Raw genomic sequence first — 56,369 nt, 5'->3', positions numbered from 1 at the left:
GGTTGTTTTTGTTGTTTTGGGCGGTGGGGGTGGGTGGGGGGTGGGGGGGGGGGCGGGGGGCCCCCCGCCGGCCGCCCCCCCCCCCCGCCTCCGCTAGGCCTTCTTCAGGGTGAAGTCGGTGGTCACCGTTCCCTTCTTGACCACCTTGACGGTGGTCGTCGTCGGGGCGTAACCGTCCTTGGCGACGATCACGGTGAGGGGGTTGTTACGCGCATCCAGCCAGAGTGCGTAGTGGCCGTCCTTGTCCGTGATCAGGGTGTACGAGGACGCCCACGAATCGATCTGGACGGTGGCTCCCTTAAGGGGTGCCGCGGTGCCGCCGGACGGCTTGCCGAGTACCGTTCCGGTGATCTTGCCCCAGGTGTTGGGCGGGGCCACCGTCATGGTGACGGGGACCGACGCGACCGAGTACGGGGTGTTGGCGGAGATTCCGATCTGGGCCGTGAAGTCACCCGGCTGGGTGATCTCGTCGACCGCGGACTTCACCGACACCGCGACCGTGACGCTTGCTCCCGGAGCGAGCTTGACCTCCGAGGAGTCCAGCGACAGCCAGCTGACGTCCGAGCCGCCGGACTGGTCGTAGCCGGCGAGCAGTTCGACGGCCTTGGACGGGGTGCTCGGTGCGTTGGCACCGCCGACCTTGTAGAAGCCCGGGGCGCCACCGCCGCGATAGGTCGCGACGTCGGCGTTGGGCAGGGACGACCAGGTCCCGGCGGCCGGGTCGTAGGCGTAACCCGCGTTGGTGAGGGCGCCGCCGCTGACGCCGGACGAGACCAGCAGCAGGCCGTTGGCCGCTGTGTAGGAGGAGGCCCACTGGGTCTTCGGCATGTCCGGCAGGGTTGACCAGGAGTCGGCCGCCGGGTCGTAGACGTATGCGGACTTCAGCTCACCGGCGCTGTTGGTACCGCCGGAGCAGTACAGCTGCCCGCTGATGGCGCCGCAGGACTCCCAGGCAATGCTCTCCGGGTAGTTTGCCGCGGTGGACCACGAGTTGGCCGACGGGTCGTAGACCGTCACCGAGGTGGAGCCGCAGGCGGTGGTGCAGCCACCGACGGAGTAGAGCTTGCCGTCCAGGACCGCGGAGCCCGCGCCCGCCAGCGGAGCCGGCGAAGAGGCGCCGGTCGTCCAGGTGTTGGTGGCGGGGTCGTAGATCTCCAGTTTGGCGTCCGGAGCCCCACTGGCGGCCCAGCCGCCGGCGATGTACAGCTTCCCGTTGATGAAGCCGTGGGCCGGAGCCTCCCGGGTGTCGGCCGCGTCGGCCAGCTTCGTCCAGCCGTCCGTCGCGTCGTAGGAGAACAGCGACTTGGTGTCGTCCGTACCGTCGTAGCCGAACGCCGAGTAGATCTTGCCGTTGTCGGCGGTGACTGCGTTGTCCATGATGGAGCTCGGCAGATCAGCCACGGTCTGCCAGGCATCGCCACCCTCGGCCGGAGCGACCGCGGCACCGGCGGACTTGCCGGCCTGGCTCTTCGCCGACAGAGGCGAGTAGTCCCCCTTCTTGCTGATCAGCGGCGCACCCGCGGCGGCCGGGGTGAAGGCGCCGGACTTCTCGGCCAGCTTGACGGTGGCTTCGGCACCACCGGTGTTCTTGATCGTGACGTTCTTGGTCGCCGAACCGCCCCAGGCAACAGGAGCGTTGACCGCGGCGGGGGTGACCTTGAGACGCCCGGCCTTCAGGGAGAAGTCCTTGGTCACGGTCGTGTCGGCCGAGATGGTCACGGCCTTGGAAGCGCTGGTGTACTTGGGCTTCGCGGCGGTCAGGGTCTGCTGGCCGAGCGGTGCGAAGGCCCAGTAGAAGCCGTCGCCGAGCGCCGCGTCGTCCGGGGTGGCGGCCGAGGTCGTGCTCACGGCGCCGTCACCGGTGCCGGTGAGCGTGCTCCCGATGATGCCGTCGCCGGTGTTGGCATCGTTGACCTGCCCGACGACCAGACCGCCGGGGACGGTTGTCGTGCTGCGGCCGCCGATGAACACGTCGTCGAGCTGCCACCACCAGCCGAACTTGCCGGTGAAGTGGAACCGCACCCGGACGTCGGACTTGCCCGCGTAGTCGGTGAGCGGAACGGTGGTCTTGGAGCCGGTGAGCGGAGCGGCGTGCGTGTAGACCGTGGACCAGGTGGTGCCGCCGTCCGAGCTCGCCTCGACGGTGGCCGTCTGGGAGGAGTACGTCTTGTAGGTGGTCTGGTAGCTGAGCTCGGGCAGATCCGTGCCCGAGAAGTCGTAGGACGGGCTGGTCAGCGTGGAGTTCTGGAGCTTGCCGCTGCCCGCCTTGTCGCTGTCGACGATGGCGAAGGCGCCCGTGCCACCGGTGGTGTTCTTCCGGTTGCCCGGGTCGTCGAACTGCCATCCGCCGGTGGTGCCTTCGGCGTTGGCGACGGTCCAGCCCTCGGGAGCCGACGTGGTCGAGTCGAAGGGCTCGGTGGTGCCCACGTCCTTCGCCTTGTACCCGGCCGCGGTGCCCGCCCAGGCGTCCACCGGCAGGCTCACATTGGCGGAGACCGCCGAGTCGCCTACGGTGATGTCCTTGGTGGCGTCCTGGTAACCCGGGTAGTTGCTGGTGACCTTCAGGGTGTACGACTTACCGGCCGGGAGGTCGACCGAGTAGCTGCCCGTGCTCGGGTCGGTCTGGATGGGCGCGCCGGGCACTCCGTCAACGGTGACCGCTGCGTAGAGCGGCCAGCCGTGGCCGGAACCGTCGGTGATCTTGCCGGAGACCGTTCGGGTCTCAACCGGGGAGAGCGTCAGGCTCTTGGTGACCGAGCCTCCGTCGGTGATCTCGACGCCGGAGACGGTGGCCGTGGTGTAGCCGTAGGCGGCGACCTTCAGGTCGTAGGTGCCGGGAGTCAGAGACAGCGAATAGGTGCCGTCCGCGCCGGACTTGGCCTGGGAGTCGCCCGCGGTGATCTGCGCGCCTGCGATCGGGTCACCGGTGGCGCTGCTGGTGACGGTGCCGCTCACCTCGCCGTGCGGACCGTTGCGGAAGGCCTGCACGCCGTTGGGCGTGCCGAGTCCGGTCGGGCCGTCCCAGCCCGTACCCGCGGTGCACATCTTGGCCGGGGTGCAGGAGCCGTTGTCGCCGTCGACGACGTCGTTCAGACCGCTGCCGCCGGCCGCGTAGGGGTAGGCGGCCGGGTAGGTGCCCGCGGTCGGTGTGCCGGCTGCGGCGTAGGCGCCGGCGATGATCGGCGAGGAGGCGCTGGTGCCGCCGTAGACGGACCAGCCGTCACCGCCGTAGGTCTGGTAGACCGAGACACCGGTCAACGGGTCGGCGACCGCGGAGACATCGGAGACCGCACGCTTGTCGCAGTCGGTGTCGGCGTTCTCCTGCCAGGCAGGCTTGGCCTCGTAGAGCGAGCAGCCCGAGCCCGGGCCGCCGTAGCTGTTGTGCCAGACCGATTCGGACCAGCCACGGGTGGAGGAGTCCTGAGCGAGCGCGGTGCCGCCCACGGAGGTCACGAACTGTGAGGCCGCAGGGTAGGAGACACCGTAGGCGTCGTCGCCCGAGGAGGCGACCACGGCGACACCCGGGTGGTTGTAGTGGGCGTCGAATTCGGTGGTCTCCGCCGGGTCCTCACCACTGCCCGCAGTGCTGGTGTAGCCCGTGCCGTACGAGTTGGAGATGAACTTGGCGCCCTGCGCGACCGCTTGGTCGACCGAGGCGCCCATGTCCTCGAAGCTGGCGGAGTCGGCTTCCACGAGGATGATCTTCGCGTACGGCGCGGCTGCCGAGACCATGTCCAGGTCGAGCGAGATCTCACCGGCCCAGCCGCTGTCGGTCACCGGGTAGTCGGCGCCGCCCCGCTGGTCGATCTTCTTGAAGCAGCCGTTGTCCGTGGTGCAGGCGGACAGCCCGTACTGCGCCCGGTAGACGGCGAGGTCCGACTCGGCGGTCGGGTCGTCGTAGGCATCGACGATGGCGACCGTCTGACCCGCACCGCCGTCGGCCGGCAGGTTGTAGGCGTTCTGGAGGGCGGTGGCACCCCAGCCACTCGGGGTGGTGTCGCTGGGCTGGACGCCTTCCTTGGCGGTCACGTCGGTGCGGCGCAGCGCGAAGCAGCTGACCTCACCGGGTCCGGGTTCGGCGCAGGATGCCTCTACGGACGGTTTGGTGTTCTGGTCAGCGTTTGCAGTCGCCGCCGCGTTCGCCGCCGGAGCGGTGAGTCCCAGTAAGGCGATGGCTGAGGCGCTGGCCAGGGCGGTCAGCCCGGTCCAGGCCGATCTTCTCCGTCTGACAGCCGGTCTGTATATGCCGGTGACAGTCAATTGCGTGTCTCCCATGTGATGCACGGGTCGACCACACGCTTTTCAGGTCGACGGCGAATCGTTTTCGCCGTTCACCAATTAGTTGGTATTCGAAAGGCATATGTCAATGGAACCATTGTTAATTGTCTATGTCTCTGCAGCGCCGAAGGGGTCATTTTCGAGCGTATCGAGAGAAAAGCGGCGCCTTGTCGATTTCAGTGGTCTAGGCATCCGGCGATGTCATGGGGGTTCCGTCGAAGTGATCCGGTGTCCCGCACGGCTGGTGCCCTCGGTGATCGCCGGCTCGGGGGCGGCGGCTTCCCACCTCGGGCCCCTCTCGCGCTCGGGCCGGTGCGGCGCTGTGCGCCCTTCGTGTCATGAGGCCTAACTCGGCTCCGTGCAGGGAGAGGTGATTCGCCTGGCGGGCGGAGTCGGACCGATCGTGGCTGAGCGGTGGTGGCCGGAGAGCAGTCGGAAGTCGCCAGGTGAATGTGATTCGGCCACTGGATGATGGCCTGACGGCTCCAGGGATCTTGCGAGGCGGCCGCGACCAGCATTCTCGTCGGTGGCGGACATGGCGGGGCGATCACTTTCGGGCAATGATCTGTGTAAGTTGCATGAGTGTCCCGAATATCCGCTTGCGGGAGTTACTGGAAAACATGACTCCGCTTTGATGCTCCGCTGGGCCGTTTTACCGCACGGTTCGAACGCCGCTAAATGATCGAGGGAGTGGAAATGTTTATTCGCAGTGGTTCGGTGGAAATGCCGGCAGGGGCCGGAAGGTAAACACGGCTCATCGGATTCTCCTGTGCGGGAAGGAGTACCGGATGTGACCCGCCGTGCCCGGCCTTCCCGACGGTTCTCGGGAAGGCCGGCATCGGCATGGACGTGGAGTCCGTTGACCGTTCGGAGGTCTAGACCGGATGGTCGAACGCCTCGGTGTCGAACGCGCCGCGGACGCCGGGGGTACGAGGCCCGTGGGGCCCGTCGAGATCACCGCGATGACGGGAGTATCCTCGGCGGACCCTGGAGCGGTGCACTGCCGGTGGACGTAACCCCTGACACATCAACTCGCTGATGAAGTGTCAGAACACTTCGTGGTCGCGAGTTCATGCGTTTCCGGCCGCCCTCACCCGGCCCCCGCCCTCGCACGCGAGGGCCCCGAGATCGATCGAGTCGGCCATGGCCTCCATGCCCTTGTCGTCGGGATGCAGATGGTCGCCGCCGTCGAACGTCGGCAGGAGCCGCTGCGGGTCGTACGGGCTGCGCAGGACCTTGTCGAAGTCTGCCACCGCGTCGACCGCGCCACTGGTGCGGATCCACTCGTTCACCTCGGCGCGCACCGCATCACCCTGCGGATCCCACTCCGACCAGCCCTTGTACGGCAGGACGGTGGCCCCGACGACGCACTTCCCCGCAGCGTGCACCCGGTCGATGATCCGGCGGTATCCCTCCGTCAGCGTGGCGGCCGTGACATCGGTGTGGGACTTGATGTCGTTGACTCCCTCGAACAGGACCACCGTGCGCACCCCGGGCAGTGACAGCACGTCGCGGTCGAGACGCGCGAGCGCACTCTGTCCGCCGCCGTCCGCGAGGACCCGGTTCCCGGATATCCCCGCGTTGGCCACGCCCTGGACCGTGGAGTCCGGCATCCGGTGGAGCCGGCGTGCCAGGAAATCGGGCCAGCGCAGGTTCTTGTCGGTGGTGGACTGCCAGCCGTCCGTGATGGAGTCCCCGAGCGTGACCACGGCGCCGGGAACGGGATCCGGATCCACACTCACCGCGTCGAGGTAGAACCACGACCCGATCTGCTCCGAGTACGCGCCGTCCTGTTCCTCGGCAGCGTGGTCCCCGGCGGTCGCGTACGACGTCTGGAGCGCCATCCCGTGCCCGGTGGCGGGACCGCCCGCCGTCCGCACATACAGACTGACCGCCAGATCGCTGCCGGCCACGGTCCTCCCGGGCAACGGATCGCTGTAGCGGATCTCACCGGGCGCAAGGGTCACGGACGTCGCGCCGTCGAAGCGCAACCTCCTGTTGGAGCCCGCCACCAGCCGGGCACCGCTCTTTCGGAGCCCGGTGTAGGCGCTGCCGATGACGAGGGGCCGGTCGCCGAACGCGTTGGACACCCGGACGCGCACTCTGCTGCCGCCCACACTCGTGCGGACAACCAGACGGTAGGTGCGGTCGGACGGAGCCTCACCCAACCGGTCCGCGCTGGCCGCCCAGGTGACCACCGACCGGTCGGGTACGGGAGTCGCCGCGGCCACGGAGGAGGCCTGGGCGGGCGCGAGACCCGTGGCGGGGGCGAGACCCGCGGCGGCAAGGGTCACGGCGGCGATCAGGATGCGGTGCGCCGCGCCGCTCATCGAAAGTTCCGCAGCGTGACGGATTCCCCGGAGCGGAGGTCGATGTCGTGCGAGATGCCGCCTGCCGTCACCGTCGTGCTGCGCCCGCCGACACTGCGGACGGTGGCCTCGCGGACCCTGCCGTCGCGCCAGCTCAGGTCGACGGAGAAGCCGCCGCGCGCCCCGATGCCGGTGACCGAGCCGGAGTGCGCCCAGGCGCCGGGCAGTGCGGGGAGCAGCTCGATGTGTCCGGGGCGCGAGTAGAGCAGCATCTCGATCATGGCGGCGGGAGTGCCGAAGTTGGACTCGATCTGGAAGATCCCCCGGCCCTGCCCGGTCTCGTAGATGTCGAAGAGATTCATCGCGCTGCCGTTGCTGCCGTCGACGGACGGCCGCAGATTGGTGACCACCAGCTGATACGCGTTCTCCGCGTGCTTCAGCCTTGCCCAGCACAGGGACCGCCAGGCGTTGGCCCAGCCGAAGTTCTCCATCCCACGTGCGGTGAGGAGTTCGGTCGCGCCCTTCACCAGCGCCGCGGGTGAGGCGTCGGGCCGGATCCGGTCGCCCGGGAACAGCCCCACCAGCGGGGAGAGATGGCGGTGGGTGGTTTCGCCGAGGTTGTCCGGGGACATCCATTCCTGGAGCCAGCCGGTCTTCGGGCTGACCTCGGGCATGTACAGCCGCTGTTGCAGCCCGGCGACGGTCCTGCTGTACGCGGCGTTCCGGCCGAGCAGTGCACTGGCCTCGCGGTAGTGCGCGAAGAGGTCCCGTACCAGCTCCTGCGCGTAGGTGATGCCCTTCGCGTCCTGCGGGCCGTGCTCCGGCGACCAGTCGTTGTCGGCGACCAGGACCTCACGCTCCTTGCCGGTCTCAGCGTCGGTGACCGTCATGGTCAGCAGCCGGGCCTCCCAGAACTCGCAGGCGCCTTGGAGGAGCGGGTAGATCTTCGCGAGGTGCTCCCGGTCCTGGGTGTACTCGTAGTGATCCCACAGCGTGTTGCACAGCCAGGCGTTGCCCGACGGGTGCCACCACCAGCCCAGGCCGCCGTAGATGTTCGTGGAGAAGGCCACGGTCCAGCCGGCGACTCTGCCCGAGGAGTTGCGGAACCGGTTGCGCGGATCGTTGAACAGGCTCCGGGTGAGTTCCGTCCAGACCGGCAGCTGAGAGAGGCAGTAGTCGGTGAACGCGTCGAAGTTGCGGGAGAGTCCGGTGCGGTCGGCCATCCAGTAGTTCATCTGGATGTTGATGTCGGTGTGGTAATCACCCATCCAGTCCGGGTCGTTGCCGTCCAGCCACGGGCCCTGGAGGGCGACGGGAAGGCCGCCGCGGGAACTGCTGATCATCAGGTAGCGGCCGAACTGGAGGTAGAGCGCTTCGAATTCGGGGTCGGGTTCGCCCTGCTGAGTGCGCGCCTTCAGACGTTCCCAGGTGTCGAGAGACCGTTGATCGGCCGTGGAAGGGCCCAGCGAGATCTGCATGCCGTCGAACTGGTCGCGGTAGTCGGCCACATGGGTGTGCAGCAGAGCGGTGGGTGAATGCCGTACGGCGTCACGCGCCTTGGTCCTGGCGAGTGCGGACGGGTCGAGTTCCGGGTCCCGGTAGCCGCGCCGCGGGTCGGGGGAGTAATTCGTACCGCCGCTGATCACGACCGTCAGATCCGCGCAGCGGGTGAAGACGATCTGGGAGCCCTGGGTGCTGACCGAGCCGCTCATGCTGTGCGCGGTGACCGCCGCGCCGTAGCGGAGCCCGTTGGTGAAAGCGGCGCCGAAGAAGAGACTGCGGTGCGCGCCGTCCGCCGACGTTGCCTCGTCGTGCGTGCCGTCGAGCGAGACGGTGCCGGTGTAATGGCCCCCGCCCCGTTGGGAGAACTGCACGACGATCACGTCGTCCGGCCGGCTTGCGAAGACACGGCGCTCGAAGGACACGCCCGAACGGACATAGCTGGAGCTGACCAGGCCCTGCGCGATGTCGAGTTCGCGGCGGTAGCTGTTGACCGCGCCGAGGTCGTGCTCCGGGATGTCGATGGTCACCTGTGCCAGCTGGGTGAAACTGCCGAAATCGCCCCGTCCGTAGGGGAATTGCCCGTCCTGATCCAGCACGTCGTTGGCGCCGCCGGTCCACATGGTGGCGTCGGAGACGAAGAGCAGTTCGTGCGAGGGGTCGTTGCCGACGAGAGCACCGAGGCGGCCGTTGCCGACCGGCAGGGCCCGCTCCAGCATCGTCTTCTCACCGGCCGGGGCGCGATACCACATCCGTGTCGTCGAGCCTTGCCCCTCGGCGAGCATCGGTGACGTGGTGGGGCGCTCCGGTGGGGCGGAGGCGGCGAAGGCGGGGAGGCCGCCGAGGGCGGTGAACGATCCGACGGCGGCGGCGAGCGAGAGCACGCGACGGCGGCTGGTGCCGTTACTGGGCTGCGCAGAGGTGTGCGGATGGTGGTCGTTCACGGGACTACTCCATTCCTGCGGACACGGTGGAGGGCGCGGTACGGCGTCGGGGGACTCGGGCGGGAGTGCGGGTAGCGGCGGCACGGGACAGGGGCGCGCCGATCAGGGCGCGCCCCCGGCTGTGGTCGTGCGACGGGGTTACCGGAGCGGCACGTCGATCTTGTCGATGTCGGGCGAGTAGCCTGTGCCGCTGTCGAAGGTGACGGTGTTGCTGCCGGCCTTCAGCGTGACCGGCACGCTGATCGTGTCGGCCGCTCCCCAGCCACCCGTGGACGGGAAGGCCGTCATGACCGGCGCTTTGCCGTTCGCCGACACGCCGATCGACCGTGGATCGCCCGATGTGTAGGCGACGTCGATCAGGTAGCGGCCGGCCTGCTTGACGACGACGTCCGTGAACTGGAGCGTGCCGCCCAGATACAGGTTGCCGACCTTCTTCGTGCCCGAGCACTCGGCGCAGTCGGCGACGGAGGCGGAACCCGTGAGGACGTTGTCCGGGGACTCCGCCTCGTACGCCGTCGTCTTCAGCGCGGGGCCCTGCGGGGTGACGGTGAACAGTCGCGAGCCGTGGGCCGGCAGGGCCTGGGTGATGCCGTCCTTGTACCGGCCGAGGTTCTCGCTGTTCCACACGTCACGGACGGACGCCTGACCCGTGAAGCCGAGGGCCGACCAGTCGGCGGTGACCGGGGATGCGGAGTCACCCTGGTTGAACAGGGCGACGGTGTAGCTGCCGTCGGGGTTCTCCGATGCCCAGACCTGCTCGTCGCCGACCGAGGTGACGGGCTTGGCGGGCTTTCCCGGCTGCTGGTCGATCTTCAGCACGTCGCGGTTGGTCATCAGCGACAGACCGTAGTCGTCCAGCTGGGTGAGGTCGTCCCCGCTGAACAGCGGCGACTTGGCGATCGCCCAGAGCGTCATGTAGCTCTGCCGCTCGGCCCTGGTCAGGCCGCTCATGGCGGCGCTGCCCACATTGATCGAGTCGAGGTCGTTCCAGCCGCCGGGGCCTGCGTACCGTGTCCACCCCGGAGTGTCCCGCCACCGGTCCTCGACGGAGTTCTCCCACGACACCAGGGTGTTGCAGTAGCACTCGACGTCCGTGTCGACGCGCCATCCGTTGGACGTGGCCTTCCAGTCCTTGGCGTAGCCGATGTCGAGCGACCAGGAGATCTCCAGATGAATGGGCCGACCGGTGCTCTTGATGGCCTTCTGCCACGCCGCGACGTCCGCGCGGTTGTCGTAGTTGTCGCCGCTCTTGAAGGATCCGGGGCCCACGCCGTCGAGCTTGAGGAAGTCGTAGCCCCAGCCAGCGAGAAGCTGGGCCTGCGAGTCGACGTACTTCTGGGCGCACGGCTTCGAGAAGTCGATCCTGTACGAGCTGTCCCAGCCGTTGGTCGTCCGCAGGTCGCTGTAGACGATGTCGCCGGTGGTGCAGTTGTCGGTGTTCCAGATCGGCAGCTTGCCCCCGCCGTACCCCTCCTTCTCCAGACCGACGGGCAGATAGATCCCTGCCTTGAGTCCCTTGCCGTGGATACGGTCGGCGACCGCCTTCATCCCACTCGGGAAGCGTGCCTTGTCTGCCTGCTGGCGTCCGTACGCGTCGAATTCCGGTGTCCAGTCCCAGCCGCGCCACCAGCCGGCGTCGATGTTGATGTACTCGTAGCCGTACTTCTTGAGCTTGGTGGCCAGGGCGTCCGTCTGCTTGTTGACGTTGGCTTCGGTGAGATAGCTGTAGTTTCCGTCAGGATTGACTCCCGGGTACGAGGTGGTCTGGAGGCTCCAGCTGCTCCAGCCCATGTACGGCTTCTGGGCCGGGCTGTCCTCGCCGGGGCCGGCTGCGTCGGCCGCGGTGGTGGTGACGGGGGAGGCGGCGGAGGCTTCGGACGGGGCAGCCTGCGCCGTCGGGACCGCGACGGCAAGGCCGGCTGTGACGGCGAGTACCAGCGCTGAGCGGAAGGCTCTCGCGGCGGGGCGGGTGGGTGACCGCATGAGGGGGACCTCTTCGCTTTCTCGGCTGAGGGATTCGGCAGTGGTGCGGTGTTCCGGTCGCGGACAGGGCAGAGCAGGAGAGGGCGGGGCGGTGCAGGCGGACAGCGCGGAGCGGTGAGGCGGAGCCGGGTGCGCTACTTGCCGGAACCGATGGTGAGACCGCTGATGAACTGGCGCTGGAGCGCGAAGTACACCAGCAGTGTCGGGATCGCGGTCATCAGGGCGCCGGCCGCGATGAGATTGGGATTGGTGAAGTACTGGCCCTGGAGGTTCGCGAGTGCGGAGGTGATCGGACGCTTGTCACCGGTCTCGATCAGGGCGAGCGACCAGAAGAAGTCGTTGTAGATCCAGATCGATTCGAGGGTGGCGAGCGCCGCGAAGGCGGGACGGCACAGCGGCAGCGCGATCTGGAAGAACTGGCGCCACACCGGGGCGCCGTCCACCAGCGCCGCCTCCGTGATCTCCTTCGGGATCGTCCGCATGTAGTTGCTGAGGACGAAGGTGCAGAAGCCGCACTGGTAGGCGATGTGGATGGCGACGATGCCCCACATCGAGTTGTAGAGCAGGAACGAGTCGCTCATCCAGCCGGGCAGCGGGATCAGCAGGTAGAGCCGGTACAGCGGAGTGATCAGTACCTGGGCGGGGAGCAGGTTGCCGGCGGTGAAGAGCATCAGCAGGACGACGTTCCAGCGGAAGTCGAACCGGGAGACGAAGAAGGCCACGGCGGCGGAGAAGAGCAGCGTGCCGAGGACCGCCGGAACGGTGATCAGGACGGAGTTCCAGAAGAAGTGCGGCATGCCCGACTGGTTCCAGGCGGCGCCGAAGTTCTCGAAGCCCAGGCTGTGCGGCAGGGAGAGGTAGCCGTGCCTGCTGGTGTCCGAGTAGGGCCGCAGCGAGGTGTACACCGCCCACAGCAGCGGAACGAGCCATAGGAAGGCGATCCCGCCGAGCAAGAGGTGCCTGCCGGTCTGCCGCTCCGGACGGGCAGGTCCCGTGTCCGGTGACGGCGGACGGCGCCTGCGCGAGCCGGCGGCCGGCGGAGTGACGGTCGCGGTCACTGGTCCTCCTTGCGGAAGGTCTGGGCAAGGAACGTCCCGATGGCGGCCAGCGAGACGATGAGCAGGACGACCGCGAGCGCCGAGCCGTAACCGATGTGGCTGGACTCGCCGATGATGTTGTCGGTGATCAGGAGCGACAGGAGTTCCATGCCGGGTTTGCTCCCGACACCGCCGCCGAGCACATACACGATGTCGAACGCCCTCAGCGACTCCATGACAGTGACCACGAGGATGATGACGTTGACGGGCCTGAGCGCCGGGAAGACCACCCGCAGGAAGGTCTGGCGTCCGTTGGCGCCGTCGAGCGCCGCCGCTTCCTTCAGCGCGGGGTCGAAGCCCTTCAGGCCGGCCAGATAGAGGATCATGATGTAGCCGGTGTGCCGCCAGGCGGAGGCGATGAGCACGGCCCAGAGATTGAGGTCCGGGTCGCCCAGCCAGTCGATGTGATGGCCGGGCGCCGCCCCGTTCAGGATGCCGTTCAGAAGGCCGTTGTCAGGGTTGTAGATGATCTCCCAGATGAAGCCGACCACGGCGAGCGAGAGCACCATGGGCAGGAAGACCGCGGTCTGGTAGAAGCGGGTGAACCTGATCTTCCGGTCGAGCTGGTACGCGAGGAAGATGCCGAACGGTGTGGGCAGCAGCGCCGTGAACAGCAGCCAGACGACGTTGTGCTGCACCGCGGGCCAGAACGGCGGGTAGTTGGTGAAGATCTCCTGGTAGTTGTCGAGCCCGACCCAGCGGATGTCGCCCGGCTCGATGCCGTCCCAGCTGGTGAAGGACAGCCCTACGGAGGCAAGCGCCGGCAGCCAGACGAAGACCAGCAGGACGAGCAGCGGAATGCCGACGATGACCGTGAGGAAGAGCCGGTCGCCGCGACCGAGCCGCAGGGGCCGCGAGCGGACGCGCGGCGCGTCGGGAGGCGACGGGGCGGGTGCCCGGGGAGGGGCGGCGGGAGCAGCCGGGCGTACGGAGGACATGGTGAACCTTCCCGGTCCGGATCAGGCCGTGAAGAAGCGCGACCGCTGGGACTCGATCTTCTTCAGCAGGGCCGAGCCGTCGTCGGGGTGGCCCAGCCACTGCGCCAGACCGGGCAGTACGACGGTGGAGATGAACCCCGGGTCGCTGTCGCGGTCGCCGAACTGCGTGATGTGCTTCGCCGATGCGATGAGTTCCGCGGACTTCTTCTGCAGGGCGTTGTACGAGCCGGTGTCCGCGGCGGAGTGGACGGCCACATTGCTCGGGTCGGCCCCCATGTACACGTTCTCCGCCTTGGCGCTGCCGAGGAATTCGAGCAGACGGGCAGCGCCCTCCGGGTTCCTCGGCTTGCGGCTGAGCATGAACCCGTCGGTGGGTGCCTCGACCGTGTCCTGGCCGTGGGCCGCTTCGATCTCCGGGAAGGGGAAGAAGTCGATGTCCGCGCGCAGCTTGTCGTCGGTGATCTGCTGCCCCAGGAACAGCCCGATGACCGCCATGCCGGACTTCTTGTCGAGCAGCGACTGGGCTGCGTCCTGCCATGAACGGCCGCCCGCGCCCTGCTGGTAGTAGGGGCTGAGCTCACGCCAGAGGTCCAGGGCCCGGCTCGTACGGCGGTCGGTCCACGAGACCTCACCGCGCATGAGCGACATGTGGAAGTCGTATCCGTTGGCCCGCAGGTTCAGATAGTCGAAGGCGCCGAGGATGGACCAGCTGTCACCCCCGCCGTATCCCGAGGCTATCGGCGAGAGGCCGTCCTTCTTCATCCGCTTGGCCAGCGCGGTGAATTCGCCCCAGCTGCGGGGCGGTTCGTACCCCCGCTCCTGGAACACGCTCCGGCGGTAGAAGACGGCCCACGGGTAGTTGTACAGCGGAACGAAGTAGTACTTGCCGTCCTGACCCTTGGAGAGCTGCTTCGCGGCGTCACTGAAGCCGGAACCTATGGTGTCCCAGACGTCGTCGAGCGGGTGGGCCAGCCCCTTCTTGGCGAAGTACTGCATGCGGTATCCCGCGAACCAGGTGAAGACGTCGTCCGGCGTGCCCTGGAGGTAGGTGGAGATGCTCTTCTGGAACGTGTCGTGGTCGACGGTGTTCGTCCTGACCTTGAGACCGCTGTCCTTGGTGAAGGCACCGGTCACCGCCGCGTACGCGGACTTGGGTGTGGCGTCCGCCCCGTTCGATCCGAAGGACACCGTCTTCGGGTCGGCCGAAGGACCACCACCGCAGGCCGCCAGCAGCGGCGCGGCCAGCGCGGCGGCGCCGACTCCCAGTGTGCCCCGGACCACCGAGCGGCGGCTGGGATCGGCGGCGGGCGAGAAGATGCGGCTCTGCATCGTCATTGCTGCTCCTCATACGTGTTCTGTACCGATGAAGGACTGGATCGCGGTCGCCGCGGCCCCACGCGCCCATTCCTCGAAGGGCAGCGGGCGTGTCATCACGTCGCACTGGGCCGCGGTACCGAAGGCGGCGGCGGCGAAGGTGTCGCGGATCTGCTCGGCGAACAGGTCGTACGCCGCCAGGCCCTCGCCCGAGATGATCACCCGCTGGGGTCCGAGGACGTTGACCACGGCCCCGATGGCCCGTCCGATGGCCTCCCCGGCCCGCGCGTACACCTCCCGGGCGCCGGGATCACCCCGGTGCGCGAGCTCCAGGGCCTGCGCCGAGTCGGTGACCGGCAGCCCGGTCACCTCGCCGACCCGGCGGATGATGGCGGAGTCACCGGCGATGGCCTCCACGCACCCGGTGTTGCCGCAGTGGCACGGCGGGCCCTGCGGGTCGATGGACAGATGCCCGATCTCGCCGGCCACGCCGTGCGCGCCGGAGACCACCCGTCCGTGTACCACGAGCCCGCAGCCGATGCCCGCGCCGACCGTCACCAGTGCGAAGTCCGGCACTCCCACTCCGGCTCCGAACCACTGCTCGGCCACGGTCAGGGCCCGCACGTCGTTGTCGACCGTGACGGGCAGACCCGTCACCGTCCGGGCCAGCTCGGCGAGCGGTACGTCGCGCCAGTCCAGGAAGGGCGAGTAGCGGACCACTCCGGCGGCACGGTCCACATCTCCCGACACCGCGAGACCCATACCGCTGACCCGTACCCCGAACCCGTCGGCCTCCGTGAGGAGTTCCTGCACGAGTGCGGTGGTCGAGGCGAGCACGGCACCGGGATCACGGGCGGTGATCCGGACGTGCCGGGCGACCCGGATGCGGCAGCACAGGTCGGTCAGGACCGCGATGATCTCGTCCCCGGTGACCTTGATTCCGATGAACAGGGCGCGGCCGCCGTCCACCCGTACGAGGCTGGCGGGCCGCCCCAGGGACGGCGGCGCCTCCTCGTCCACGCCCTCGACGAGGTAGCCGGCCGCCATCAGGGGCCGTACGGCCTTGGTGACCGCGGCCGGTGAGAGGTCGGTCCGCCTGCCGATCTCGGCCCGGGTGAGGGGGCCGTGGGACAGCGTGGTGGTGAAGACCAGGGAGGCGGCCGGCGTCGGAACCGGGACTGCCTCGGTACGGGGGAGCGAGCGCATGGCCGAAACGTAGAGGGTGTTCTTTTCTGCTGTCAATAAAAGAAACACGCTCTTTTGAAGTCTCAACTCATTGTGCGTGAAACATGCAAATCTCATATCGAGTAAGGGGATTGACAGGAGATCGAAGGCGGAGTTGGCTGCCGACTGCCGTCGCGGCGCAACCTGAACGTGAGGACCGATGTCTGTGATCGCTTTCGCCCCCGACGCCGGGGTCTGGCTGCTGTCCACCCCGCGCACCTCGTACGCGCTTCGGATCGACGCGACGGGAGCGCCCTGCCACCTCGCGTGGGGCCCCCTGCTCACCCTTGACGAGGCCCAGGAGGTCGCCACTGCGCCCGCACCCCCGGTCAGCAGCTTCGAGGGACGGCCCGTCGGTGACGAACTGCCTGTCGACGGCGGGACGCGGTACGGTCCCCCCTCGCTGCAGGTGCGCTTCGCCGATGGCACCCGCGCCTTCGAATGGCAGCCCACCGGTCACCGTGTCCTCGAGCCGGCGCCGGGCTCGGCCGAGCTGGTCCTGGAGTTCCGCGACCGTGTCCACCTCCTCCGGGTGGCACTCCACTACCGGGTCCACGGCGACAGCGACGTCATCGAGCGCTGGACCGTGCTGCGCAACGACGGCGACGCACCCGTCACCCTCCAGCGCGCGGACTCAGCCGCCTGGACACTGCCGTTCCGGGACGGCTACCGCCTGAGCCACGTCACCGGTCAGTGGTCCTCCGAGACGCAACTGCGCCGGGAGACACTACCGTTCGGTGAAACCGTCCTCACCAGCAGGCGCGGCATCACCAGTCACCACGCGAACCCCTGGGTGATGCTCGACGCGGGCGACGCGACCGAGAGCCGCGGCCAGGTGTGGAGCGCGGCACTGGCCTGGAGCGGGAGCTGGCGCATCACGGTGCAGCGCACCCCCGACGGCCGGGCGGGTTTCACCGGCGGCGCAGGCCACGAGGGCCCGTCCCTCGCGCTCGGCCCAGGCGAGGAGTACACCACCCCGGTCCACGCCGGGCTCTACTGCGAGGGCGGTTTCGGCGCGGCGAGCCGGGAGTGGCACGCGTACACACTCGCCCAGGTGCTGCCGCATCCCCGGGAGATCCGGCCGGTTCTCTACAACTCCTGGGAGGCGACCGGCTTCGACGTCGACGAGGCGGGCCAGATGGCGCTGGCCGCCCGGGCGGCGGCGCTCGGCGCGGAGCTCTACGTCATGGACGACGGTTGGTTCGGGGCGCGCCGCAGCGCTGAGGCCGGACTCGGTGACTGGACACCGGACCCGGACCGCTTCCCCGGCGGACTGTCACCCCTGGTCGAGGAGGTGCACCGGCTCGGCATGCGCTTCGGACTCTGGGTGGAGCCTGAGATGGTCAACCCGGACAGCGACCTCTACCGCGAACACCCCGACTGGGTACTCCACTTCCCCGACCGCACCCGCACGGAGCTGCGCAGCCAGCTGGTCCTCAACTTCGCCCGTCGCGACGTCGCGGAGTGGGCGTACGGATGGCTGACCCGGCTGGTCGGCGACCACGGCATCGACTTCCTCAAGTGGGACATGAACCGTGCGTTCAGCGAAGCCGGCTGGCCGGACCGGGCGGACCGGGCGGACGAGGTGTGGACGACGTACGTCCACCACGTCTACGACGTCATCGACCGGCTCCGCGTCGATCACCCCCGGCTCCGGATCGAGGCGTGCAGCGGTGGCGGCGGCCGGGTGGACCTCGGCATGATGTCCCGCACCGACCAGGCGTGGCCCTCGGACAACACCGACGCCGCTGACCGGCTCGCCATTCAGCACGGATACGGTCAGCTCTACCCGGCACGGACCATGGCAGCCTGGGTGACCGACGTGCCGAACCAGTTCACCGGCCGCTCGGTGCCACTGCGCTTCCGTTTCCATGTGGCGACGGCCGGGGTCCTGGGCATCGGCGGCGACCTTTCGCGCTGGTCCGACGCCGAACTGGCCGAGGGGGCCGGGCTGGTGGCCGAGTACAAGCGGGTACGCCACCTCGTGCAGCACGGCGAGCTGCACCGGCTCCGAGCCCCAGGCGAGCACGGACCGGCGGCGACACAGTACGTCGCCGCCGACGGCAGTGAGACCCTCCTCCTTGTCTGGCAGCGGACACCGCGGCACGGCAGCCCGTCACCTGCCCTTCGGCTGGCCGGCCTCGACCCCGCCGCCCGCTACCGCGACGCCCGCACCGGCACGGTCCATTCCGCGACCGTGCTGCGGGAGTACGGGATCCGGCCCGAACTGCCGCCCGGCGACTGGGCGAGCGCGGCGGTGCACTTGATCAGGGTTGTCCCACCGCTCGAGGGCGGAGGAGCGGCGGGCGGATGAGTACCCCGGCCTCCCCGGCGCCCTCACTTGCTCGTACACGCGGACGAGAGAGGGGCCGGGACGGCCACGCCGGGCGGGGAGGCACTGCCGGCGATCCGCTCAGTGCCTGCGCACGCGGGGTGCCGGCACCAGACGCACGACGGTGTTCAGCACATGGTCGATCACGTCGCGCGAGGGCTTGTCCGTGAGATCGGTGAGCATCCGGGCCAGGGTGTTGAGGAGAAAGGGCGATCCCATGACGTACCGATTGAGGATGGGCTGGAAGCCCGAACGGCTGAAGACGATGTCGGCGGCCGCGTTGCCGAGACGGTAGTAGCGCCCCCAGCGGCGGTTCATCTCCACCGGGTAGCTGTGGAGCACCCGTTCCCGCCGGGGGCCCGGGGGAAGGGCGAGGGCGAGCGTGGCGCTCTCGGCCGCGACCTCGCCGGCTTCCATCGCCTGGCCGATGCCCTCCCCGTTCCAGGGGCTGACCATGCCTCCGGAGTCGCCGACCAGCAGAAGTCCCCGGGTGTAGAGCGGGTGACGGTTGAAACCCAAGGGCAGCGCCGCGCTGCGGACAGGGCCGTCGGCATTCTCCTCGTGCAGCCCCCAGGCGTGCGGAGTGCGTGCCAGCCACTGGTCCAACGTGGCCCGCAGGTCCGCGATTCCGTGCCTGCGGTGAGGCAGCGCACCGAGCCCGACGTTGACGCGGCCGTCCCCCATGGGGAAGATCCAACCGTAGCCCGGCAGGTAGTGATCGCTCCCCGGGAAGCGGAGATCGGCCCACAGTTCCAGGTACTCCTCCCGAGACCGCTCCGGGCTGCGGTAATAGCGGCGGGCGGCGGTCGCGATCTGCCTGTTCGTGTCCCGCTGCAGGCCCATCGCGAGCGCGAGGCGGGCGGAGGCTCCGTCGGCGGCGACGACGATCGGTGCGCGGAAGACCACGGGCTCCTTCGCTCCGGCCGTGGCGGTGACACCGGTGATGCGGCCGGTTCGGTCGGTGACCGGCCCGGTCACCTTCACCCCGCTGCGCAACCGCGCTCCGGCGGCGACGGCGTGACGGGCCAGGATGTCGTCGAAGTCGTGCCGGCTCCGCGAGAGGCCGAAGTCCGGGTAGCGCCCCAGGGCGGGCCAGTCGATGTGCACCTGATGTGCACCGGCCACCCATCGCATGCCGCGCGAACGCGTCCACCCCGGAGCGTTGATGTCGATACCCATCCGTATGAGCTGGTGCACCGCTCGCGGGGTCAGGCCGTCGCCGCACACCTTTTCCCTGGGGAAGTGGGCCTTCTCCAGGAGCAGGACATCGATGCCCGCCCTGGCGAGGTGATAGGCCGCGGCCGAGCCCGCGGGCCCCGCCCCCACCACGATCACGTCGGCTTCTGCGTTCGAGCCGGGGACGGAGCGATCGTCCGGCGAGGACTGCGCCGACGTCGTTTCCCGCATAGGAACCCCTTCCTGGACAACCGGTGGCGTACCGAGGACGGCACCCCGGTACGTCATCATCGATCAGGAGGAGCCGGCGCGGAACACGGCCCGATGTGTGGATCGGGCGGAGCTCTGCGGGACGCGCCGCTCGGGGTCAGTCCGCGGTGCCCTGGGGTTCTTGCTCCTTGTGGATGGTCAGCTCACCGTCGGCCACGTCGATCCGGAGGCGGCTGTGCGGCTGCAGGTTGCCGTCGAGCAGCATGCGGGAGAGCCGGTTGTCGACCTCGCGCTGGATCGTGCGGCGCAACGGGCGCGCGCCGTATTCGGGCTGATAACCGCGTTGCGCGAGCCATTCGACGGCGTCCAGGGTGACCTCGACGGAGATGTCCTGAGCGCGGAGCCGGCGCCGGGAGTCGTCCAGCAGCATGTTGGTGATCTGCCGCAGCTGCTGATCGGCGAGCTGGCGGAAGATCACGATCTCGTCGATGCGGTTGAGGAACTCCGGCCGGAAGCGTTCGCGCAGCGGGCGCAGCACCCGCTCGCGCCGGGCCTGCTCGTCGCCGTCCGCCGAGCCGCTGCCGAAGCCCACCGAGCCGCCCCCGCTGATGATGGCCTGCGAACCCAGGTTGCTGGTCATGACGATGACGGTGTTCTTGAAGTCGATCGTGCGGCCCTGCGAGTCGGTGAGCCGTCCGTCGTCGAGTACCTGCAGCAGGATGTTGAAGACGTCGGGGTGTGCCTTCTCGATCTCGTCCAGGAGCAGCAGCGAGTACGGGTTCCTGCGCACCGCTTCGGTGAACTGTCCGGCCTCCTCGTGGCCGACGTAGCCGGGAGGAGCGCCGACCAGGCGGCTGACGGTGTGCCGTTCCTGGTACTCGCTCATGTCGAGGCGGATCATCCGGTCCTCGCTCCCGAAGAGCGCCTCCGCGAGCGCGCGGGCGAGTTCGGTCTTGCCGACGCCGGTGGGGCCGAGGAAGAGGAAGCTTCCGATCGGGCGGCCGGGGTCGGACAGGCCGGCCCGTGAGCGCAGGACGGCGTCGGCGACGGCGGTCACCGCTTCGTCCTGGCCTATGACGCGCTGCTGCAGATGCTGTTCCAGGTTCAGCAGCCGGTCCCGTTCCTCCTGGGTGAGGCTGCTGACGGGGATTCCGGTCTGACGGGACACGATGTCGGCGATGTCCTCGACCGTGACCTCGGCGACGTGACTGCGCGGCTGTGGAGCGTGTTTGCCCTTCTCGATCCGTTGCTCGAGCTCGGTGAGCCGGTCGCGCAGTTCGGTCGCCCGCTCGTACTGCTCGGCGGCGACGGCCTGGTCCTTGTCCCTGGTGAGTCGCTCCACTTCGCGTTCCAGGGAGCGGATGTCGGTGCCGCGGGTGGAGGAGCGCAGCCGGACCCGGGCGCCGGCCTGGTCCATGAGATCGATCGCCTTGTCGGGCAGATAGCGGTCGGTGAGGTAGCGGTCGGACAGTTCGACGGCGGCGAGCAGCGCCTCGTCGGTGTAGCGGACCTGGTGATGGGCCTCGTAACGGTCCTGGAGACCGCGCAGGATCTCGACGGCGTCCGCCGGGCTGGGCTCGGGCACCAGAACCGGCTGGAAGCGGCGGGCGAGCGCGGCGTCCTTCTCGATGTAGCGGCGGTACTCCTCGAGCGTGCTGGCCCCCACCACATGGAGTTCGCCACGGGCCAGGGCGGGCTTGAGCATGTTGCTGGCGTCCATCGGGCCGCCCTCGGATCCGCCGCCCGCCCCGACAACGGTGTGCAGTTCGTCGATGAAGACGATCAGTTCGCCCGAGTGGGCGCGGATTTCGTCGATGAGGCCGGTGAGCCGCTCCTCGAAGTCCCCGCGGAAGCGGGTGCCGGCAACGACTCCCGACAGGTCGAGCTGGACGACACGCCGGTCGAGCAGGATGTCCGGCACATCGCCGTCCGCGATGCGCCGGGCGAGGCCCTCGACGATGGCGGTCTTGCCCACTCCGGCTTCGCCGATCATGACGGGATTGTTCTTGCTCCGCCGGGCGAGGACCTCAATGGTCTGTTCGATCTCCTCGTCGCGGCCGATGACCGGGTCGATACGGCCCTCCCGGGCCAGGTCGGTGAGGTCGCGGCCGAACTTGTCCAGGTTGGGGGTGTTCCGCTCGGCGGGGCCGATACGCTGGCCGACGCTCCCGGGCGCGGGCGCGAGGCCCTCCCGGGTGCCGGGCGGCGGCGAGAAGTGCGCGGCGTTGAGCATCTGCCCCGCCGCGGAATCGCGGTTGGCGGCGAGTGCCACCAGCACGTGTTCCGGGCCGATGTAGGAGGCGCCGGTGGAGCGCGCGATCTCATGGGCGTCGAGCAGAGCGCGCTTGACCGCGGGGGTGACGGCGATGTACTGGCGTGGCGGCCCCTCCCCGGCCTGCCGGTCGATCTCGGCGGCGAGCGCGTCGGGATCGGCGCCCGCCCGCGTGACCATGCGACGGGTCGGCTCGGCGGAGAGCGCGGCCCGCAAGAGGTGTTCCGTGTCGAGGTCGGTACTGCCGTGCTGGGCGGCATAGGACGCCGCGACGGAGACGAGCTGCCGTGCGGGACCGCTCAGCAGACGGCTGAAGTCGATGCGCCGCGGGTCGGGCGGTTCTCCGCCCTGTCCGGTGCCGAGGAAGTGCGAGAGAAAGTCTCCGAGGGGGTCCGGACCTTGGTCCTCGGGACCCCGCTGGCCATCGGTCATGGGTATCCGTCCCCGTGGCCCGGCCGGACCGGGCCACGCTGTCTCAGTGCACGTGCAGCCGTCTCGGACGCGGTCCCGCAAGTCCGGCGTGACCACAGACAGCCGCAACCCCACTTGCCCTAATTTAGACGATATGGGCGCTGCGTGTCGGTGGATGGGGCGAGGGGTGGCGGGGGATGGGGGAGGTGCGGCGGGCATCGGTCCGGGGGATTCCTGTGCGCGGGCCCGCCGGCGCCTTTCGGGGTGATTTTTTGGGGCGGACGTGCCGCGGTGTTCCCGCCGACGATGCCGGGCGCCCGGGAGCGGCTGGAGTTCCGGAACGACCTAATAGCGCACATGTTCGAATGCGAGTAGCCTGTCATCATGGCAACGCACCAGCTCCAGGGGTCTCTGTTCGATCAGGGCGACGACGTGTTCCTGCGCCCTCTGGACGGCCTCCGCCGAACCGCGCTGGGCGACGGGGCCTGGATCGACCTCCTGCCGGGCTGGCTGAGCGGCGCCGGTGCGCTGTTCGAACAACTGGCCACGGACGTTCCCTGGAAGGCCGAACGACGGCAGATGTACGAGCGGGTCGTGGACGTCCCACGGCTGCTCGCCTTCTACCGTGCCGGCGAACGACTGCCGCACCCCGTCCTGGACGAAGCGCGACAGGGGCTCTCGACGCACTACGCCGCCGAGCTCGGCGAACCCTTCACGACGGCCGGCCTGTGCCACTACCGCGACGGGCGCGACAGTGTGGCCTGGCACGGCGACCGCATCGGCAGAGGCGCCCGGGAGGACACGATGGTCGCCATCCTCTCGGTGGGTGCGCCCCGCGACCTGCTGCTGCGCCCGTGCCGCGGCGGGGACGTCGTCCGGCGACCGCTCGGGCACGGGGATCTGATCGTGATGGGCGGTTCCTGCCAGCGGACCTGGGAGCACGCCGTCCCCAAGACCGCGCGAGCCGCGGGAGGGCGCATCAGCATCCAGTTCCGGCCGGACGGAGTGCAATGACAGCTCCCGGCCGGGGCGGGTACGCGTTCGCCCCCTCGGTCGCGGGGCGTGCGGCCCGCTGCGTCACACTGGTGGTCCCTTCACCGGACCGACGAGGCGACCGATGGCTTTGCAGTTCAGCGCCACCAATCCCGAACATCCCGCGTTGCTTCTCGAACTTCCCTGGCACCTGCCGCTCGAGGAATGGGGGGAGGAGCATCTGGTGACACTGCCGCGCGGCATCTCCCGCCACGTCGTGCGCTATGCGCGAGCGGGGGCCGACGTGGTGGCCGTCAAGGAGCTCGCCGAACGGCCGGCGGTACGCGAGTACGAGCTGTTGCGCACCCTGGCCCGGCTCGGGATACCCGCGGTGGACCCACTCGCGGTGGTGACCGGGCGCACCGACGCCGACGGGGCTGCGCTGGAGCCGGTGCTGATCACCCGTCATCTCAACGGGTCCCTGCCCTACCGCTCGATGTTCGAGACGACGATGCGCCCGAGTACGGTGCACCGCCTCATGGACGCGCTCGCCGTGCTGCTGGTCCGGCTGCACCTGGCGGGCTTCGCCTGGGGCGACTGCTCCCTGTCCAACACGCTGTTCCGCCGGGACGCCGGCGCCTACGCCGCCTACCTGGTGGATGCGGAGACCGGCGAGGTGCACAACCAGCTCAGCACCGGGCAGCGTGAATACGACATCGATCTGGCCCGGGTGAACATCAGCGGGGAGATGCTGGACCTGGAGGCCGCGGGCGCGCTCCATCCCTCGGTGGATCCGATCGCCTTCGGAGCCGAGATCTGTCAGCGGTACGAGAAGCTGTGGAGTGAGCTGACCCGTACCTCGGTCTATCCGGCCGGCAAGTATCACTACATCGAACGTCGCATGCGCCGGCTCAACGACCTCGGCTTCGACGTCGCCGAGATGCAGATCGCCAGCTCCTCGGACGGCGACACGATCACATTCGTCCCCAAGGTCGTGGACGCAGGCCATCATCAACGCCAGCTGCTGCGACTCACCGGTCTCGACGCCGAGGAGAACCAGGCCCGACGACTGCTCAACGACCTCGAGACCTGGATGGCGACACAGGAGGACTACGCGCCGGGCGACCCGCTCGGCGCGCGTGCGGAGGTGCTTGCCCACCGCTGGGTCCGTGAGGTGTTCAGGCCGACGGTACGTGCCGTCCCGCAGGACCTCCGGAGCTCCGTGGACCCGGCCGAGCTCTATCACGAGCTGCTGGAACACCGGTGGTACATGTCCGAGCGCGCGCAGCTGGACATCGGTCTCGAGGCGGCCGTGGCGGACTACGTCACTGCTGTTCTCCGTCGCCCCGGGGCCGAGGCGCTGCCGGCGGGCGATTCCCCGTGATCGTGTGGGGCGACGTGTGCCGGCGCGGCGCCACACCGGCGCCGTCCCCACCGGCCGCATTCCCCCGTGGAGTGGGTGAAGCTGTCCCGTGTGAAAGGTGAGCGATTGCGATTCGACGGCTGGATCGCCGGCGTGGGGACGTCCTCCGGAACGCGGCTGGTGGTGGGGCACTGGCCCCGTTCACCCTTCGGGCCGTTCAGCGACGTGATGATCCAGTACCCGGACGGTGAGCGGCTGTTGCTTGCACCGTCCCGCGCGATCGCGGACTTCGTGGCCGCCACCTACCGCTTCGAGCGCGTCGAGGTGGTGCCCGTCACGGTCCGGCCCGGCGGCTCCGAGTGGAGCGTTCTGGCCGGACCGCTGAGTCTGCGCCTGAGCACCGGCTCCCGGTCCCCGCTGGGGTGGCTGCTGCGGGCCGTGCCCGCTCCGCTCGTCAGGAGCCGGCGCTGGGCGGCCCTTTGCGACATCCCTGCGCGGCTGATGCCGGGCGTACGCACCCTCGGCAGTGCTGGTTCGGGGCGTCGGGAGTGGTACGGAGCGCGCGACCTGTGGCCCGTTCTCGCAGCGGAAGCCGTGCTCGGTGGAGCCGGACTAGGGGCGCTGGCACCGCTCGATCCACCCGTGGAATTCGGCTTCGGTTCCGCGCCCCGTCGGCCGGCTCTCGTACGCGTCACGACAACGGTGGAGCTGGCAGCGGCACCGCCGTGACCGGTCTCCACCCACAGCCCGGCCCACACGGGCGATGTTCGGCGACTGCCGGGGCCCGACCCTCGCACAGGTGCCGTCGTGACGACGCACTCGTCGTCACGACGGAGTGGACAGGGATGCTTCCTGCCGGGGGCCTGTGTCCCTCAACTCCGAATGCGCTCGCCCTGATCGCGTGCGCCGGTCGGCACACGTCCGTCGGGCCGGGGCATCGGTCGCCCTTGCACGCGCCGAGCGGCGATCAGAAGCCGAAGACCGATCCTTCGGTCAGACTCGCCTGCATCTCACAGGCGTTGCCGAAGGTGGTCGACCAGGAGACGCTCCGGCCCTGCCACACACCGGTCGCGTTGATGACGACGGGGTCCCACTGACGGGTGCAGCTTCGCTGCGGCGGCGTGGTCAGCCGGGCGAACTCGCCGTCCACCGCGAGCAGGTCCGCACACGCTGCGGTGGGGGAGGGATGAGTGCCGCTGGGGCGCGGGGCACAGCTCAGGGTGACGGCTCGCTGGACGGTGACCGAGGCGCCGCTGCTCTTGCCGACCGAGAGTACGAGGGCCGACGGGGCGTAGAGGCTGGTCGGCTGCGCGGCCTGGGCCTGCGCGACTCCCATGGCGCCCATGCCCGTCATGATCAGTGCAGAGACTGTGGTGAATACGCTGAATGTGCACAGGTTGTAACGCATGTGTGAATCTCCTTCGCTTGGGGGTGCGATTGCGTTCGGGAGTCTCGTGCATGCGGACAGTGAGTGCACATCGATCAGTCCTTTCCGGCCCGGCCCGCCCGAGGCACATCGACCGAATGGTCGTTCGGCCAGCTCGGGACCGGTGCGTGGGGCCCGTGAGGGGCGTCCAGCATATGGACGAATTTCGGTGGTACAACTGCGAACTACCGTCTGACCTGCTGTTTTTTCGAGGTGGTTCTTGCTCGAAACTTCACGCTTCGGCCGGAAAGCAGCGCTGGGGCAGCTCCGCACGGGGGCATGAGAGGGGTGCGGGGGCGATTCGTCCGCCCCTGGAACGGTGTGTCGGGCCGGCCGGCCGAGTGTGATCCGCTGAGGCTCGGGCGTCCCGTCCGGGTGTGACGGGGTGAACGGGCTGCTCTCCTTACGCAGTTGCGAGAATCCGGCGTCGATCGCCAACTCGGTGAACGCCCGCGGCGGCGAAACCGGTCACCCGCACGTCCTGGCCCGTGAACTCGACTTCGACGCCCGCCACTTCCGATCGGGTGGCCTCCGGACGTCAACGCCCCTCCCTGACTGCCCGTGCACCGCGCCTGCCGGGTGCCTCCTGGCCGGGTCGCTTCCTGTGTGTTGGCTGATTCTTCATCGCTGCGTCACCTGGCGGCGCTCGGCCCGGCCGCCGTGGGATTCGACATCTTTGCAATGGGCATGCCAATCACAGTCGCGTGCCCCCCCGCCACGCGTCGACCAGGAGGACACAGTGGAAAGAAGAACACGGATCCGTAAGGTCTCGCTTGTTCTCGGCAGCGCCCTCGCGCTGGTCGTCGCTGTCCCCGGCATCGCTCGCGCCGACCCGCCCACCGCCTTGCCCGCGAACGCGGACGGGCTGGAGCAGACGTTCCAGCCCGCGTACGACTACGACACGGACGGCTGTTACCCGACTCCCGCCATAGGCCCGGACGGGACCATAGCGCCCGGCCTCAACACCACCGGAGCCGTCAACGGTCACTGCCGTGACTCCTGGGACCTCGACAACACCAACGGATACGCGCGCTACAAGTGCAACAACGGCTGGTGCGCCATCCTGTACGGGCTCTATTTCGAGAAGGACCAGGCCGTGGCCGGCAGCGGGCTCGGCGGGCACCGGCACGACTGGGAGCACGTCGTGGTGTGGGTCCAGAACGACGAGGCCCGCTATGTGTCCACCTCCGCCCACGGCAACTTCAACGTGTACAGCCGCGATCAGATCCGGTGGGACGGAACACATCCCAAGGCCGTCTACCACAAGGACGGTGTGGGCACGCACTGTTTCCGCCCTGCCGGTTCCGGTGACGAGCCGCCGGAGAATCACTACCACGCCTGGCAGTTCCCCAGCCTGGTCGGCTGGAACGGCTTCCCCGCAGGGCTGCGGGACAAGCTGGCCCAGGCCGACTTCGGCAGCGCCGTCTTCGGCCTCAAGGACGGCAACTTCGCCGATCACCTCGAAAAGGCCGAGCCGGCCGGCATCCCGTTCGATCCACACGCCTGACGGGCAGGCAGGACGGGCGTCGTCGGCAGCGCAGGGGCCGGTCGCGGAGGCGGCCGGCCCCTGCGCGGAGGCTATGCGCGTGTCATCGATCGCGCGCTGTTGTACCCCTCGGTCAGCAGCGCGGGCCGCCCCGACCGCAGAGCTTCCGCGGGCCACGAGAGTGTCACCGCGTGCGACTCCCCGGGGAGCAGCCACACGTAGTTGTCGCTGTAGAGCGTCGGCAGTACGCGCCGGCCGTCCGCCGCGTCCACCAGTGACAGCCGCACCATCGACGCGACCACCGATCCCCGGTTCCGGACGGTCGCGGTCATCGTGCGGCGCGTCCCCGACCGGGTGACGTGACCGAGGTCGGCGGTGACCTTGACCGTTCCGGTCCGGTTGAGGGCCCTCATGTCGGCCGTCTCGCGGTAGCGCCAGTAGGTGTTCTCCGACAGGGCTCTGCCGCGGCTGTCCTCCAGGCCCAGTCGCAGGAGGTGCAGGCCGGGCAGATCCTTCCCGAAGCCGGCCGTGAAGGCAGGCGTCGTGCCCGAGGAGGCCACGTCCACCTCTGTTCGCCGAGTGGACCCGAGCTGCCTCCCGGTCAGATCGAAGAGCCGGGCCGTGACGGTCACGGCCTTCAGACGGTGCGCGGTGTGGTTGACCGCGACGACCTCCCATTTCTGCGGATCCGTCTGCACATGGACGGCCTCGCAGGCCTTCCGCGCCCCGTAGTAGGTGCCGTTGACGTCGAAGTCGTAGTCGTAGGTCTGCCAGACGGTGCTGTGCCAGGCCGGGTGGGACATCCAGAGCATCAGGCCACTGGCGTCCTTCCACAGGTTGGCGTTCCAGGCCTCGAACATGGCGCGGGAGTTCTCGTAGTTGACGAACTGTGCCTTGCGCGCGAAGTCGTCCAGGTCCTTGGCCGTGTCGAGCCGCGCCTCGATGGCCGCGCGGTAGTTCTGCGGCGCCTGGTTCCCCCTGGTGCTCCAGTCGTGGTAGTACCACGCGTCGCCGATCGGCCACTCGGGCTCGTCGCCGACGAGGCTGCGCATGCTCTCCGCCGTCGACACCACGGGCATACCGATCTCGGTGTGGAAGCCGAAGTGGCCACCGCCGTAGGTGGAACGGGAGAAGTAGCGGTCCGGCTCCACCCAGCCGTAGGGGCCCCCGCCGGAGATGATGCCGCCGGCCGAGTTGTTCTGGTAAAAGACGCCGGGCGCCTCCGACCGGACCGCCTCCCGCATGCCGGTGTCGATCGCCGCGGGCGGGTCGCCCTCGTTGGCACCGCACCAGACGACCACGCTGGGGTGGATGCGGTAGCGCCGTACGGTGTCCCGCGCCAGTTCGTCGAAAGCGTCGTGGTCCGGTGGGTCCATGGCCCACGCATTCGGGAAATCGTTCCACACGAGCAGGCCGTACTCGTCACAACTCGCAAAGAACTCCTCCCTGTTGCTGCTGCCGAGCCAGTTCCGGATCATGGTGAAATTCATGTCCCGGTGCATCCGCACCGCCGTGTCCATCCGCTCGGCGGGCATCCGGCGCAGCAACTCGTCCCAGCCCCAGTTGCCACCCCGGCAGAAGATCCGCACCCCGTTGACGCTGATCTTCAGCGGTTCCGGAGTGTTGTCGACCGACTTCACGTCCGTCCACGTGTCCCCGTCGTCGGAGATCTGTACGGCGTACGTCTTGGGGTAGGCCGACTCCCACACGACGACGACGCGATCGAAGGAGACGGAGCTGCCGAGGTCCACCCGGATCCACTGGTTGTCCGCGTAAGCGGATGACCAGCGGGTGTCCGGCTTGCCGTCGGTGGCGTTCCGCGCCGGGTTCGAGCCGTCGTCCGTCGAGGCGGTGGCGGTCCCGTGCAGGGCCAGGTCGGTGCCGGGCGCCGCACTGTCGATCACCGACAGACTCCACAGCGACGTTCCCCAACTCGTTGCCCGTTCACTGCAGTCGAGCCGCACATACCGAGCCGTGCGGTCGCCCACATCCACGCTCTGCAGGCTTGCCCCGGCGTTCTGGAAGGGCAGCGGCACCGCTGAGTTGTCGACGGACCCGGCGTCCGTCCAGGATTCGCCGTCCATGGAGACCTGGACCACGTAGGTTCTGGCGTACGCCCGTTCCCAGAGGAGCTCCGCCCGGTCGAAGGAGACCGAGGCGCCGAGGTCCACCTGGACCCACTGATCGTCCTCGAACGTCGACGACCATCGCGTCTTCGCGTCCCCGTCCGTGACGTTGTCGGCCTCGTGGCCCGGCTCGTCCACGGACGAGGCCGTGGCAGCCCTGTGCAGGGCAAGGTCGGTGCCCGGCGCCGCGCTGTCGATCACCGAGAGGCCCCACAGCGACGCACCCCAGTCCGTGGCGCGTGTCAGACATCTGACCCGCACGTACCGCGCCTCCCTGGCGCCCAGCTCCACCGACTGCGTGTACGAGTCGGTGGAGCCGCCGAAGGGCAGCGGCACCGCGTACTCGTAACCGAACTGGCGGATGCCGAAGCGTGTGGTGCGGCGGTCGCTCTCCTCGCCGCCGGTCGACGTGACGAGCGTGAGGTCGTGCAGAGCGGGCTCGCCGTAGCCGTTGGGCCACCAGAGCGCGGGGTCGCGCACCCGCAGCCGCTCATGGTCGGCGGGTGCGAAGACCACATCGGTGCTCCCGCCCGCGGGCACCGCGACGGTCCGCGACACGCGTACGTCGCCGAAGGACGCGGTGACCGTCACGCGCTGCTCGGCGGAGTCGGCGTTGCGCACCGGCACCACGATCGTCACCTCGGCGGTGCCGGTGTCGGGCAGGTGGGGGAGCGTGGTGTCGACGCGCGGATCGCCGATGACCGCGTGCCCCGTCGAGCGCAGCCGTACGTGGTTCCAGATGCCGGAGACGCGGTCGCGCACGGCCGGCATCCAGTCCCAGCCGGAGGCGGCCAGGTAAGTGGGTGAGTTCCGGTTCATCATGGTGGCGCCGGCGTCCACGAAGGCCAGGCCGGCCTCGCTCTTGTCCCCGGGGCTGCCGGGGAAGGGCATCGGTGTGATCCGTACGGCCAGCGCCTGCTCGCCGCCGGACGACAGCAGACGCGTCACATCGTGTGCGGAGCGGGCGAAGGGATAGGTCAGCCCTCCCACCTGCTGCCCGTTGAGCCAGATGTCGGCCTTGTGGTTGACGCCGTCGAACTCCAGCCAGACATGACGCCCGGGGCCGGTGCGCAGGCCGCGCGGCAGGCTGAAACCGCGCCGGTACCACCACGCGTGGCGGGACAGTGCCTCCGGTATGTGGAGGTTGTTCATCCCCGAGACCGGGTCGGGCAGGTGCCCCTGGTCCACCAGGGAGCCGAGAACCGTACCGGGCACGGTCGCGGGCAGCCAGCGGCTGGTGTCCACCGCGGGCAGGGACAGCGCGGGGCCCTCGGCGCCGGCCCAGTCGTCCGTCGTCAGGGTCCAGCCCGATTCCAGAGGGACCGTACCGTCGGCGGCGACCTTCAGCGCGGGTGCCTCGTGGTGGTGCGCGCCCCAGTCGGTCCACCCGGTGGCGGCCGGCCGACGGCCCCTCGCCGTGCCGTACACCTCGAAGCCGTTGAGGCCCAGCGGGTTGGCGTTCGACCGCTTCGTCACGGTCATCCGCACCCAGCGTGCCGTGGCGGGGCCGTCCAGCTCGATCTCCACCACCCCGCCGGCCCCGGAGGAGGTCCGGTACACCGTGTTCCAGGCATGGCGGTCCAGGGACGTCTCGACGGTGAACTCCACCGCGCAACTGGACAGGATCTCCTGGCCGGTCGTGCTGTCGCGCGGATTCCCGCTGGTGGACGGCGTGAAGACGGGATCGTCCTTGGTCGCCTCGAACGTCAGCCGTACTGAAGCGACCTCGCACTCGGCCTGGAGGTCGACGGAAATCCACTGCGGATCGCCGCCGGCGGCGCGCCATCCGCTGCCCTTCACACCGGTGGAGTTGAGCCCGTCCACCACGAACTCGGCGGGGGTGGGGGCGTAGTCGACCGTGGACACCTCGACCGGGCGGTACGCGGCGAGTTCGCCCCGGACCCCGGCCGCGCCGCCGTCGGACGGTGCGGACCCGGCGGCGTGACTCGTACCGGGGAGGGCGACCCCGGCCCCGAGGCTCGCGAGCAGCGTGGAGCCGGCCGCGACAACTGCTCTTCGGGAAGGGCGAGATGACTGATCAGGCATGAGCAAGGTGATCCATTTCAGGCGGGCGCTCAAGAGCAGGCGGCCTGCACGGGCCAGCCTGACAACGTTGCCACAGGCTGTAATCCGGCGAGGTTCCTGTCAAGAGCCGAGGTGAGGTCCGGCTCGTGGAAGCCCGTTGCGCGGCAACGGCGCATGGCGGGTCGGGCCTTGCCGGCCGGCCCGTCCGAGTCGCGGGTGTCCAGGCTGCACCGGCGAGCGTGTCCGGCTCCGTAGGTGCTCGCCGAGTGGAGAGCGGGCTGTCCGGTGGACCCACCGACCATAGGGCAGGGCGCCCTTCTGGAACTCATTTTTAAGTTAATTAGCAATTAATATTGACAGGTTTCCGAGGTCCGACCACAGTGTGCGCCGTGGCACCGCCGCCCGGTGCGATCGGCGGCGGGGTTGCCTCGTGAACCCCAACTCTCAGGAGAATCAAGTGGTTTCGCTTCGTGCTGGGATGGTGCGAGCGCGGCGCGCCGTGGTGGTGCTCGGCGCCGTGGTGCTGGTCGGATCGACAGTTCCCTCGGCGCACGCCGCCGACGACCAGGGTGCGCCGCCGTACTACGACAGCGGCCTCGCCCGCACGCCGTACATGGGCTGGAACACGTACTACGGGCTGGGCGCCCCGACGGAGGCCCAGGTCAAGGGAGTCGCCGACTATCTGGTCAGCAGCGGCCTCAAGGACAGCGGTTACGACATCGTCTGGCTCGACGGCGGCTGGCAGGCCGACGATCCGCGCGACAGCCAGGGGCGACTGGTCGCCAACCCTGACAGATTCCCGTCCGGCATCCCGGCCCTGGTGGACCATCTGCACCGGCTCGGACTGCGAGCCGGTATCTACACCGACGCCGGGACCTACGACGGCGGCAGGACGTGCGGCCTCGGCAGCCGGGGGCACTACCAGGAGGACGCCCGGCAGTTCGCCGGCTGGAAGGTCGACGCCATCAAGGTCGATTTCCTCTGCGGAATCACAGAGAAGGCCGACCCGGGACCCGCGTTCAAGGAGTTCAGCGATGCCGTCGCCAAGTCCGGCCGGCGCATGCTGCTGAATCTCTGCAACCCGCTGACCGATGACTGGGGGCTCCCGCACACGCCGGCACAGGACGCCCACAACGCCTATGTGTACGGCCCGAACACCGCCGACTCCTGGCGCACCGGCACCGACATCGCCTGGGGCACTCCGACCGCCGGTCAGTGGCCCAACATCCTGCGCAACATGGACGCCAACGCCTGGCACCCGGAGGCGCAGGGGCCCGGCCACTACAACGACCCGGACTACCTGATCCCGATGCGCAGACTCGCTGACGGCTCGTACGAGCTGACGGAGGAGGAGTCCACCACCCAGCTGGTGATGTGGGCCGAGATGGGCTCCCCGCTGGTCATCGGCTCGGATCCGCGCACCCTGCCCCGGCAGATGACCGACACCCTTCGCAACCCGGAGATCATCGCCGTCGACCAGGACCCCCTCGCGATCCAGGGGGTGCGCATCGCCACGGACGCCACCGGCGATGTCTACAGCAAGGTGCTCCAGGGATCCGGCCGGCGTGCCGTGGTACTGCTGAACCGCTCCGACCATGCTGCCGAACGCACCGTGACCTTCGCCGACGCGGGGCTGACGGGGAAGGTGGGGGTACGGGATCTGCGGGGCAGGAGGAGCCGCGGTACACACACCGGTTCGTACACCGTCGAGGTGCCCGCGCACGGCACCGCGTTCCTCACGCTGACCGGCCGGGACGACGCCCCGGGCACCTCTCTCGGGGTGCGGTCCGACGCGAGCCCCGCCCTGGTGCGGGACGGTGGGCGGCTGAGCGTGTTCACCCGCGGTGCGGACGGTTCGCTGCGGCAGCAGACCGGGCGTGACGGGCACTGGGACGCACGGGCCGCCGATCTCGGTGGGCCCACGCACGGGCGGATCGTCGGCGCGCCCGCCGCCTACGCGGCCGGGGAGGGGCGCATGGACGTCTTCGTCCGGGGTACCGACGACGCGGCGTACCGGATCTCCTATGCCGACGGGCGGTGGGGGAGGTGGCAGAGGCTCGGCGGGCAACTCGCCGACACCCCCGCCGTCGCCTACGAGCACCCGGGGCGGTGGACCCTCTTCGCCCGGGGCGTGGACGGACGGATCCTCACCCGTGGGCCGGAGACCGGCTGGACCTCGTTCCAGGGTCCGGAGGGGGCTTCGCTGTACGGGCGGCCGTCGGCGGTCACGGACTCGGCGGGGCGCACCCATCTCGCCGTCCGCGCCGACGACGACTCGGTCCGGACCCGGGAGCGCGACGCCTCCGGCAACTGGTCCGACTGGTCTTCGTTGGGTGGGACCGTGAGTGGCAGCCCCACGCTCGTCGCCGACGGTGACCGGGTACGGCTGTACGCGCGCGCCGGGGACTACACCCTCTGGCAGCGCACCCGCACCACGGGTGCCGGCTGGGGCGACTGGTCCCAGGAGCGGCGCTTCGCCGGCGGGGCCTTCGACGGGGAGCTCGGCGCCGTGTCAGGGCCCGACGGCTCCGTGCTCACCGCCTTCCGTGGCGTGGCCGGACTCGTCCGGCAGGGCAGGCTCTGACGCCATCGGCGCCGCCGAGTCCCACATACCTGGGAAAGAGCCAGGTCAGCCCCGCAGAAAATAAATTAGTAATTAATCTTGACGCTGGCTCGGTCGCCACGTCAGTCTGTATCAGCCGAACGAGGGCCCGGCCGTCAGAGGGCCGGGCCCCGTTCCGTGGGCGCATAGGGAGTCCCATGAACACCACAGCACAGAGCCGCCGCACCTTCCTCGCGGGTGCCGCGGCCGTCGGCGCCACCGCGCTGATGAGCGGCTGCGTCGCCTCGTCGTCGACGAGCGGGAAGGGGGCCTCGGGCGGTGCGGTCACCCTGCAGTCCAACCTCTCCTCGCCGCAGGCCAAGTCGGCGATGCAGGAGGTCGTCGACGCCTTCAACAAGCGGGGCGGGGCCAAGGGTTCGCTCAACACCGTCGCCTCGGAGACCTTCCGTACACAGCTGCCGACGTACCTCACCTCCGCCACCCCGCCGGACCTCTACACCTGGTACCCGGGATCCGTCGCGGAGTCGTACGCGAAGAAGGACCTGCTGCTCGACGTCAGCGACATCTGGGAGAAGCCCGAACTGGCGGGCTACTCCGATGCCCTGAAGAAGCTGTGCACCGACTCCGCGGGCAAGAAGGTCTTCGTCCCGACCACGTACTACTGGTGGGGGGTCTTCTACCGGAAGTCCAACTTCGCCAAGTGGGGCGTCAAGGAACCCAAGACCTGGGACGAGTTCCTCGGTCTGTGCGACAAACTCAAGAGCAAGGGCGTCGCACCGATCGGCCTCGGCGCGGGCGGCAACACCCCCTGGGTGGCCTCGTCCTGGTTCGACTACCTCAACATCAGGATCAACGGGGCCGCCTACCACCGGGACCTGCTCGCCGGAAAGCACCGCTTCGACGACCCCGAGGTCCGCAAGGTGTTCGACCGGTGGAGCGAGGCGCTGCCGTACTTCGACCCCAACGGGACCGCGCTGCCGTTCCAGGACGCGACCACGGCTCTGCTCCAGGGCCGCACCGGCATGATGCTCATCGGCACCTTCTTCGCCGACGCCGCCCCCAAGGACCAACTCGGCGACATCGACTTCTTCCGGTTCCCCGTCATCGACCCGAACGTCCCGCTCGCCGAAGAGGCCCCGACCGACGGCTACTTCGCCAGTGCCCGGACCGGCCGCAAGGACGAGACCAAGGAACTGCTGCGCTACCTCGCCTCCGCCGAGGCGCAGGAGATCTATCTCAAGGGTTCCTCCGGCACCTCGCTGCCCACCCACCCGGACGCGAAGGACAGCGGAACACCCCTGGTCATCAAGGGCCGAAAGCTGATCGAGGACGCCGCGGACATCACCCAGTTCTTCAACCGGGACTCCAGCGACGCCCTCGCCCCCACCGCCGACACCGCACTCACCCGCTTCCTGGCCAAGCCCAAGGAGATCGGCTCGATCCTCGCCACGTGGCAGCGGGACGCGCAGAAGATCTGGAGCCAGTGACATGGCGGTACTCACCGCACCCCGGAAGGAGACCCGGGACCACACCGTCGACCGGCCACCGGCCCGCAAACGGGCGACCAGGGTGCCGCCCGTCGTGTTGGCGTTCGTCCTCGTGCCGCTGCTCGCCGAGGCGTTCTGGGTGTTCTGGCCGGCGATCCAGGGTTTCTACCTCGCCTTCACCAAGTGGGACGGCGTCTCGGCCCCGCAATTCGTCGGACTGGCCAACTTCCGCGAGATGTTCGGCGACGCCGTCTTCCGGACCGCCGCCCTGGACACCGTGCTCTGGCTGCTGCTCTTCGGCGGCCTCTCCGTCGCCCTCGGCCTCGGGGCGGCGCTCCTGCTCCAGCAGGAACGCCGCGGCGTCGGCTTCTACCGGGCCGCGCTCTTCCTCCCCGTGGTGTTCTCGCTGGTCGCGACCGCCCTGGTCTGGCAGGCGATGTACCAGCCCGACGGGCTGATCAACAAGACGCTCGAAGGCATCGGTCTCCCCGGCCTCACCCACGCCTGGCTCGCCGACCAGGACACCGCCCTGTACGCCGTGATCGTGCCCGCCCTGTGGCGTCAGATCGGCTATGTGATGGTGCTGTACCTGGCCGGGCTCAAGGGCATCGACCCGGTGCTCTACGAAGCGGCGAAGGTGGACGGCGCGACCCGCCTGCAGCAGTTCCGCCACATCACCCTGCCGCAGCTCAGCAGCGTCAACGCCGTGGTCCTGTCCGTGATCGTCATCGACTCGCTGCGCTCGTTCGACGTCGTGTGGGCGCTCACCCGCGGCGGCCCGTACCACTCCTCCGAGCTCCTCAGCACGTACATGTACTCCACCGCCTTCCAGTCGCTGCGACTGGGCTACGGTTCCGCCCTCGCGGTCGTGATCTTCGTGCTGGCCTTCGGCGTGATCGCGTCCTACCTCGTCCGCGCCTTCCGGGAGGCCGACGCATGACCGCCACCCACGCCCCGACCCCGCGCACCGAACGGCGGGACGACGTGCCCGCCGTGCGGGGCGAACGACGCCGGATCTGGGGCACCGCGGGATTCCACCTGAGCGCCGGGCTGCTCTCCGCACTGTGGCTGCTGCCCATCGCCCTGGTCCTCGTCACCAGCGTCCGGTCCTTCGACGACGTCGCCGCCCACGGGGTCGGCAGCCTGCCGCACTCCTTCACGCTGGACGGCTTCCGCCAGGCCTGGGTCGACGGCGGACAGCAGCGTGCGCTGATCAACAGCCTGCTCGTCACCGTGCCGGCCGTGCTCCTGTCGCTGCTGCTCGCCTCGACCGCCGCGTTCGCGCTGAGCCGCTACGACCTGCCGTTCCGCCGCACCCTGCTGCTGGTGATGCTCGGCGGAAACCTGCTGCCCCCGCAGATCCTGCTGGTCCCGGTCTCCAAACTCAGCGAAATGCTCGGCCTGTACGACTCGTTGTACGCGCTCATCGGCGTTCAGGTCGGATTCGGTATCGGCTTCTACGTCTTCGTACTGCACGGTTTCATGCGGTCCATCCCGCCCGAGATCCAGCAGGCCGCGGTCATCGACGGTGCCGGGCCTTGGCAGATCTACACCCGGATCATCATGCCGCTCGCCAAGCCCGCCATGGCCGCGCTCTGCGCACTGTCGTTCACCTGGATCTTCAACGACCTGCTGTGGGCCATCACCGTCCTGCGGACCGACAGCCAGATGCCCATCACCGCCTCCCTCATCGGACTCCAGGGCCAGTACGTCTCGATGTGGAACGTCATCGCAGCCGGTTCCGTCGTCGCAGCGGCCCCGACCGTCGCCGTATTCCTCAAATTCCAGCGGCACTTCGTGGCCGGACTCAATCTGGGAGCAGTGAAGTGACCTCGCACGACCGGTGGCTGCTGCGCACCGAGAACACCACCTACGCGGTACGGATCGCAGGCGAGGGCCGATGGGCCGAGCTCGCCGCCTGGGGTCCGCACGGCGTCGAGACCGGACCGTCGCCGTTCGACGCGCCGCACCGCACGCACTTCATCACCCGCGCCGACGCCGCACCCGCCGAGTACATCCCTTACGGACTGCGCCCGTTCACCGGTGCCGACCTCGTCGCCCAGCACCCGGGCGGTGAACGCGGCACCTGGTGGACCTTCGACTCCGCCACCCACGACGGTGACCGGGCCCTGCGCCTCGACTTCACCGACGGGGAACTGGGACTGCGCGCGGCACTGCACTACGAGACCGTGCCCGGCACCGACGTGATCCTGCGCTGGACGGAACTGAGCTGCACCGGCGACGAGGAACTACGCCTGGAACGGATCGACTCCGCGGCCGTCAACGTTCCCGTCACGGACGGCGCCCGGCTCACCTACCTCACCGGTCAGTGGTCCCAGGAGTTCCGGCGCACCCAGATCGAACTGACCCGCGGCCGCTTCGAGATGGCCTCCACGCAGGGCGTCCCCGGCCACGCCTACGCCCCCTGGCTCGCCGTGCAGGACACCGCCGGAACGGCCGAGGGCAACACCCCGACGTACGGCGTCGCCCTGGAATGGTCCGGCAACTGGCACCTGACCGCCGACGCCGAACCCGGTGGTGCCGTACGGGTCAGGGCCGGGCGGGTGCCCCACGAGGGCGCCGTCCGGCTCGCCCCCGGCGCCACTCTCACCACACCCCGGCTGGCCTGTGCGTTCAGCCCGGAGGGGCTCGAAGGGCTGGCCAGGGTCTGGCACCGCTACGAACGCCGGCTCAGTGGCGAGCGGATGCACAGGACCCGCAAGGTCCTCTACAACTCCTGGGAGGCGACCGGCTTCGACGTGGACGCCGGGAGCCAACTCGAGCTCGCGGGCATCGCTGCCGATATGGGAGCCGAACTCTTCGTCGTCGACGACGGCTGGTTCACCGGACGGCACGACGAGACAGGCGGTCTGGGCGACTGGTACCCCGACCCGGCGAACTTCCCCGACGGCTTCGACGACTTCATCGGCAGGATCCGCGCCACCGGCATGGACTTCGGTCTCTGGGTCGAACCCGAGGCGATCAGCCCGAACTCCGCGCTCCACACCGAACACCCGGAGTGGGTCTACCGCATCGACGGCCGCCCCGCCACGCTGGTGCGCGAACAGCTGCTCCTCGACCTCGGACGCAAGGACGTCCAGGACTTTGTCATCGCCACCTTCGACCGGCTCCTCGGCGATCACGCCATCAGCTACCTCAAGTGGGACATGAACCGTCCGCCCACCGAGCGCGGCCGGCCCGGCGGCGGCCCCGTGGAGGAGCAGGACCTGGACGCCGCACACGTCGCCGGATACCTGCGGGTGCTCGACCATCTGCGCACCCGCCATCCGCACGTCACCGTGGAGGGCTGCGCCGGGGGCGGTGGCCGTATCGAACACGCCACCCTCGCCCGTACCGACGTGGTGTGGCCCAGCGACAACACCGCGCCGCTGGACCGACTCGCCATCCAGTACGGCTATCTGCATGCGCACGCCCCGCACACCATGAGCTCCTGGGTCACCGACTCGCCCGGCGTCTTCGACCCGCGGCCGCGGTCCCTGGCCTTCCGCTTCGTCACCGCGATGGCCGGCGTCCTGGGTATCGGCGCCGACATCCGTACCTGGTCCGCCGGGCAGCGCGCCGAGGCGAGCCGGTGGATCGGCCGCTACAAGGAGATCCGCGACCTCATCCACCACGGCGAGGTCCGGCTGCTCGGAACTCCGTCCGACGCCACCTGCGGTGTCCAGTACGAGGAGGAGGGCGGCGCCCGGATCGCCGTCACCGCCTGGAACACGGGCCGGCTGGACGGGGCACCACTGGTCCCCGGGCGCGCCGCCCGGCTGCGGCTGCGCGGTCTGGACCCGGCCGCCGGCTACGCCGACCAGCACACCGGGACGGTCCACAGCGGGGCCCATCTGCTGCACTACGGACTGCCGTTCGCCTGGACCGCGCAGTACGACGCGGAACTCGTCGTACTGGTCAGGCAGGAGCCCTCCGCCCGACCGCACCGTCACTAAAGTCGCCGACAGCGCCCCCGACACCGAGGAGTCGACCCGCCCCATGAACGCAAACGCCCGCTTCGCCGAAAAGGTGGCCGTCGTCACCGGAGCCGCCTCCGGCATCGGCGCGGCCACCGCCGAACGACTCGCAGCGGAAGGCGCCGCGGTGCTCCTCGCGGACGTGGCCGCGGGCCCCGGCGAGAGCGTCGCCGCCGGCATCCGCGCCCAGGGAGGCCGGGCGCTCTTCGTCCGCGCGGACGTCGCGGACGAGGGCGACTGGGAACGGATCGTCTCGGCGGCGCACACCTTCGGCCCCGTCGGGGTCCTGGTGAGCAACGCCTTCACGGTCGATGTCACCCCCGCGCACGAGATGACCGTCGCCTCATGGGAGCGTCAGCTCGCCGTCAACCTCACCGGAGCCTTCCTCGGCTTCCGGGCCGTCCTGCCCGACCTGCGCGAACGCCGCGGCGCCGCGGTGCTCACCTCATCCGTCCACGCGCACAAGGGCATCCCCGGACACCCCGCCTACGCGGCGTCCAAGGGCGCCCTGCTCTCCCTGTGCGGGCAACTCGCGGTGGAGTACGGACCCGAGGTAAGGGTCAACGCCGTGCTGCCGGGCCCCATCCTCACCGCGGCCTGGGACCGGGTCTCGGAGGAGGACCGCAGAAAGAGCGTCCTGGAGACCGCCGCACAGCGGTTCGGAAGCCCCCAGGAGGCAGCGGCGGCCATCGCGTTCCTCGCCGCCGACGAAGCGTCATACATCACCGGATCGAGCCTGCTCGTGGACGGCGGCTGGTCCGTCGTCAAGGCCTCGGCCTGATCGTCGCCGTACCCATCGCACATCAGAAAGGCACACAGACATGACGCCATACGCGCGCCGCGGAGTGCACGGTCAGACCGTGGAGACTCTTGCGCGCCGGGTGCTGAGCGGCGAGATCCCCGAAGGGGCGACACTCGACCTCGTGGCGCTCCAGAGCGAGCTGGACGTCAGCCTGACCGCCCTGCGGGAATCCCTCAAGGTGCTCGCCGCCAAGGGGATGGTCGACGCCCGCCAGAAGCGCGGCACCTTCGTCAGAGCCCGCTGCGACTGGAACCTCCTGGACGCGGACGTCCTGCGCTGGCAGTTCGCGGGCGGCACCGGATCCGGCACCGACCTGCCGCTGCTGCGCAATCTCGGTGAGGTGCGCGGCATCATCGAGCCGGCCGCCGTCCGGCTGGCCGCCGAACGCCGTACCGACACCGACCTCGACGCGCTCGAAGCGGCCCTGACCGCGATGGGCGAACAGGTGGGCGGCGCGGCCCACGCGGTCGAGGCGGACCTCGCCTTCCACCGCGCGCTCCTCGCGGCCACCCACAACGAACTGCTCGAACGCATGGAGATGGTCATCGAGTCCGGCCTCGCGCACCGTGACGAGATCGTGCACAGCTCGCCGCACGGCGAGGACCCCGTACCCAGCCACCGTGCCGTCCTGGACGCCGTACGCGACCGGGATCCGGCTGCCGCCGAACGCGCCATGCGGGCCCTGCTCGACCAGGCAGTACGCGACCTCGACCGGGCTCACGGCACCGGACCCGCCGACGACGAGGGGAACGGGACCCGGTGAAGATCACTCGTATCGAGACCTTTCTCGTACCGCCCCGTTGGCTGTTCTGCCGGATCGAGACCGACGAGGGAGTCGTCGGCTGGGGCGAACCCGTGGTCGAGGGCCGGGCCGAGGTCGTCCGTGCAGCCGTCGACGTGCTCGCCGAGTATCTGATCGGCCAGGACCCGCTGCGTGTCCAGGACCACTGGCAGGTGCTCAGCAAGGGTGGTTTCTACCGGGGCGGCCCGATACTCTCCAGCGCCGTCGCCGGTATCGACCAGGCCCTGTGGGACATCGCCGGAAAGGCGTACGGCGCACCCGTGCACGCACTGCTCGGCGGTCCGGTCCGCGACGAGGTCCGGGTGTACGCCTGGGTCGGCGGCGACGAACCCGCCCAGCTCACCGAGGAGATCACCGCCCAGGTCGAGGCCGGGTTCACGGCCGTCAAGATGAACGCCGCAGGCCGCACCTCACCCCTCACCACCCCGGCCGAGACCGCCGCCGTCGTCGACCGGGTGGCTGCCGCACGTGAGGTGCTCGGCCCCGGCCGGGACGTCGCCGTCGACATGCACGGAAGGTTCGGACCGGCCGGGGCCCGCCGGATCCTGCACGCCATCGAGCACCTGCACCCGCTGTTCGTGGAGGAACCGCTCCTTCCCGAGCAGGGGCACCTGCTGCCCGCACTCGTCGGCGCCACCTCCGTTCCCATCGCCACCGGCGAACGGCTCTACGGGCGTGCCGAGTTCCTGCCCGCCCTCGCGGCCGGGATCGCGGTCGCCCAGCCGGATCTCTCGCACGCCGGGGGCATATCCGAGGTGCACCGCATCGCCTCGCTCGCCGAGACCTACGGGGTACAACTCGCCCCGCACTGCCCCCTCGGTCCCATCGCGCTCGCCGCCAGTCTCCAGATCGCCTTCTCCACCCCGAACTTCCTCATCCAGGAGCAGAGCCGGGGCATCCACTACAACAAGGACGCCGACCTGCTGTCGTACGTTGTCGACACGGATCCGTTCCGCTTCGTCGGAGGACGCGCACAGCGCACGGTTCTGCCGGGTCTCGGTATCACCGTCGACGAGAACGCCGTGCGCGCGGCCGACCGGACCGGCCACGCCTGGCGCAATCCGGTGTGGCGGCACGACGACGGCGCCTTCGCCGAGTGGTGAGCTCGTTGACCGCCCTCACCATCGAGACCGACCCGGCCCACGGCGGACGGTGGACGTCGCTGCTGGCCGGCGGCCGGGAATGGCTCTGGCACCGTGACGAGCCACGTCGGGCCCGGGCCGTGCCCGGCGACGCCTTCGCCGACGCCGGTGGTCTTGAGGAGTGCGTACCGACCGTGCGCGGCACCCCCGATCACGGCGACGCCTGGGCCCGGCCCTGGCAGCGGGCCGCGGGAACGGAGTCCGTCGCCTGCGCCGACTTCCGGCTCAGCCGCCGGATCCGCGGCGACGAGGGGAGCGTGGTGGTCGACTACCGGCTCACGGCCGAGCCCGGCTACCGCTTCCTGTGGGCCGCCCACGCGCTGCTCGACCTCTCGGATGAGGCCCGCATCGGGATCGGGGACGGCACGCAGGCCCGCTTCTATCCGGACGGCGGCGCCCGGTGGGTCCCCTGCTCCTGGCCGTCGCAACCCGGACCGGCGGGCCGGCTCGACCGGCTCGGGCCGGAGGACGGGACGGCCGTCGGCGCGATCGTCGACTCCTCGCGGGTCTCCGTCCACGACGGCGGGGCCGTTCTGCGGATGGCCGTCGAGTCCGAGGGCCAGCCGGTCTCCGTCGCGGTCTGGCGTAACCTCGGAGGATTTCCCGAGCAGGAGCCGTACCGCTCCATCGGGGTCGAGCCCATGCTCGGTCGGGTCTTCGACCTGGCGGCCGCAGGGGACGGGGACGCCGCGTGCGTCCCGCGCAGCGGCGAGGTCCGCTGGCGCCTCACCATGACCGCGGGGGCGGAGACCGATCCGGAAACAGACCCAGTGACCGCAGTACCGACACAGTGACAGCAATACAGACAGGGAAGGGGACTCGCACGTGGATCTGCTGACCGCGCTGCGCACCCACCGGATCGTCGCCATCGTGCGCGGCGACGACGCGGACGCCGCACTCAGGACCGTACTGACCCTGGCCGAGGAGAACCTCCCGCTCATCGAGGTCTCCCTCAGCGGAAAGGACACGCTCGACGTCATCCGCCGGGCCCGCGCCGCCCTCGGTCCCGGCGCTCCACTCGGCGCGGGCACCGTTCTGACCGCGCAGGACGCCCGGGCGGTACGTGACGCGGGAGCCGACTTCGTCGTCACTCCGGCCGTCTGCGAGGCCGTCACGGAGGCCAAGCGGCTCGGGTTGCCCGTACTCGCGGGGGTGATGACCCCGACGGATGTCGTCGCCGCGCAACGGCTCGGCGCCGACGCGTTCAAGATATTTCCCGCCGCGCAGGCCGGCGGCCCCGGGTATCTGAAGGCGCTGCACGGCCCGTTCCCCGCCGCGCCGTTCGTGCCGGTCGGGGGAGTGGACGCCGAGGCGGCCGGCGCCTATCTCGCGAACGGGGCCACGGCGGTGGGCGTCGGCTCACCGCTGATCGGCGACGCGGCGGACGGCGGTAGCCTCGACGCTCTCCGCGAGCGAGCCCGCGCCTTCCTCGATGCCGTACGTGCCACCGCCCCCGCGGGCGCCGGGCGATGAGCGCCGACACACCGGCCGTGTGCTGGCAGGACCGGCTCGGGCTGGGCGAGGGGATACGCGCGGTCGACGGCGGCATCGTCCTCGTCGACATCCTCACCGGACGGCTGCTGGCCGGACCGGCGGACCGCACGGCTCCGCTGACGCAACTCGCCGGGCTGTCCGAACCCCTGGGCGCGGTCGCTCCGGTGGACGGACGTCCGGGCACCTGGATCGCGGCCGCGGGAACCGGTATCTGCCTGCTCTCCCCGGACGGGCGGACCACATGGCTCGCCCGCCCGGAGGACGGCGCCGCGCGAGCCATGCGGATGAACGACGCGACCGCCGATCCGTACGGCAGGTTCTGGGCCGGCAGCATGGCCTACGACGCCGTGGACGGCGCCGGTTCCCTCTACCGCATCGACCACGACGGCACGGTGGTCCGGGCGCTGGAGGGTCTGACGGTGCCCAACGGCCCGGCGTTCAGTGCGGACGGCACCGTGATGTACCTCGCCGACAGTGCCGAGGGCGTCATCCGCCGCTACCCGGTCGACCCGGAGACCGGGCTGCCGGGCACGCCGGACACTTTCGCCGAGTTCGACCGCGGCAGCCCCGACGGCATGACGGTGGACGCCGGAGGAGGCCTGTGGACCGCGGTCTGGGGCACCGGCACCGTCCACCGCTTCCGCGCCGACGGCACCCCGGACCAGCAGATCAGGCTCCCCGCCACGCAGCCCGCCGGGGTGTGCCTCGACGGGGACACCCTGTACATCACCAGCGCCCGGCACGGTCTCGCCACACCCGGACCGCTGGACGGTGCGGTCTTCGCCGTGCGGGTCGAGGTGCCCGGTTCGCCCGCGTGCGCCTACCGGTTCGGGGTGGCCGAGTGACCGTGACACCCGCGTCCCGCGACACCGGCCGGTGGCCCGCACCGGGCCCGGTGACGTGTATCGGTGAGACCATGGCCGCTCTGGTCCCGGAACCCGCCGCCCCGCTGGACGGGGCCGGTCGGCTCGCGGTCCGGATCGCGGGCGCCGAGTCCAACGTGGCGATGTACCTCGCCGACCACGGGGTGCCGGCCCGGTGGGTCTCGGCTCTCGGTGACGACCCGTTCGGACGCCGGATCCGTGCCGAAGTGGCCGCGTCCGGCGTCGATGTCAGCGGCGTACGCACCGACCCGCACCGCTCGACCGGAGTGCTTTTCAAGGACCCCGGCACCGACGGCACCCGGGTCCACTACTACCGCCGCGGTTCCGCCGCCTCGGCCCTGACCCCGGATCTGCTGGACGACGACGCCGTGCGCACCGCCGGGCTCATCCACCTCACCGGCATCACCCCGGCGCTTTCGACAGGGTGTCGTGACCTGGTCACCGCGTTGCTGGAGCCCGCGACCGGCGAACGCCCGTGCCCCGTCAGCTTCGATGTCAACTACCGGGCCGCCCTGTGGCCGGACGGTACAGCGGCCCCCGTGCTGCTCCGGCTCGCCCTGCGGGCGGACATCACGTTCGTCGGCCTCGACGAGGCGCAGGCCCTGTGGGGAGTCGGACTGACCGATGCCTTCGCCGTACGGGAACTGTTGCCGGAGCCGCGCATTCTCGTCGTCAAGGACGGCGGGCGGGCGGCCACCGCCTTCGACGGCCCCGGGTTCCACACCGTGCCCGCGCCGCGGGTCGAGGTCGTCGAACCGGTGGGTGCCGGTGACGCGTTCGCGGCCGGGTTCCTCGCCGGGCTGCTGCGCGGTGAGGACACCGTGAGGGCGCTGCGGCTGGGGCATCTCACGGCGGGCGCGGCGCTGCGGGTCATCGGCGACCACGGACCGCTCCCGGACCGGGCCCGGCTGGCCGCGCTGTTGGAGGCAGCACCCGACGAGTGGTCAGGAGGAGGGTGATGCGGCGCAGCGTCAATGAAGTCGGCCGGCCGCAGCCGGTTCACGCCACGTGTGGCCCGGAGACGAAGTTGCCGCTCCTGTCGTAGGGCCAGGCGTTGGCGATGCATCCGTGCAGGCCCTTGATCTGTTGCATCATCACGGGGGCCAGTCGGCCGGGACCCGCGCAGGTCATGTGCGTGTGGCCCAGGAAGTGCCCCATCTCGTGGTTGATGATCAGCGCCCGGTAGTCATGTGTCGGACCGTCGAACGTGGGCGAGCCCTCGACCCAGCGCTTGAGGTTCACCACCACCGCGTGGGAGATTTCGCAGTTGTACTCGCCGCCGGTGTCCTGATGGATGCCCGCCCAGCACAGGGCGTCCGCCGTTCCCGGTGTCGCGATCTTCACCTTGAGGTCGTGAGGCTGCCCCGCGCTCACCAACTGGAACGAGGAAACCCCGTCGTGGGTCCAGCCCCGGGGAGCGGCAAGTATGTCGGCGATCTCCTCCGCCGCCTGGGCCGGCGAGAGGTCGAGCCCGGCCTCGACCTCCACCGCATAGCGGAGCAGATGCGTTCCGTGACCGACCTTCGCGCCACTGGCGCGCGCGGTGACGAACCTGCCGGTGCCGGTCGAGGGGACGTCGATCTTGGTGGGAGTCGGTGTGGGCGTCCGGGTGGGCGTCGGCGTGATGCGCGCGGCGCTCCGTGGGAGCGGTGCACCACTCGACGCGTCGCTTCGTCCGCCGTCAAGGAAGAACGCCGCAGAGCCGAGCAGGCCGGCAGCCGCCAGCATACCGACCAGATAGCTCCGTGCCCGGCGGCGCGGACGGTTCCGGCGGTGGGGGGACCGGTGCTGATCGTGATGGGGGGACCGGTGCCGACGGCCACCGCGGTGGGAGGACGCGGCGCTGCCGGTGGGCGGTGCGGGTTCCCGCTCTCGTGCCGATTGCATGGCAGCTCAGACTGGTCACGCCAGATGATGGCCCCTGGTTCACATGGTCACGAAAAGGTAACGAGTGGGCTTGGGGTGACCCCCGTCGCATCCGACCGGACCGCTGGCGGAACGGCGCCTCTCGGCCGGCCGGTTCGGCGCGACCGTCCGGCGCGCGGCTCGCCGGACGGAGGTCGCCCGGACTTCCCGATCCGTTGTGACCCTTCTGTAACAGCTCCCGAGAGGGGCCCTCGTCCAGGACGGTCGTCGAACGCGGTCTGCCTACACTGTCGACGTGCCACGAGTCCTGATTGTCGAAGACGACCCAGATGTCCGTAAGGCCGTCCAGCTGGCGCTGCGACATCAGGGGCACGAAGTCTTCGCCGCCGGAACGGGTGAAGAGGGATTGCAACAGCTCCACCCCTTCCATCCGGACGTCGTCGTGCTCGACCTCATGCTGCCCGGCATGTCCGGCCTGGACGTATGCCGGCGGATCAGGGATCGCGACCAGGTCCCGATCATCATGGTGACCGCCAAGGGGGACGACATCGACGTGGTCGTGGGGCTGGAGGCCGGCGCGGACGACTACGTCGTCAAGCCGGTGCAGGCCAGGGTGCTCGACGCGCGAATACGGGCCGTGCTGCGCCGGCAGGACGTGTCGGTCTCCGACACCGTCCGACCGAGGGCGGAGGCGCACGGCGAGCTGGTCATCGACCGGGCCGGGCTGCAGGTGACGCACCGCGGTGAACTTGTCGCGCTCGCCCCCTCCGAGCTTCGTCTGCTGCTGACCCTGTCGGCCTCGCGCGGTCAGGTATTCAGCCGCCAGCAGCTGCTGGAAGCGGTCTGGGAGCACAGCTACCACGGTGACATACGGCTCGTGGACGCCTGTGTGAAGCGATTGCGCAGCAAGCTCGGTGAGCTGGGCGGGGATCCCCGGTACATCCAGACCGTACGCGGCTTCGGTTACCGCTTCGGTTCCCCGTGAGCGGCCAGAGACACGTGCGGGCACGAAAGGCCGTACGGAAACTCGAGGCCGGCGCGGCACGGCGGGGCCCCAGGCCGGTGCGGTTCCTCCGGGCGCTCCTGGCGCAGGCCTGGCTTCCTCTGCGGGGACTGCGCTCCCGTTTGGTGGTGGCCTTCGCCCTGGTGGCCGTGGTCAGTGCCCTGAGCACCGGAGCCCTCGCCTTCCGAGAGGCGCGCACGGGGGTGCTGCAGCAGAGCCAGGACTCCGTCATCCGGCAGTTCCGGGCCAGCGTCGACGCCGTGGCTGTTCACACGCCCCTGGCGCCGAACCGGTCGCAGTTGCAGACGGCGGTGAACCAGGTCCTCTACGCCAACCAGGCGCAAGGGTGGCAGGTAATGGCCACGTACGGCAGCCTCCGCGCCTACGCGCCGAGTGACTTCTTCGGCAACCTGAGCCCGGAAGTGCGCCGGTCCGTACGAGACCATGGCGCTGCGGTGTTCCAGCGGGTGAATGACGGCGGGCATCCCTATCTCGTCGTCGGAATGCCGGTCACGTACAACTCGGGTGAGGGCACGGAGTCCAAGCTCTCGGGGCTCGTGATGTACCTGGTGGTGCCGCAGAACACCGAACAGGCCTACGTGCGAGCGATGATCAGCGCCATCGAGCACGCCACCCTGGTGGCACTGGGCCTCGCCGTCGTCCTGGCGCTGCTGGCCGCGAGCGGTGTACTCCGTCCCGTGCGGGCGTTGCGCCGGGCGACCCGCCGGATGGCCGAGGGGCACCTCGACGTCCGGCTGGCCGTGAACGGTTCCGACGAATTGGCCGATCTCTCGCGATCCTTCAACGACACCGCGGCCGCACTGGAGCGGTCGGTCGCGGAGCTGCGCCGCCTGGAGGCGCAGGCACGCCGCTTCGTCGCGGACGTCTCCCATGAACTGCGGACACCGCTGGCAGCGATGTCCGCGCTCACCGACGTGCTGGACGAGGACGCGCTGCGTCTGGGCCAGGAGACCGGCGATGCGTTGCAGCTCATCAGCGAGGGAACCCGTCGGCTCAGCGTGCTCGTGGACGACCTGATGGAGATCTCCCGCTTCGACGCGGGCGCGGTCGAGCTCAACCTGGACGAGATCGACTTGGCGGAGTCCGTACGGCACACCCTCGCCTCTCGGGGGTGGCAGGGGCAGGTGGAGACCGACCTGCCCCGACCAGGCGTGCTCCGGACGCGCGTGGATCCACGCCGACTCGACGTGGTGATGGCCAATCTGATCGGCAACGCGCTGCGTCACGGGGCGTCGCCGGTGCGGCTGACCATGGGCGTGAGGGAGGAGCGGGTGGACGTCGCGTGGGCCGTCATCGAAGTGACGGACGACGGACCGGGGATTGCCGAGGAAGCCATGCCGCACATTTTCGAACGCTTCTACAAGGCGAGCACCACACGGACCAGAAGCAGGAGCAGCGGCCTGGGCCTGGCCATCACGGCGGAGAACGTGCACCTGCACGGAGGACGCATCAGTGCGGCGAACCTGCCAGGGGGCGGTGCGGCGTTCACGGTCGAGCTCCCCCTGCACCGTGACTCCGCGGCTGCCGCGGAAGCCGCGGACGACGCCACCGCGGGTGCCTGGTGAAGGGCTCGCGCGTACCGGCGCTGCTGGTCGGGCTCACGGCCGCGCTCACGCTGGCGGCGTGCGGAGTCCCGCCGTCCGACGCCATCCAGGTCGGCGCCCCCGCGAGCGGTCTGTTCTCTCCCGAGCCCTCGGTAGCGACCGTGATTCCCGTCTATTTCCTGCGTAACGGTGCTCTCACGCCTTATCCCCGGAAAGTCAGCGACCCTGGGGACTTCGGGTCCGTCGTGGGCTTGCTGTTCGCCGGGCCGGCCAGGAGCGAGGCCGCGACGGCCACCACGGAGCTGCCTCGCCTGGCGGCGACACCGAATGTGACGCTCGGCAGCGACAACGCCTTCTCCGTCCAGCTCCCCGAAGATGTCCCTCCCCTCAGCCACCGGGCCATGCTGCAACTGGTGTGCACGGTGGCTCATCTGCCGTACGGCCCTGTGTCCACGGATGCGAATCGGGGCGGTGCCTCTGCGGCTCCATCGGTCCCGGCGCCACGCTCCGTCGCACACACGAGCATCCATGTGCTCGGGAGCGGATGGGCGATGACGCAGTCGAGCGGGTCCTGTCCCGATCCCGTCCAGCCGTAGGACGCTGTCTGCCGGCCGGCCCGTGTGCCCCACGTCTCCACCTTGGACTGTGCCTGTGTCTCTCACGGTTCATCGCGGTGGCCGCGACCAGGTCATGGCTTCGATGTCCAGGTCGTGACCTGCCCGGAGTCTGCGAGAAGCGGCGCCCCGGCACGCGGCCAGGGGCTCCGTGCCAGGGCTGCGGCGACATTCATCGGGCTCTGCTCCACTGCGAGTTCAGCTTCGCGCCGCGAGGATCCTCTCCGCTTCGGCGACCTTGCCCGCGTGCGCCGACCGGAGCCGGTGCAGTGCCGGTCCGTGCATCGCGATCATCGCCGACTGGATTCGCGACTCCACCGAGAACCACGTGTTCAGCAGGCTGGTCCGCTGCTTGCACCGCATATCGGCTTCAGCCGTGGCCACTTCGCGGGGGCCTGCGGCTTGCTCTTCGAGGAAGGCCTTGTCGCCGATGGCGGCAAGTGGTGTGGCGTACATGTAGCCACGCTCCGTCATGCATGCCGACCATCGCGCGAAAACGGTCCGCACACGTCTGTCGGCCATGGACTCCTTGAAGGAGCCGTCGGCTATGGACCCGGCGACCTGTGCGTCCGCCGGATCGTCGTGGCCCTCGCCGAGTTTCCGCGCCGCTTCTCCGAGGCAGCCGTTCTCCGGGACCTCTCTGCCCTGGTATTCGGAGTGCGTCTTTTCACCGGAAGCCGCGGCGCCCGTCAGGACCAGCCGCAGAGCGGGGCCGACCGACTGCGACTTCCCCGCAGACGGCTCAGGGGGCAGGTGATAACCGTACCGAGCGGCGTCGCCGGCGCCTAATACTCCAGCTGTAGATCACGATCACGCTTGGGTCGCCGCTTGGCGTCTGTAGTGGCTGAGCCGGGAACTGGCTTGACGACGCACCTGCCTGCGATGCGGTCCATCAGGCCCTCGAACGCTTCCTGCCGTGGGCAGCGTCTACGCTGTGGCCTGCGGCCGTCGCGTGATCGTGTGCCTTCACACGCCGATGATCAACGGTGGCCGCGTCCACGAGTGTCAGCGGGATGGGAAGGCTCGTCGAAGGAGACGCAGTGCTGGGATTGCTGGGCTTCTACGACGAACTGGACAACCGCTGCGGCCGGCCGAACGGATCGATATGCGATGCAGTCCAGCCTGTCGGTGAGCCGGATGAGATGGACCTGGTGGCCTACCTGGACGCCGGCCACGCCCTCATCGACGTCATGGAAGGCGGACGTGACGTCATCACCGGGAGCTTCCACCGGCACTCTTTGGGGTGCTCTTCCCTGGTGACCGACGGTTCCTGGCTGTGGCGCCTGGACTTCCCGCACTACGTGGAAACGCACCATGTTGCGCTGCCCGGCGCGTTCATCGAACACGTCCGCAGCCTGAACTATCAGATGCCCACCGTCGTCGTCGCGCAGTTCGCTCCGCACCACGACGAGACCATGCCCCTGGTCGGCTGGACCTCGGCTGTACCGTGGCGATCGACTGCAACCATGCTCGTGCCTGAACCACGAGCAGTGACCAGCAAGACCCAGTTCGACGCCGCGACGCTGGCCCAGGAACGGAACCGGCCGCACGGCAGCTGGGGCAGGCCGCGCAAACCGCGGAGAACATAGCCGCGCCGGCCAAGGGCGATCCACAGCTGGAATACCAGGACGGTGCCCTGCGGTGATCGGTCATCGGGCTGTTCATGCGGCGTTCCAGCCACGGTGGAGGTCGTGCTCTCGAGGCATCGAATCCGGTGAACGGTTCGGGCGCCGAAGGTGGGCCGTCGAGCCAACTTCTGCTCAAGGCGGGCCCATCACGCCTACGTCAAGACACCGTAGCCGTCGTGGCCCAACGGGCCGGCGAGGAGCCGTGCCGACGTCAAGGGGTCGTCATGCCGGATCCGAGCTGTGCGGCGAGTGCACGGGCACGCCGTAGGGCGTGCTCGTACTCCCTCTCACCGCGGTCGGTCGATCCAGCCAGTGCCGGAACACCGGAAGCCAAAGCCAGAGTCAGGCCGACGGTGACGAGGGTGACTCGCATCCTCATCTCTTCTCCCAGAATCAGCTCCAGAACGGGAGTCGCGTGATCGCGTCCCTCGTTCACCGTGCCCTTGTCGTAGTCGCCGCCCCGGCTCGTGACCAACACCGCCGGCCGGCCCGCAAGCGGGGCATCGGAGATCACCGACGGTGCTGTCAGCCCCGGGACGTGAATATGGTCCAGCCAGGCTTTGAGGCTGGAAGGCAGCGAATAGTTGTACAGCGGGACGCCGATGAGAAGCACGTCCGCATCGAGAAGCTCGGCGACGAGCCGTTGTTGGAGTTCCTCGGCCACCGGATCCGGCTGCGCACCCGTGCCGCGCAGCCGCGCTGCCCAGTGCAGGCTCGCATCGGGCAGATGCGGCAGCGGGTCGGCGTGCAGATCGCGATGGACCACCGTGTTCTCCGGCGAGGCGCGACGAAACGCTGAGGCGAAAGCCGCGGTGACAGCCCGCGACCGCGATGTCAGACGATCGGCCGAGGAATCCAGATGAAGCAGCGTTGGCATGTCGGCGATTCTTGCACCGGCCGCCCCCGCCGACAGGATTCCCTCGGGATGACGCTCACCGGCCACGGTCCGGCCCGCCGGCCGATCCTCGGGCAGGGTCCGCCTCGGCCGCGGTCCCCACGAGTGCCCGGCCCGATCGGCCGTCACCACCGGCCGATCCGTCGCTCCCCGGCACGCGGTTGGCATGTCGCCGTTGGGACATGTCGCAGGTGTGACACGTGATGCCAGTGACACGTTCGGTCCCGTCAGCGGATTCTTTCGCACAGGTTGTGACTCCCCATTTGTGCGAAAGGGTTTCCGCTGATGACATGGACCCGCCTGACGGCGGCTATCTCAACAGGGTTGATGCTGGTCGCCGGAGGCGTGCCGACCGCCGCCGCGACGCGTGCGGCAGCACCCGGGCCCGACACTCGCGCCACCGCGCCGGGCGTCCACTCCGCGACCGTACGACTGGTGTCCGGTGACAGGGTGACCGTGACGACGCTGCCCGGTGGACGGCGCACCGCGTCGGTGCGGCCGGGGCCCGGGCGCGAGCACATTCCCTTCCGCACGCTGGAGGGGGATGACAAGGCGCTGACCGTGATGCCGTTCGACGCCGAGGCGCTGGTGTCCGCCGGCACCCTGGACCGGCGGCTGTTCAACGTGACGGCCCTGATCGCCGACGGTTACGACGAGGCCCACACCGCCGGACTGCCCCTCATCGTCTCCTCGCGACCGCAGCCGGCACGGAACGGAGCGAGAGTCACCGAGCAGGCGGCGAAAGCCGCCGAGGCGACTGCCGACCGACTGGTGGCGTTCCGCGTTGCTACGACGCGCTCCCGGAGCCTGGAGAGCATCCACGCACGGTCGTTGCGGGTCGCCGGCGAGGACCTGGGCGCGTTCTGGAAGACGCTCGATCCCGGCGGAACATCGGACGCCGCCCGGTCCGCGGTCACTCCCCGGGTCTCGCTGGACGGCAAGGTGAAGGCGGTGCTGGACCGCAGCACCGCGCAGATCAACGCCCCCACCGCCTGGAAGGCCGGCTACGAGGGCCAGGGCGTCAGGGTGGCGATCCTCGACACCGGCGTCGACGCGGACCACCCCGACCTGGCCGGGCGAATCGCGGAGGAGAAGGATTTCTCCGGCAGTTCGAGCACCGATGACCACTTCGGCCACGGCACGCACGTCGCCTCGATCGTCGGCGGCACAGGCGCGGCGTCGTCGGGCAGCCGTCGCGGTGTGGCGTCGCGGGCCGATCTGCTGGTCGGCAAGGTGCTGGGCGACGACGGCTCCGGCTCGGAGTCGGGCGTCATCGACGGCATGGAGTGGGCGGCGGGCGAGCGGCACGCCAAGGTCGTCAACATGAGCCTCGGTTCGGACGGGGAGAGCGACGGCACGGACACGATGAGCCAGGCCGTCAACGCCCTGACCGCGTCCACCGGCGCGCTCTTCGTCGTGGCGGCGGGCAACGCGGGCCCGGGGCCGTCCACCGTCGGTTCGCCGGGCGCGGCCGACGCCGCGCTGACCGTCGGAGCCGTGGACCGCGACGACTCACTCGCCACCTTCTCCAGCCGTGGCCCGCGCCTCGGCGACAAGGCGGTCAAACCCGACGTGACCGCCCCAGGCGTCGGCATCGTCGCCGCCCGCGCGTCGGGCACCACGATGGGGGACCCGGTCGACGTCAACTACACCTCCGCCTCAGGCACTTCGATGGCCACGCCACATGTCGCCGGCGCCGCCGCGCTGCTGGCGCAGGAGCACCCCGACTGGACCGCCCCACAGCTCAAGGACGCCTTGATCAGCACATCCCACACGGTATCCGGCACGAAGGTCGCCGAGCAGGGCGGCGGCCGCATCGATCTGGCCGCAGCCATCGGCCCGGTCACGGCCACCGGCAGTGTCACTCCTGCGCCCCTTCAGGCCGGCGGCACAGGGGGACGGTCGGCCACCGTCCGGTACACCAACACCGGCGACCGCGAAGTCACACTCTCCCTGTCCGCCACCCTGGCCACCAGCACCGGGCGCGCCCTCCCGGCCGGCGCGGTCACCCTCGGCTCCGACACCGTGAAGGTGGCCCCCGGAGCCACGGCCGAGGTGCCGCTGAACACCGACGCCACCCATGTGACGCGCGGCGACTACTTCGGATACGTCACCGCCAGGTCCACCGGCGGCGCCGTGGTCGCCCACACCACCGTCTCCCTCGTGGTGCACGCCCCGCAGCACCGGTTGACCGTGGTGTACCGCAACCGCGACGGCAAGATCATGCCGGGCTGGCTGCCGAACATCTGGGGCCCCGACGGGTTCGTGCAGTACACGGACAGGGACGCGGCGGTCGCCGTCGTGGAAGAGGGCACGTACTACATCAACGGCGGTTTCTACGACGCTGCCGAAGACGGCCACGAGGCAGGCGACATCGTCGCTCCCGACGTGAAGGTCACCAAGGACATGACAGTGACGTTGGACGCCTCCAAGGTCACCGAGGTGAAGATCCGCACGCCTCGCCCCGCCGAGCAGCGCGGCATCCTCAGCACCATGTTCTACCGTCAGATCGACGGTCACGGCCTGCTCCAGGGGGCCATGTACTTCGACGAGGTCAAGCGCCTCTACGTCAGCCCCACCGCTCCGGTCACCGACGGCGCCTTCGAGTTCTCCTCGCGCTGGCAGATGACGGCTCCACAACTGCGGGCGAAGGTCCCGGGCAGTTCTCTGGGGTTCACCCCGTACTACTACCCGAACTCCCAGGTCTTCGGGGATCGTGGGGCGCGGCTGACCGCCGTGGACGCCGGCACGTCGACGGCGCCCGGGTTCAACCGGGCACGCGGCAAGCTGGCCGTCGTACGGCTCGAATACCCCGTGGACGACAGGGCGGTTGCGAAGGCCGCGGCGGCCGCGGGTGTCAAGGCACTGCTGGCGGTGCAGCCCGAGGGCATAGGCGACTGGACCCGGTGGCAGCCGAACGGAGACCGCTGGGCCCTGCCCACCATGCGGACGTCCTGGAAGAACGGGGCGGAGCTCCTGGCACGGGTGAAGAGGAGCACGACGTCGGTGCAGTTCTCCGGCACGGTGAACAGCCCGTACCTGTACGACGTGATGCAGGTCTCGAAGGGCTCCATCCCCAAGCAGGTGATCCACACCGTCTCGGCGCGGAACACCGCCGAGGTACACAGCACGTACACCCGCACCGGTGCCTCGGGCTGGGCGAGTGAGCAGCGTTTCGGATGGCGGCCGTTCCAGGACACCGCGTGGAACCAGTACAGCCGTTACGTTGCCGTGGGGCAGGAGCGCGTCGAGTACGTGAGCAGTGGTGACACGTTGTGGAACCACGTCGTGCATCACAATGTCGTGGACAACCCCGATCTCCCGCTGGAGGCGGGCATGCACGACGCCCCGCACACCTACCGGCCCGGCCGGCGTGCCACGGAGCGGTGGTTCGGAGCGGTGGTCCGCCCGTCGATCCCGCGTGGCGGTCACCTGCCGTCGGTGCGCAACGGCGACACCTTGTCGGTGTACGTGCCGGAGTTCAGCGACTCCGGCTCCGGCCACTGGTCGTTCGCGGAGGCCGACGCCTTCGGCGGCGGTGGCGTCGGCACCGGCGCCCGGACGTCCGAGGCGAACGACACGGCCACAGCGGTGCTGTACCGGAACGGGAAGCGGATCGCCGAGTCCGACGAGGGCGCCTGGGGCAACTTCGAGGTGCCCGCGGGCAAGGCCGACTACCGGCTGGACCTGGCGACCGCCCGCACCTCGGCCGACTGGCACTTCGGTACCGGGACGCGCACGTCGTGGACGTTCCGCTCGGACACCGCGGCAAGCACGGCCCTGCTGCCGCTGCTCCAGATCGACTACACCGCGCCGGTCGACGCCCGGAACGCGGTGGGCCCCCGGCGCAGGCACAGCATCGGCCTGAACGTCCGGATGCAGGACGGCATGGCGGCGCCGCGCGGCGTGACGCTCAAGGTCGAGACGTCCTACGACGACGGTCGTACCTGGACCGCTGCCACCACGGCCCGCCAAGGCAGCGGCTTCACCGCAACGGTGGAGCGACCGGCCCGGGTGCACGGCGACACATATGTGACGCTGCGTGTGACCGCGAAGGACACGGCCGGTAACACCGTCCGGCAGACGGTGGACCGCGCGTACCTGCAGCGCGGTACCGCATGAGCCGCCGGGAACCGTAGCGCGGACCGACCGGTCCAACCGCGGCGGGGGGCCCGGGCGGTACGGCCAGGCACCGCCCCCGCCCAGACCCCGCCCCCCCCGCCCCCCCAAACACCACCGCCAATACCAAACCCGTGGGAGC

General features: G+C 69.7%; 37 protein-coding genes. 22 read left to right on the top strand and 15 right to left on the bottom strand.

Annotation, left to right across the window (positions count from 1 at the left end; translation table 11 throughout):
* Positions 1-93 precede the first annotated feature (93 nt).
* The 8 genes from ACFVXE_RS04885 to ACFVXE_RS04850 all read right to left on the bottom strand — a co-directional run bounded on the left by ACFVXE_RS04885 (position 94) and on the right by ACFVXE_RS04850 (position 15,569).
* Complete coding sequence (locus ACFVXE_RS04885; RefSeq protein WP_389669231.1) at positions 94-4,260, bottom strand: carboxypeptidase regulatory-like domain-containing protein; 4,167 nt, start codon at positions 4,258-4,260, stop codon at positions 94-96.
* A 1,088-nt stretch (positions 4,261-5,348) separates the two neighbouring features.
* Positions 5,349-6,608 (bottom strand): SGNH/GDSL hydrolase family protein, encoded by a 1,260-nt coding sequence (locus tag ACFVXE_RS04880; protein ID WP_389669230.1) that lies wholly within the window; start codon positions 6,606-6,608, stop codon positions 5,349-5,351.
* On the bottom strand, positions 6,605-9,031 hold the full coding sequence (locus tag ACFVXE_RS04875; protein ID WP_389669228.1) for a glycoside hydrolase N-terminal domain-containing protein: 2,427 nt from the start codon (positions 9,029-9,031) through the stop codon (positions 6,605-6,607). Before ACFVXE_RS04875 ends, ACFVXE_RS04880 begins: the two co-directional genes overlap by 4 nt.
* A gap of 138 nt (positions 9,032-9,169) precedes the next feature.
* Positions 9,170-11,014, bottom strand: coding sequence for an alpha-galactosidase D (locus ACFVXE_RS04870; protein WP_389669226.1), 1,845 nt, complete (start codon positions 11,012-11,014; stop codon positions 9,170-9,172).
* A gap of 134 nt (positions 11,015-11,148) precedes the next feature.
* On the bottom strand, positions 11,149-12,072 hold the full coding sequence (locus ACFVXE_RS04865; protein ID WP_389669225.1) for a carbohydrate ABC transporter permease: 924 nt from the start codon (positions 12,070-12,072) through the stop codon (positions 11,149-11,151).
* Positions 12,069-13,049, bottom strand: a complete 981-nt coding sequence (locus ACFVXE_RS04860) for a carbohydrate ABC transporter permease (RefSeq protein ID WP_389669223.1) — start codon at positions 13,047-13,049, stop codon at positions 12,069-12,071. Before ACFVXE_RS04860 ends, ACFVXE_RS04865 begins: the two co-directional genes overlap by 4 nt.
* A gap of 21 nt (positions 13,050-13,070) precedes the next feature.
* On the bottom strand, positions 13,071-14,384 hold the full coding sequence (locus tag ACFVXE_RS04855) for an ABC transporter substrate-binding protein (RefSeq protein WP_389669221.1): 1,314 nt from the start codon (positions 14,382-14,384) through the stop codon (positions 13,071-13,073).
* A 9-nt stretch (positions 14,385-14,393) separates the two neighbouring features.
* Positions 14,394-15,569 (bottom strand): ROK family protein, encoded by a 1,176-nt coding sequence (locus ACFVXE_RS04850; protein ID WP_389669219.1) that lies wholly within the window; start codon positions 15,567-15,569, stop codon positions 14,394-14,396.
* Positions 15,570-15,747: 178 nt separating this feature from the next.
* On the opposite strand from ACFVXE_RS04850, the gene ACFVXE_RS04845 reads away from it, so the two are divergent.
* Positions 15,748-17,901, top strand: coding sequence for an alpha-galactosidase (locus tag ACFVXE_RS04845; protein ID WP_389669217.1), 2,154 nt, complete (start codon positions 15,748-15,750; stop codon positions 17,899-17,901).
* A gap of 99 nt (positions 17,902-18,000) precedes the next feature.
* Here ACFVXE_RS04845 and ACFVXE_RS04840 read toward each other — a convergent pair whose 3' ends face one another.
* Together ACFVXE_RS04840 and ACFVXE_RS04835 are read right to left on the bottom strand one after the other, a co-directional pair.
* Positions 18,001-19,326, bottom strand: coding sequence for a geranylgeranyl reductase family protein (locus ACFVXE_RS04840; protein WP_389669215.1), 1,326 nt, complete (start codon positions 19,324-19,326; stop codon positions 18,001-18,003).
* 136 nt (positions 19,327-19,462) lie between these two features.
* Positions 19,463-22,009: an ATP-dependent Clp protease ATP-binding subunit gene (locus ACFVXE_RS04835; protein ID WP_389669214.1), complete on the bottom strand. Its 2,547-nt coding sequence runs from the start codon at positions 22,007-22,009 to the stop codon at positions 19,463-19,465.
* Positions 22,010-22,372: 363 nt separating this feature from the next.
* Between ACFVXE_RS04835 and ACFVXE_RS04830 the strand changes: the two genes are divergently transcribed.
* The 3 genes from ACFVXE_RS04830 to ACFVXE_RS04820 all read left to right on the top strand — a co-directional run bounded on the left by ACFVXE_RS04830 (position 22,373) and on the right by ACFVXE_RS04820 (position 25,052).
* A complete protein-coding gene (locus ACFVXE_RS04830; RefSeq protein ID WP_389669212.1) occupies positions 22,373-23,002 on the top strand; it encodes an alpha-ketoglutarate-dependent dioxygenase AlkB in 630 nt (209 codons plus the stop codon).
* Positions 23,003-23,105: 103 nt separating this feature from the next.
* Positions 23,106-24,344, top strand: a complete 1,239-nt coding sequence (locus ACFVXE_RS04825) for a DUF4032 domain-containing protein (protein WP_389669210.1) — start codon at positions 23,106-23,108, stop codon at positions 24,342-24,344.
* A gap of 90 nt (positions 24,345-24,434) precedes the next feature.
* A complete protein-coding gene (locus ACFVXE_RS04820; RefSeq protein WP_389669208.1) occupies positions 24,435-25,052 on the top strand; it encodes a hypothetical protein in 618 nt (205 codons plus the stop codon).
* Positions 25,053-25,290: 238 nt separating this feature from the next.
* Here ACFVXE_RS04820 and ACFVXE_RS04815 read toward each other — a convergent pair whose 3' ends face one another.
* Positions 25,291-25,731, bottom strand: coding sequence for a subtilase-type protease inhibitor (locus tag ACFVXE_RS04815; RefSeq protein WP_389669206.1), 441 nt, complete (start codon positions 25,729-25,731; stop codon positions 25,291-25,293).
* A 757-nt stretch (positions 25,732-26,488) separates the two neighbouring features.
* Between ACFVXE_RS04815 and ACFVXE_RS04810 the strand changes: the two genes are divergently transcribed.
* Entirely contained in the window at positions 26,489-27,256 is a 768-nt protein-coding gene (locus ACFVXE_RS04810) for an NPP1 family protein (RefSeq protein ID WP_389669205.1), read from the top strand.
* A gap of 71 nt (positions 27,257-27,327) precedes the next feature.
* Here ACFVXE_RS04810 and ACFVXE_RS04805 read toward each other — a convergent pair whose 3' ends face one another.
* Positions 27,328-31,407 (bottom strand): discoidin domain-containing protein, encoded by a 4,080-nt coding sequence (locus ACFVXE_RS04805; RefSeq protein ID WP_389669203.1) that lies wholly within the window; start codon positions 31,405-31,407, stop codon positions 27,328-27,330.
* Between the two features lie 457 nt (positions 31,408-31,864).
* On the opposite strand from ACFVXE_RS04805, the gene ACFVXE_RS04800 reads away from it, so the two are divergent.
* The 12 genes from ACFVXE_RS04800 (at position 31,865) to ACFVXE_RS04745 (ending at position 45,496) form a co-directional block, all read left to right on the top strand.
* Positions 31,865-33,970, top strand: coding sequence for a glycoside hydrolase family 27 protein (locus ACFVXE_RS04800; protein ID WP_389669201.1), 2,106 nt, complete (start codon positions 31,865-31,867; stop codon positions 33,968-33,970).
* 176 nt (positions 33,971-34,146) lie between these two features.
* A complete protein-coding gene (locus tag ACFVXE_RS04795; RefSeq protein WP_389669199.1) occupies positions 34,147-35,436 on the top strand; it encodes an ABC transporter substrate-binding protein in 1,290 nt (429 codons plus the stop codon).
* 1 nt (position 35,437) lies between these two features.
* A complete protein-coding gene (locus tag ACFVXE_RS04790; protein ID WP_389669198.1) occupies positions 35,438-36,376 on the top strand; it encodes a carbohydrate ABC transporter permease in 939 nt (312 codons plus the stop codon).
* Positions 36,373-37,266, top strand: coding sequence for a carbohydrate ABC transporter permease (locus ACFVXE_RS04785; RefSeq protein ID WP_389669196.1), 894 nt, complete (start codon positions 36,373-36,375; stop codon positions 37,264-37,266). Before ACFVXE_RS04790 ends, ACFVXE_RS04785 begins: the two co-directional genes overlap by 4 nt.
* Positions 37,263-39,392 (top strand): alpha-galactosidase, encoded by a 2,130-nt coding sequence (locus ACFVXE_RS04780; protein WP_389669194.1) that lies wholly within the window; start codon positions 37,263-37,265, stop codon positions 39,390-39,392. Before ACFVXE_RS04785 ends, ACFVXE_RS04780 begins: the two co-directional genes overlap by 4 nt.
* A gap of 43 nt (positions 39,393-39,435) precedes the next feature.
* Positions 39,436-40,194: an SDR family NAD(P)-dependent oxidoreductase gene (locus ACFVXE_RS04775; RefSeq protein ID WP_389669192.1), complete on the top strand. Its 759-nt coding sequence runs from the start codon at positions 39,436-39,438 to the stop codon at positions 40,192-40,194.
* Between the two features lie 40 nt (positions 40,195-40,234).
* Positions 40,235-40,978 carry a FadR/GntR family transcriptional regulator gene (locus ACFVXE_RS04770; RefSeq protein ID WP_389669190.1) on the top strand — a complete coding sequence of 248 codons (744 nt, stop codon included), beginning with the start codon at positions 40,235-40,237 and terminating at the stop codon, positions 40,976-40,978.
* Complete coding sequence (gene dgoD / locus ACFVXE_RS04765) at positions 40,975-42,120, top strand: galactonate dehydratase (RefSeq protein ID WP_389669188.1); 1,146 nt, start codon at positions 40,975-40,977, stop codon at positions 42,118-42,120. Before ACFVXE_RS04770 ends, dgoD begins: the two co-directional genes overlap by 4 nt.
* Positions 42,117-42,953 (top strand): hypothetical protein, encoded by an 837-nt coding sequence (locus ACFVXE_RS04760; RefSeq protein ID WP_389669186.1) that lies wholly within the window; start codon positions 42,117-42,119, stop codon positions 42,951-42,953. The genes dgoD and ACFVXE_RS04760 overlap by 4 nt, the downstream gene beginning before the upstream one ends.
* Positions 42,954-42,984: 31 nt before the next feature.
* On the top strand, positions 42,985-43,632 hold the full coding sequence (locus ACFVXE_RS04755; RefSeq protein WP_389669184.1) for a bifunctional 4-hydroxy-2-oxoglutarate aldolase/2-dehydro-3-deoxy-phosphogluconate aldolase: 648 nt from the start codon (positions 42,985-42,987) through the stop codon (positions 43,630-43,632).
* Entirely contained in the window at positions 43,629-44,498 is an 870-nt protein-coding gene (locus ACFVXE_RS04750) for an SMP-30/gluconolactonase/LRE family protein (RefSeq protein WP_389669183.1), read from the top strand. Before ACFVXE_RS04755 ends, ACFVXE_RS04750 begins: the two co-directional genes overlap by 4 nt.
* Positions 44,495-45,496 (top strand): sugar kinase, encoded by a 1,002-nt coding sequence (locus ACFVXE_RS04745; protein WP_389669181.1) that lies wholly within the window; start codon positions 44,495-44,497, stop codon positions 45,494-45,496. The genes ACFVXE_RS04750 and ACFVXE_RS04745 overlap by 4 nt, the downstream gene beginning before the upstream one ends.
* Positions 45,497-45,536: 40 nt before the next feature.
* On the opposite strand, the gene ACFVXE_RS04740 is transcribed toward ACFVXE_RS04745, so the two are convergent.
* Positions 45,537-46,265 carry a DUF3152 domain-containing protein gene (locus ACFVXE_RS04740; RefSeq protein WP_389669180.1) on the bottom strand — a complete coding sequence of 243 codons (729 nt, stop codon included), beginning with the start codon at positions 46,263-46,265 and terminating at the stop codon, positions 45,537-45,539.
* 433 nt (positions 46,266-46,698) lie between these two features.
* On the opposite strand from ACFVXE_RS04740, the gene ACFVXE_RS04735 reads away from it, so the two are divergent.
* The 3 genes from ACFVXE_RS04735 (at position 46,699) to ACFVXE_RS04725 (ending at position 49,567) form a co-directional block, all read left to right on the top strand.
* Positions 46,699-47,388 carry a response regulator gene (locus tag ACFVXE_RS04735; RefSeq protein ID WP_389669179.1) on the top strand — a complete coding sequence of 230 codons (690 nt, stop codon included), beginning with the start codon at positions 46,699-46,701 and terminating at the stop codon, positions 47,386-47,388.
* Between the two features lie 77 nt (positions 47,389-47,465).
* Positions 47,466-48,992 (top strand): sensor histidine kinase, encoded by a 1,527-nt coding sequence (locus ACFVXE_RS04730; protein ID WP_389669178.1) that lies wholly within the window; start codon positions 47,466-47,468, stop codon positions 48,990-48,992.
* On the top strand, positions 48,989-49,567 hold the full coding sequence (locus ACFVXE_RS04725) for a hypothetical protein (RefSeq protein WP_389669176.1): 579 nt from the start codon (positions 48,989-48,991) through the stop codon (positions 49,565-49,567). Before ACFVXE_RS04730 ends, ACFVXE_RS04725 begins: the two co-directional genes overlap by 4 nt.
* A 216-nt stretch (positions 49,568-49,783) precedes the next feature.
* Here the strand turns inward: ACFVXE_RS04725 and ACFVXE_RS04720 are convergent, their stop codons facing one another.
* Positions 49,784-50,059: a hypothetical protein gene (locus tag ACFVXE_RS04720; protein ID WP_389669175.1), complete on the bottom strand. Its 276-nt coding sequence runs from the start codon at positions 50,057-50,059 to the stop codon at positions 49,784-49,786.
* 566 nt (positions 50,060-50,625) lie between these two features.
* On the opposite strand from ACFVXE_RS04720, the gene ACFVXE_RS04715 reads away from it, so the two are divergent.
* A complete protein-coding gene (locus ACFVXE_RS04715) occupies positions 50,626-51,174 on the top strand; it encodes a hypothetical protein (RefSeq protein WP_389669173.1) in 549 nt (182 codons plus the stop codon).
* A 250-nt stretch (positions 51,175-51,424) separates the two neighbouring features.
* On the opposite strand, the gene ACFVXE_RS04710 is transcribed toward ACFVXE_RS04715, so the two are convergent.
* The gene (locus tag ACFVXE_RS04710; protein WP_389669172.1) at positions 51,425-52,090 is read right to left on the bottom strand and encodes an FMN-dependent NADH-azoreductase; all 666 of its coding nucleotides are present in this window, start codon (positions 52,088-52,090) and stop codon (positions 51,425-51,427) included.
* A 303-nt stretch (positions 52,091-52,393) separates the two neighbouring features.
* On the opposite strand from ACFVXE_RS04710, the gene ACFVXE_RS04705 reads away from it, so the two are divergent.
* Entirely contained in the window at positions 52,394-56,230 is a 3,837-nt protein-coding gene (locus ACFVXE_RS04705; protein ID WP_389669171.1) for a S8 family serine peptidase, read from the top strand.
* The last annotated feature ends 139 nt before the right edge of the window (positions 56,231-56,369 follow it).

The organism is Streptomyces sp. NPDC058231, assembly GCF_042882275.1.
Taxonomy (GTDB): domain Bacteria; phylum Actinomycetota; class Actinomycetes; order Streptomycetales; family Streptomycetaceae; genus Streptomyces.
Note: the sequence above shows the minus strand (reverse complement) of the source record. Positions and strands in the feature narration are given on the sequence as shown.

Excerpts from the sequence above, each read along its gene's own strand:
- ACFVXE_RS04775 (WP_389669192.1), top strand. The coding sequence starts at position 39,436 with ATGAACGCAAACGCCCGCTTCGCCGAAAAGGTGGCCGTCGTCACCGGA.
- ACFVXE_RS04870 (WP_389669226.1), bottom strand. The coding sequence starts at position 11,014 with ATGCGGTCACCCACCCGCCCCGCCGCGAGAGCCTTCCGCTCAGCGCTG.
- ACFVXE_RS04805 (WP_389669203.1), bottom strand. The coding sequence starts at position 31,407 with ATGCCTGATCAGTCATCTCGCCCTTCCCGAAGAGCAGTTGTCGCGGCC.
- ACFVXE_RS04845 (WP_389669217.1), top strand. The coding sequence starts at position 15,748 with ATGTCTGTGATCGCTTTCGCCCCCGACGCCGGGGTCTGGCTGCTGTCC.
- ACFVXE_RS04835 (WP_389669214.1), bottom strand. The coding sequence starts at position 22,009 with ATGACCGATGGCCAGCGGGGTCCCGAGGACCAAGGTCCGGACCCCCTC.
- ACFVXE_RS04825 (WP_389669210.1), top strand. The coding sequence starts at position 23,106 with ATGGCTTTGCAGTTCAGCGCCACCAATCCCGAACATCCCGCGTTGCTT.
- ACFVXE_RS04710 (WP_389669172.1), bottom strand. The coding sequence starts at position 52,090 with ATGCCAACGCTGCTTCATCTGGATTCCTCGGCCGATCGTCTGACATCG.
- ACFVXE_RS04840 (WP_389669215.1), bottom strand. The coding sequence starts at position 19,326 with ATGCGGGAAACGACGTCGGCGCAGTCCTCGCCGGACGATCGCTCCGTC.
- ACFVXE_RS04800 (WP_389669201.1), top strand. The coding sequence starts at position 31,865 with ATGGTGCGAGCGCGGCGCGCCGTGGTGGTGCTCGGCGCCGTGGTGCTG.
- ACFVXE_RS04850 (WP_389669219.1), bottom strand. The coding sequence starts at position 15,569 with ATGCGCTCGCTCCCCCGTACCGAGGCAGTCCCGGTTCCGACGCCGGCC.
- ACFVXE_RS04705 (WP_389669171.1), top strand. The coding sequence starts at position 52,394 with ATGACATGGACCCGCCTGACGGCGGCTATCTCAACAGGGTTGATGCTG.
- ACFVXE_RS04795 (WP_389669199.1), top strand. The coding sequence starts at position 34,147 with ATGAACACCACAGCACAGAGCCGCCGCACCTTCCTCGCGGGTGCCGCG.
- ACFVXE_RS04815 (WP_389669206.1), bottom strand. The coding sequence starts at position 25,731 with ATGCGTTACAACCTGTGCACATTCAGCGTATTCACCACAGTCTCTGCA.
- ACFVXE_RS04830 (WP_389669212.1), top strand. The coding sequence starts at position 22,373 with ATGGCAACGCACCAGCTCCAGGGGTCTCTGTTCGATCAGGGCGACGAC.
- ACFVXE_RS04750 (WP_389669183.1), top strand. The coding sequence starts at position 43,629 with ATGAGCGCCGACACACCGGCCGTGTGCTGGCAGGACCGGCTCGGGCTG.
- ACFVXE_RS04740 (WP_389669180.1), bottom strand. The coding sequence starts at position 46,265 with ATGCTGGCGGCTGCCGGCCTGCTCGGCTCTGCGGCGTTCTTCCTTGAC.
- ACFVXE_RS04770 (WP_389669190.1), top strand. The coding sequence starts at position 40,235 with ATGACGCCATACGCGCGCCGCGGAGTGCACGGTCAGACCGTGGAGACT.
- ACFVXE_RS04855 (WP_389669221.1), bottom strand. The coding sequence starts at position 14,384 with ATGACGATGCAGAGCCGCATCTTCTCGCCCGCCGCCGATCCCAGCCGC.
- ACFVXE_RS04880 (WP_389669230.1), bottom strand. The coding sequence starts at position 6,608 with ATGAGCGGCGCGGCGCACCGCATCCTGATCGCCGCCGTGACCCTTGCC.
- ACFVXE_RS04785 (WP_389669196.1), top strand. The coding sequence starts at position 36,373 with ATGACCGCCACCCACGCCCCGACCCCGCGCACCGAACGGCGGGACGAC.
- ACFVXE_RS04860 (WP_389669223.1), bottom strand. The coding sequence starts at position 13,049 with ATGTCCTCCGTACGCCCGGCTGCTCCCGCCGCCCCTCCCCGGGCACCC.
- ACFVXE_RS04790 (WP_389669198.1), top strand. The coding sequence starts at position 35,438 with ATGGCGGTACTCACCGCACCCCGGAAGGAGACCCGGGACCACACCGTC.
- ACFVXE_RS04720 (WP_389669175.1), bottom strand. The coding sequence starts at position 50,059 with ATGACGGAGCGTGGCTACATGTACGCCACACCACTTGCCGCCATCGGC.